The sequence below is a fragment of the Microbacterium sp. SA156 genome, assembly GCF_049065455.1.
Lineage (GTDB): Bacteria > Actinomycetota > Actinomycetes > Actinomycetales > Microbacteriaceae > Microbacterium > Microbacterium barkeri.
This window is the reverse complement of sequence record NZ_JBAKGU010000010.1, coordinates 1-55931: the sequence shown is the minus strand read 5'-3', so window position 1 is coordinate 55931 and position 55931 is coordinate 1. Positions and strand designations below refer to the sequence as shown.

The 55931-nt window shown below is 73.1% G+C and carries 52 protein-coding genes (1 of these 52 running past the window's edge); 24 read left to right on the top strand and 28 right to left on the bottom strand.

Going from position 1 to position 55931, the window contains the following annotated elements:
* On the top strand, nucleotides 1-489 hold the 3' portion of the coding sequence (locus tag ACOWU6_RS10805) for a SatD family protein (protein WP_271171689.1). 174 nt of this gene lie to the left of the window's left edge; only the last 489 of its 663 coding nucleotides appear in the window; its start codon lies beyond the left edge, outside the window; its stop codon occupies nucleotides 487-489.
* A gap of 1 nt (nucleotide 490) precedes the next feature.
* On the opposite strand, the gene cofD is transcribed toward ACOWU6_RS10805, so the two are convergent.
* The 4 genes from cofD to ACOWU6_RS10785 are packed head-to-tail and all read right to left on the bottom strand — an operon-like array spanning nucleotide 491 to nucleotide 4025.
* On the bottom strand, nucleotides 491-1462 hold the full coding sequence (gene cofD / locus ACOWU6_RS10800; protein WP_271171690.1) for a 2-phospho-L-lactate transferase: 972 nt from the start codon (nucleotides 1460-1462) through the stop codon (nucleotides 491-493).
* Between the two features lie 54 nt (nucleotides 1463-1516).
* Nucleotides 1517-2584: a GNAT family N-acetyltransferase gene (locus tag ACOWU6_RS10795; RefSeq protein WP_282977583.1), complete on the bottom strand. Its 1068-nt coding sequence runs from the start codon at nucleotides 2582-2584 to the stop codon at nucleotides 1517-1519.
* A complete protein-coding gene (locus ACOWU6_RS10790) occupies nucleotides 2581-3744 on the bottom strand; it encodes a GNAT family N-acetyltransferase (protein ID WP_421075678.1) in 1164 nt (387 codons plus the stop codon). The genes ACOWU6_RS10795 and ACOWU6_RS10790 overlap by 4 nt, the downstream gene beginning before the upstream one ends.
* A complete protein-coding gene (locus ACOWU6_RS10785; protein WP_282977586.1) occupies nucleotides 3741-4025 on the bottom strand; it encodes a hypothetical protein in 285 nt (94 codons plus the stop codon). Before ACOWU6_RS10785 ends, ACOWU6_RS10790 begins: the two co-directional genes overlap by 4 nt.
* A 543-nt stretch (nucleotides 4026-4568) precedes the next feature.
* On the opposite strand from ACOWU6_RS10785, the gene smc reads away from it, so the two are divergent.
* Genes smc through ACOWU6_RS10765 form a run of 4 tightly spaced genes read left to right on the top strand, consistent with a single transcriptional unit; the run spans nucleotide 4569 to nucleotide 10654 of the window.
* Entirely contained in the window at nucleotides 4569-8102 is a 3534-nt protein-coding gene (smc, locus tag ACOWU6_RS10780) for a chromosome segregation protein SMC (protein WP_421075677.1), read from the top strand.
* The gene (locus tag ACOWU6_RS10775) at nucleotides 8099-9220 is read left to right on the top strand and encodes a class I SAM-dependent methyltransferase (RefSeq protein WP_421075676.1); all 1122 of its coding nucleotides are present in this window, start codon (nucleotides 8099-8101) and stop codon (nucleotides 9218-9220) included. Before smc ends, ACOWU6_RS10775 begins: the two co-directional genes overlap by 4 nt.
* A gap of 38 nt (nucleotides 9221-9258) precedes the next feature.
* Entirely contained in the window at nucleotides 9259-10128 is an 870-nt protein-coding gene (gene ftsY, locus ACOWU6_RS10770; protein WP_271171696.1) for a signal recognition particle-docking protein FtsY, read from the top strand.
* A 25-nt stretch (nucleotides 10129-10153) separates the two neighbouring features.
* Entirely contained in the window at nucleotides 10154-10654 is a 501-nt protein-coding gene (locus tag ACOWU6_RS10765; protein WP_271171697.1) for a DUF2004 domain-containing protein, read from the top strand.
* Between the two features lie 6 nt (nucleotides 10655-10660).
* Here the strand turns inward: ACOWU6_RS10765 and ACOWU6_RS10760 are convergent, their stop codons facing one another.
* Genes ACOWU6_RS10760 through ACOWU6_RS10745 form a run of 4 tightly spaced genes read right to left on the bottom strand, consistent with a single transcriptional unit; the run spans nucleotide 10661 to nucleotide 15571 of the window.
* Nucleotides 10661-12157 (bottom strand): ATP-binding cassette domain-containing protein, encoded by a 1497-nt coding sequence (locus ACOWU6_RS10760; protein ID WP_421075675.1) that lies wholly within the window; start codon nucleotides 12155-12157, stop codon nucleotides 10661-10663.
* Nucleotides 12154-12954, bottom strand: coding sequence for an ABC transporter permease (locus ACOWU6_RS10755; RefSeq protein WP_421075674.1), 801 nt, complete (start codon nucleotides 12952-12954; stop codon nucleotides 12154-12156). The genes ACOWU6_RS10760 and ACOWU6_RS10755 overlap by 4 nt, the downstream gene beginning before the upstream one ends.
* Entirely contained in the window at nucleotides 12951-13937 is a 987-nt protein-coding gene (locus tag ACOWU6_RS10750; RefSeq protein ID WP_421075673.1) for an ABC transporter permease, read from the bottom strand. Before ACOWU6_RS10750 ends, ACOWU6_RS10755 begins: the two co-directional genes overlap by 4 nt.
* A gap of 5 nt (nucleotides 13938-13942) precedes the next feature.
* On the bottom strand, nucleotides 13943-15571 hold the full coding sequence (locus ACOWU6_RS10745) for an ABC transporter substrate-binding protein (protein ID WP_421075672.1): 1629 nt from the start codon (nucleotides 15569-15571) through the stop codon (nucleotides 13943-13945).
* A gap of 114 nt (nucleotides 15572-15685) precedes the next feature.
* Between ACOWU6_RS10745 and lipB the strand changes: the two genes are divergently transcribed.
* From lipB to ffh, 4 genes are read left to right on the top strand one after another with little or no spacing between them, the layout of a single operon-like run.
* On the top strand, nucleotides 15686-16324 hold the full coding sequence (gene lipB / locus ACOWU6_RS10740; protein WP_271171702.1) for a lipoyl(octanoyl) transferase LipB: 639 nt from the start codon (nucleotides 15686-15688) through the stop codon (nucleotides 16322-16324).
* Nucleotides 16321-17310 carry a lipoyl synthase gene (gene lipA / locus ACOWU6_RS10735; protein WP_271171703.1) on the top strand — a complete coding sequence of 330 codons (990 nt, stop codon included), beginning with the start codon at nucleotides 16321-16323 and terminating at the stop codon, nucleotides 17308-17310. Before lipB ends, lipA begins: the two co-directional genes overlap by 4 nt.
* 20 nt (nucleotides 17311-17330) lie before the next feature.
* Nucleotides 17331-17930, top strand: coding sequence for a TetR/AcrR family transcriptional regulator (locus tag ACOWU6_RS10730; protein WP_324011447.1), 600 nt, complete (start codon nucleotides 17331-17333; stop codon nucleotides 17928-17930).
* Between the two features lie 12 nt (nucleotides 17931-17942).
* Entirely contained in the window at nucleotides 17943-19499 is a 1557-nt protein-coding gene (ffh, locus tag ACOWU6_RS10725) for a signal recognition particle protein (protein ID WP_421075671.1), read from the top strand.
* 1 nt (nucleotide 19500) lies between these two features.
* Here ffh and ACOWU6_RS10720 read toward each other — a convergent pair whose 3' ends face one another.
* Nucleotides 19501-20376, bottom strand: a complete 876-nt coding sequence (locus ACOWU6_RS10720) for an EamA family transporter (RefSeq protein ID WP_324011445.1) — start codon at nucleotides 20374-20376, stop codon at nucleotides 19501-19503.
* 79 nt (nucleotides 20377-20455) lie between these two features.
* On the opposite strand from ACOWU6_RS10720, the gene ACOWU6_RS10715 reads away from it, so the two are divergent.
* Both ACOWU6_RS10715 and ACOWU6_RS10710 read left to right on the top strand, forming a co-directional pair.
* The gene (locus ACOWU6_RS10715; protein ID WP_421075670.1) at nucleotides 20456-21322 is read left to right on the top strand and encodes a LysR family transcriptional regulator; all 867 of its coding nucleotides are present in this window, start codon (nucleotides 20456-20458) and stop codon (nucleotides 21320-21322) included.
* A gap of 10 nt (nucleotides 21323-21332) precedes the next feature.
* Nucleotides 21333-21746, top strand: coding sequence for a VOC family protein (locus tag ACOWU6_RS10710; RefSeq protein ID WP_421075669.1), 414 nt, complete (start codon nucleotides 21333-21335; stop codon nucleotides 21744-21746).
* Nucleotides 21747-21797: 51 nt separating this feature from the next.
* Here the strand turns inward: ACOWU6_RS10710 and glpK are convergent, their stop codons facing one another.
* The 3 genes from glpK to ACOWU6_RS10695 all read right to left on the bottom strand — a co-directional run bounded on the left by glpK (nucleotide 21798) and on the right by ACOWU6_RS10695 (nucleotide 25922).
* Nucleotides 21798-23312 carry a glycerol kinase GlpK gene (gene glpK / locus ACOWU6_RS10705; protein WP_271171709.1) on the bottom strand — a complete coding sequence of 505 codons (1515 nt, stop codon included), beginning with the start codon at nucleotides 23310-23312 and terminating at the stop codon, nucleotides 21798-21800.
* Between the two features lie 39 nt (nucleotides 23313-23351).
* The gene (locus tag ACOWU6_RS10700) at nucleotides 23352-24107 is read right to left on the bottom strand and encodes an MIP/aquaporin family protein (protein WP_324011437.1); all 756 of its coding nucleotides are present in this window, start codon (nucleotides 24105-24107) and stop codon (nucleotides 23352-23354) included.
* A 108-nt stretch (nucleotides 24108-24215) separates the two neighbouring features.
* Complete coding sequence (locus ACOWU6_RS10695) at nucleotides 24216-25922, bottom strand: glycerol-3-phosphate dehydrogenase/oxidase (protein WP_271171711.1); 1707 nt, start codon at nucleotides 25920-25922, stop codon at nucleotides 24216-24218.
* Between the two features lie 109 nt (nucleotides 25923-26031).
* Between ACOWU6_RS10695 and ACOWU6_RS10690 the strand changes: the two genes are divergently transcribed.
* Nucleotides 26032-27006: a sugar-binding transcriptional regulator gene (locus ACOWU6_RS10690; RefSeq protein WP_271171712.1), complete on the top strand. Its 975-nt coding sequence runs from the start codon at nucleotides 26032-26034 to the stop codon at nucleotides 27004-27006.
* 12 nt (nucleotides 27007-27018) lie between these two features.
* On the opposite strand, the gene ACOWU6_RS10685 is transcribed toward ACOWU6_RS10690, so the two are convergent.
* From ACOWU6_RS10685 to ACOWU6_RS10660, 6 genes are all read right to left on the bottom strand, one after another.
* Nucleotides 27019-27906 (bottom strand): siderophore-interacting protein, encoded by an 888-nt coding sequence (locus ACOWU6_RS10685; protein ID WP_324014883.1) that lies wholly within the window; start codon nucleotides 27904-27906, stop codon nucleotides 27019-27021.
* Between the two features lie 10 nt (nucleotides 27907-27916).
* Nucleotides 27917-28759, bottom strand: coding sequence for an ABC transporter ATP-binding protein (locus tag ACOWU6_RS10680; RefSeq protein WP_324011434.1), 843 nt, complete (start codon nucleotides 28757-28759; stop codon nucleotides 27917-27919).
* Entirely contained in the window at nucleotides 28756-29814 is a 1059-nt protein-coding gene (locus tag ACOWU6_RS10675) for a FecCD family ABC transporter permease (RefSeq protein ID WP_421075668.1), read from the bottom strand. The genes ACOWU6_RS10680 and ACOWU6_RS10675 overlap by 4 nt, the downstream gene beginning before the upstream one ends.
* A 13-nt stretch (nucleotides 29815-29827) precedes the next feature.
* Nucleotides 29828-30877, bottom strand: a complete 1050-nt coding sequence (locus ACOWU6_RS10670) for a FecCD family ABC transporter permease (protein WP_421075667.1) — start codon at nucleotides 30875-30877, stop codon at nucleotides 29828-29830.
* Entirely contained in the window at nucleotides 30874-31908 is a 1035-nt protein-coding gene (locus tag ACOWU6_RS10665; protein WP_421075666.1) for an iron-siderophore ABC transporter substrate-binding protein, read from the bottom strand. Before ACOWU6_RS10665 ends, ACOWU6_RS10670 begins: the two co-directional genes overlap by 4 nt.
* A gap of 82 nt (nucleotides 31909-31990) precedes the next feature.
* The gene (locus tag ACOWU6_RS10660; RefSeq protein ID WP_421075665.1) at nucleotides 31991-33145 is read right to left on the bottom strand and encodes a glutamate--cysteine ligase; all 1155 of its coding nucleotides are present in this window, start codon (nucleotides 33143-33145) and stop codon (nucleotides 31991-31993) included.
* 188 nt (nucleotides 33146-33333) lie between these two features.
* On the opposite strand from ACOWU6_RS10660, the gene rpsP reads away from it, so the two are divergent.
* The 4 genes from rpsP to ACOWU6_RS10640 all read left to right on the top strand — a co-directional run bounded on the left by rpsP (nucleotide 33334) and on the right by ACOWU6_RS10640 (nucleotide 38729).
* Nucleotides 33334-33747: a 30S ribosomal protein S16 gene (rpsP, locus tag ACOWU6_RS10655; protein WP_271171718.1), complete on the top strand. Its 414-nt coding sequence runs from the start codon at nucleotides 33334-33336 to the stop codon at nucleotides 33745-33747.
* A 5-nt stretch (nucleotides 33748-33752) separates the two neighbouring features.
* Nucleotides 33753-33983 carry an RNA-binding protein gene (locus ACOWU6_RS10650; RefSeq protein WP_421075664.1) on the top strand — a complete coding sequence of 77 codons (231 nt, stop codon included), beginning with the start codon at nucleotides 33753-33755 and terminating at the stop codon, nucleotides 33981-33983.
* The gene (rimM, locus tag ACOWU6_RS10645; RefSeq protein WP_282977621.1) at nucleotides 33983-34573 is read left to right on the top strand and encodes a ribosome maturation factor RimM; all 591 of its coding nucleotides are present in this window, start codon (nucleotides 33983-33985) and stop codon (nucleotides 34571-34573) included. Before ACOWU6_RS10650 ends, rimM begins: the two co-directional genes overlap by 1 nt.
* A 118-nt stretch (nucleotides 34574-34691) precedes the next feature.
* Nucleotides 34692-38729: a molybdopterin-dependent oxidoreductase gene (locus ACOWU6_RS10640; RefSeq protein ID WP_421075663.1), complete on the top strand. Its 4038-nt coding sequence runs from the start codon at nucleotides 34692-34694 to the stop codon at nucleotides 38727-38729.
* Nucleotides 38730-38788: 59 nt separating this feature from the next.
* Here ACOWU6_RS10640 and ACOWU6_RS10635 read toward each other — a convergent pair whose 3' ends face one another.
* Nucleotides 38789-40192 carry an MFS transporter gene (locus ACOWU6_RS10635; protein ID WP_271171722.1) on the bottom strand — a complete coding sequence of 468 codons (1404 nt, stop codon included), beginning with the start codon at nucleotides 40190-40192 and terminating at the stop codon, nucleotides 38789-38791.
* 185 nt (nucleotides 40193-40377) lie between these two features.
* On the opposite strand from ACOWU6_RS10635, the gene trmD reads away from it, so the two are divergent.
* Nucleotides 40378-41076: a tRNA (guanosine(37)-N1)-methyltransferase TrmD gene (gene trmD / locus ACOWU6_RS10630; RefSeq protein WP_324011417.1), complete on the top strand. Its 699-nt coding sequence runs from the start codon at nucleotides 40378-40380 to the stop codon at nucleotides 41074-41076.
* Nucleotides 41077-41091: 15 nt separating this feature from the next.
* Here trmD and ACOWU6_RS10625 read toward each other — a convergent pair whose 3' ends face one another.
* From ACOWU6_RS10625 to map, 8 genes are all read right to left on the bottom strand, one after another.
* Nucleotides 41092-41376, bottom strand: coding sequence for a DUF6457 domain-containing protein (locus ACOWU6_RS10625; protein ID WP_421075662.1), 285 nt, complete (start codon nucleotides 41374-41376; stop codon nucleotides 41092-41094).
* Entirely contained in the window at nucleotides 41360-41938 is a 579-nt protein-coding gene (gene mobA / locus ACOWU6_RS10620) for a molybdenum cofactor guanylyltransferase (RefSeq protein ID WP_421075661.1), read from the bottom strand. Before mobA ends, ACOWU6_RS10625 begins: the two co-directional genes overlap by 17 nt.
* Nucleotides 41935-42639, bottom strand: a complete 705-nt coding sequence (locus ACOWU6_RS10615; RefSeq protein ID WP_421075660.1) for a sirohydrochlorin chelatase — start codon at nucleotides 42637-42639, stop codon at nucleotides 41935-41937. The genes mobA and ACOWU6_RS10615 overlap by 4 nt, the downstream gene beginning before the upstream one ends.
* On the bottom strand, nucleotides 42636-43766 hold the full coding sequence (locus tag ACOWU6_RS10610) for a uroporphyrinogen-III synthase (protein WP_271171727.1): 1131 nt from the start codon (nucleotides 43764-43766) through the stop codon (nucleotides 42636-42638). The genes ACOWU6_RS10615 and ACOWU6_RS10610 overlap by 4 nt, the downstream gene beginning before the upstream one ends.
* Nucleotides 43763-44998, bottom strand: coding sequence for a uroporphyrinogen-III C-methyltransferase (cobA, locus tag ACOWU6_RS10605; protein ID WP_271171728.1), 1236 nt, complete (start codon nucleotides 44996-44998; stop codon nucleotides 43763-43765). Before cobA ends, ACOWU6_RS10610 begins: the two co-directional genes overlap by 4 nt.
* A 4-nt stretch (nucleotides 44999-45002) precedes the next feature.
* Nucleotides 45003-45413 (bottom strand): nitrite reductase small subunit NirD, encoded by a 411-nt coding sequence (nirD, locus tag ACOWU6_RS10600; RefSeq protein ID WP_271171729.1) that lies wholly within the window; start codon nucleotides 45411-45413, stop codon nucleotides 45003-45005.
* A complete protein-coding gene (gene nirB, locus ACOWU6_RS10595; protein WP_421075659.1) occupies nucleotides 45410-47989 on the bottom strand; it encodes a nitrite reductase large subunit NirB in 2580 nt (859 codons plus the stop codon). Before nirB ends, nirD begins: the two co-directional genes overlap by 4 nt.
* A 139-nt stretch (nucleotides 47990-48128) precedes the next feature.
* Nucleotides 48129-48902 (bottom strand): type I methionyl aminopeptidase, encoded by a 774-nt coding sequence (map, locus tag ACOWU6_RS10590; RefSeq protein WP_271171731.1) that lies wholly within the window; start codon nucleotides 48900-48902, stop codon nucleotides 48129-48131.
* Nucleotides 48903-49147: 245 nt separating this feature from the next.
* Here map and rplS point away from each other — a divergent pair, with 245 nt between their 5' ends.
* The 7 genes from rplS (at nucleotide 49148) to dprA (ending at nucleotide 54566) form a co-directional block, all read left to right on the top strand.
* On the top strand, nucleotides 49148-49498 hold the full coding sequence (rplS, locus tag ACOWU6_RS10585; RefSeq protein ID WP_271171732.1) for a 50S ribosomal protein L19: 351 nt from the start codon (nucleotides 49148-49150) through the stop codon (nucleotides 49496-49498).
* A gap of 113 nt (nucleotides 49499-49611) precedes the next feature.
* Nucleotides 49612-50379, top strand: a complete 768-nt coding sequence (gene lepB / locus ACOWU6_RS10580) for a signal peptidase I (RefSeq protein WP_421075658.1) — start codon at nucleotides 49612-49614, stop codon at nucleotides 50377-50379.
* Complete coding sequence (locus ACOWU6_RS10575) at nucleotides 50376-51035, top strand: ribonuclease HII (protein WP_421075657.1); 660 nt, start codon at nucleotides 50376-50378, stop codon at nucleotides 51033-51035. Before lepB ends, ACOWU6_RS10575 begins: the two co-directional genes overlap by 4 nt.
* Nucleotides 51036-51088: 53 nt before the next feature.
* Complete coding sequence (locus tag ACOWU6_RS10570; protein WP_271171735.1) at nucleotides 51089-51415, top strand: DUF2469 family protein; 327 nt, start codon at nucleotides 51089-51091, stop codon at nucleotides 51413-51415.
* Nucleotides 51416-51523: 108 nt separating this feature from the next.
* Nucleotides 51524-51886, top strand: coding sequence for a YraN family protein (locus tag ACOWU6_RS10565; protein WP_421075656.1), 363 nt, complete (start codon nucleotides 51524-51526; stop codon nucleotides 51884-51886).
* Nucleotides 51883-53409, top strand: coding sequence for a YifB family Mg chelatase-like AAA ATPase (locus tag ACOWU6_RS10560; RefSeq protein WP_421075655.1), 1527 nt, complete (start codon nucleotides 51883-51885; stop codon nucleotides 53407-53409). The genes ACOWU6_RS10565 and ACOWU6_RS10560 overlap by 4 nt, the downstream gene beginning before the upstream one ends.
* On the top strand, nucleotides 53406-54566 hold the full coding sequence (gene dprA / locus ACOWU6_RS10555) for a DNA-processing protein DprA (protein ID WP_421075654.1): 1161 nt from the start codon (nucleotides 53406-53408) through the stop codon (nucleotides 54564-54566). Before ACOWU6_RS10560 ends, dprA begins: the two co-directional genes overlap by 4 nt.
* A 19-nt stretch (nucleotides 54567-54585) precedes the next feature.
* Here dprA and ACOWU6_RS10550 read toward each other — a convergent pair whose 3' ends face one another.
* Nucleotides 54586-55620 (bottom strand): MerR family transcriptional regulator, encoded by a 1035-nt coding sequence (locus ACOWU6_RS10550; RefSeq protein WP_324011399.1) that lies wholly within the window; start codon nucleotides 55618-55620, stop codon nucleotides 54586-54588.
* Nucleotides 55621-55931: the final 311 nt, after the last annotated feature.

Sequence of the window (55931 nt, the reverse complement as noted above, 5' to 3'; positions counted from 1 at the left end):
GATGACGCCCTGCTGTCGACGCTCTACCTGCAGCTCGCGCTGCCCGACAACGTCGGCTGCCGGTTCGGCATCGGGCTCGGGGGCATCGTCACCGTCGAGTCGAAGCTCGCCGACCGCATCCAGGACGGCCCCGGATGGTGGGCGGCACGCGACGCCGTCAACCGGGCGCACGAGATCGAGCGGTCGCAGCTGTCCGCCGTGCGCTCGTGGTTCCTCGTCGACCCCGACTCGTCTGCGCACGATCGCGCGATGGAGGGGCCGATCAACGCCTACCTCGTCGCGCGCGACAGCCTCATCGCCGACATCTCGCCGCGCGGACGCCGTGCCGTCTTCCTGCAGTGGTGCGGGTACCCGCAGAAGGAGATCGCCCGCATCGAGGGGGTGTCGCCGTCGGCGATCTCGCAGCTGCTCAACAAGCCGTCGGCGCAGGCTCTCCGCCTCGGCACGGAGGCCCTCGAGCTCGGCGTGCGGCCGCGGCGCGTCCACTGACTCAGCGGTCGACCGCCGCCGCAAGCGCGAGCGCGTCCGCGGCGACCTGCGCCGACGAGTCGGCGTCGCGCAGCCACAGGGGCACGGCTCGCGCGGCGATCCCCGCACGCTCGAGCGGCGCGACCTCAGCGGCGTCGGATGTGTCGACGAGCCAGCCGTCGAGCAGGCCTCCGTCGGTGCGCGGGCCGTAGTGACGCGCGACTGCCCCGGCCGACGTGTCGACCCCGATCGCCGCGAGGCAGGCATCGGCCATGCCGCGCACGACGGCGCCCGCGATGATCCCGGACACCCCGACGACGGGAGCTCGCGCCGCGCGCACCGCGTCGCGCATCCCGGGGACCGCGAGCACGGGGCCGATCGACACGACGGGGTTCGACGGCGCGAGGAGGATGGCATCCGCCTCCGCGATCGCCTCGAGCGCTCCCGCGGTCGGCACCGCCGCGGCGATCCCGGCCTGCTCGAACCCGACCGCCGGGAGGCCGGCGCGGTGCCGGACCCACCACTCCTGGAAGTGCATCCGGCGGCCATCCTCCGTGCGCACGTGCGTGTCGATCTCGCTGTCGGTCGCGGGATGAAGCCGCACGCCGAGATCCCAGCGCTGCGCGAGCCGCTGGAAGACCTCGGACACGCTCGCGCCCTCGCGCAGCCAGGCCGTCCGCGCGATGTGGGTCCCGAGGTCGAGATCGCCCAGCGTGAACCACTCGGGAGCGGCGCCCCACGCGGCGAGCTCCGCGGCCACGCGCTCGGTCTCGCCGGCGCGGCCCCAGCCGCGCTCGGCGTCGTTCACGCCGGCGAGCGCGTAGAGCAGGCTGTCGTGATCGGGGGAGATCCGCAGCCCCGACACCCACCAGTCGTCGGCCGTGTTGACGACGACGTCGATCCGGTCGTCGCCGCCCGTCCGCCGGACGTGCTCGCGGAGACCCTTCACGAAGCGGGCGCACCCGACGCCGCCTCCGATGACCGTGTAGCGCACCTGACCACGCTACCCGCGAGCGGATGGCCCGGGCGCGCACCCGGGCCATCCGCGTCACGAGAGGGTCTTCTCCCAGGCCGCCGCGTAGGACGCCGGACGGAACCCGACCGCCTCGTTGACGTCGAGCATGAACCGGTTCTCCTCCGCGTTGAACGTCGACACGCACGGCGACTCCGGAACGGCCTCGTGCCAGCGCCGCAGCCCCACGCACTTCACGATGGCGCCGAGGCGACGCCCGCGGTGCTCGGGCATGACGAGTGTTCCCCACTGGGACGTCGGCCGGGTGCGGTCGGCGCCGATCTGCAGCTCGTTGAACGCCGCGACCTCGCCCGTGGGCGCATGCACGACGAGCGTGACGCCCAGAAGCTGCCCGGCCGCGGCGAGGCGCGCGTCACGCGCGCGGACCCGCTCGGCGTCCCATGCCGACTCCTCGGTGACCATCTCGCCCGCGGGCACGTCGGTGCTCATCCGCGCGATGGCGCGGGCGTAGCCCTCGGCGTGCTCGTCGGGGGTCGCGCCGGTCCACCACACCACCCGGTACTCCGGCCCGGCCTTCTCGAGCGCCGCCTCGAGCAGGCGATCGACCGCATCGTAGGGCCCCTGCAGATCGAAGACGCTGTTGCGCTCGACCTGGCTGAGCGCGAATCCCGCGCGCAGCATGCGCTGCGCAGACGCGTCCTCGGCGGGGATGGCGCCGGCACCCGTCGGCGGGACGAGCTGCTCCCCTTCGACGCCGGCGCGGTGGATGGTCCACCCCTGGAGGACGGAGCGCCCCTGCGCCGCCGCGATCTCCTCGAGCGCCGAGAGGAGCGCGTCCCCTGCCGCGTCGTGCCCGTCGGCGACCTCGACGTCGATCTCGGCGGTGCGCTGCTTCGAGCGCTCGGCGTCGAGCGCGCCCGCTGCGACGATGCGGTCGCCCTCGCGCGCGACGAGCGGCGTGATCACGTGGTAGGTCTGCTCCTGCCAGCGGCTCAGCACGTCGGCCGGGTCGTCGTCGTGGAGGTCGGTGCCCGAGTCGCGCCGCCACGCGGCGTTGCCGAGGCGGACGAACTCGAGGAAGTCGGTCGCGTCGGGCGCGTCGAGGCTCTCGGGGGCCGTCAGGCGGTCGATGCGCAGCGTCATGTCAGCTCCTTGGTCCACTCGCCCGTGTACGCGGCGGGGCGGAAGCCCACGGCCTCGTTCACGTCGAGCATGTAGCGGTTCTCCTCGGCGTTGAACGTCCGGACGACGGGGGAGGTCGGGACGAGCTCGCGCCAGCGGCGCAGGCCGACGCACTTGACGATCGTGCCGAGGCGGCGACCGCGGTGCTCGGGCATGACGAGCGTCCCGTAGTTCTCGGTGGGGGCGGTCCGATCGGCGCCGATCACGAGCTCGTTGTACGCCGCGACCTGCCCCGTCGGCTCGTGGATGACGACCGTCACGGCCATCGTCTGCCCGGCGCGGCGCTTGAGGTCCTCCCGATCGCGGATGCGCTGCGCGTCCCAGGGGTCGGCCTCGACGGGCAGCTCTCCGCTCGGGGCGTCCTCGTCCAGCCGCGAGATGGCGGCCGCGTAGCCCTCGATGTGCTCCTCGGGCGTCGGCGTCTGCCACCACGCGACCCGGTAGTCGGGGCCCGCCTTCGCGACCGCGGCCTCGAGAAGCCGGTCGACGGCCTCGAACGAGCCCTGCAGGTCGAAGACGCTCGCCCGCTCGACCTGGCCGAGCGCGTAGCCGTTGCGCACGAGGAAGCGCGTTTGCCAGGCATCGCGCGGGAGGGATCCGGATCCGGTGGGAGAGGGGAGTCGGTCTCCGCCCGCGTCGGCGGAGGCGAACGCGAAGGCCCGCAGCGACGTGCGCCCGCGCTCGCGCGCGCGGCGCTCGATCTCGGCGAGCAGGGCGTCGGCCTCGTCGTCGTCTCTGCGATCGGGGTGGATCACGATGTCGACGTGCGCCGTGCGCTTCGCAGCGCGCGGGCACGCGAGCCCCGCGAAGCCGACGATCTCCTCGCCGCGTCGCGCGACGATGCCGGACTTGTCGACGTAGGTCGTCTCGCGGAGGCCGACGAGCCACTCCGCCGGGTCCTCGCGGAACAGATCGGTGCCCGAGTCGCTGCGCCACATCGCGTTCGCGGCGCTCGTGAACGCCAGGAACTCGCCCGCGTCGGGCGACTCGACCGATCCGGGAAGGTGCATCGGCGCGAACGCGATCGAGGGGCGACCCGCCGAGCGGGCGGCGGGCCGGCGCCCCGCGGAGTGGGAGGCTCCGCGGGGCGTCGGGTGCGCAGCGGTCGTGCGGGCGCTCATCGCATGCCGCCCAGGCCGTACACGAGGGTGATCCGCTGGATCTGCGCCTCGTGCTCGGCGCGCGCGGCGGCCGCCAGGCGCTGACGCTCGTACCGCGCGCGCGTCTGCTCGGGCGTCTCGGACGGGCGGGTGCTCCACAGGAGCAGCCACAGGCCGATGCGCATCGCGATGCGGTCAGCTGCCGAGGTGCGCGGGGTGCGCTCGGGGATGGCCGAGAGCGCGCGCGGCATGCCGCTCGGTTGCGGGGGATGGGCGGACGGGGACAGGTGAATCGTGTTCACGGTGATTCCTTCGTGGGAGAGAGATGTTCCGGATGGGAACGGGGAGACGACCCCGGGCGATGCCGGGGACGGGTGCGGAGCGCGGGGCGGGAAGCGGCCCGGGTGGCGCTCGGAGGCGGACGCCGGAGGCGGCGCGGAGAGACGGCTGTCGCCTGGTCTCAGGGACGGATGAGCCGCGCGTGCGGGCTCAGGGCAGACCTCTCGCTAGGAGAGTCGGCCTGCGCGGCGGAGTCCGCCTGCGACGATCCCTGCGACCTGACGTCGAGCGAAGCCGACGGGGACGGAAGCCGAGAGCGCGATGCGCGCTGCACCTGGGTTCGTGGTGATATCCATGTCGGCTTCCTCCTCTCGTGCCGGTTCGCTGGGCGGAGCGCCCAGAGGTGATCGTGCGATCACACACGTTACGCAGATGGCGCGGGCCGCGTCAAGCGGATTCCCAGGATTCGTCGCGCCGAGCCGCAGCGCATCGCGTCCCGCACAGGGGCCGTCCGGTACCGTGAGACCTGATTTTCCAGGGCGACGACAGGGAAGGGAGCCGCGCGGATGCACTTGAAGAGCCTCACGCTCAAGGGCTTCAAGTCGTTCGCTCAGCCCACGACGTTCGCGCTCGAGCCGGGGGTCACGGCGATCGTCGGGCCCAACGGCTCCGGGAAGTCGAACGTCGTGGACGCGCTCGCCTGGGTGATGGGCGAGCAGGGCGCCAAGACCCTCCGCGGCGGCAAGATGGAGGACGTCATCTTCGCCGGCACCGCGACCCGCGGCCCTCTCGGCCGCGCCGAGGTGCAGCTCACGATCGACAACTCGGACGGGGCGCTCCCGATCGAGTACAGCGAGGTCACGATCAGCCGCACGCTGTTCCGCAGCGGCCAGAGCGAGTACGCGATCAACGGCGAGTCCTGTCGGCTCCTCGACGTCCAGGAGCTCCTGAGCGACTCCGGACTCGGCCGCGAGATGCACGTGATCGTGGGACAGGGACGCCTCGACACCGTGCTCCAGGCCTCGCCGGAGGAACGCCGCGGCTTCGTCGAGGAGGCGGCCGGCATCCTCAAGCATCGTCGCCGCAAGGAGAAGACGGTCCGCAAGCTCGAGGCCATGGAGCAGAACCTCACGCGTCTGAGCGATCTCGCGGGGGAGATCCGCCGACAGCTCAAGCCGCTCGGCCGCCAGGCCGAGATCGCCCGGGAGGCGCAGACGATCGCGGCGGTCGTGCGCGACGCGAAGGCGCGCCTGTACGCCGACGACGTCGTGCAGCTGCGGCACGCGCTCGCCGATCACGCCAGGGACGAGCACGAGCGCCACACCGAGCGCCTCGCGCTGCAGGAGCAGGCCGACGCCGCGAAGGCCCGGATCGCCGCGCTCGAGCGGGAGCAGAACGCCGAGGCGGTGGATGAGGCGCGTCGCATCCTCTTCGGCCTCGAGCAGGTGCAGGAGCGTCTGCGCGGCCTCTACACCCTCGCGAACCAGCGTCTCGCGCTCCTGGGCGAGCGGGACGACGACGCGGACGCGAAGGTCACGGTGAGCCGCGGCGACATCGACGACGCCCGCGCCGAGATCGTGGAGATCGCCGACGGCGTCGGCGCCGCACAGGACGCGGCGCAGGAGGCCACCCGCCAGGTCGCCGCCGCGCGGGCCGAGCTGGATGCGCTCGACGTCGAGATCGCCGAGCAGAGCGCGCTCGTGTCGGCGCACGACATGCGGATCACGACGCTGCGGGGAGCCGCCGAAGCGGCGCAGCAGACCCTCGCGGCGGTGCGCGGCGGCGTGCTGCGGCAGCAGAACGCGCTCGACGCGGCGGAGCAGCGCCGGCGCGAGGCGGCGGAAGCGTTCGAGGCGCTCGAGGACATCGCCGTCGCCGAGGGCACCGCAGCCGACCTGCAGGCGCGCTACGAGGACGCGCAGCGCGAGGCGGCCGAAGCGGAGGCCGCCGTGGAGGAGCTCCGCGAGGCGCATCGTGCGGCAGAGCGCGAGGCGGACGCGCTCACGGCGAAGGTGTCGGCGCTGGGCAGCGCGCTCGACGTGCAGGGCGGGGCCGCCGAGCTGATCGCCCGCGGCGGCGCCGGCGTGCGCGGGCTCGTCGGCGAGAGCGTGCACGTCGCGGGCGGGTACGAGGCCGCCGTCGCCGCTGTGCTCGGACCGCTCGCGGAGGGGATGCTCGTCGACGACGAGGAGGCCGCCTTCCAGGCCGCGCGCGACGCGGTCGATGTCGGCGTCGTGGACATCGTGATCGCGGGCGGCCGAGCCGGCGACCCCGTCGCCGCGCCGCGGGGCGCGACGCCCGCGCACGCGGTCGTGACGGCGCCGGACGGCGTCCTCGGGCTGCTCGCCCGCGTCGTCATCGTCGATGACCTCGACGCGGCGCGGGAGGTGCTCGCGACCGCCGGCTCGGATGACCTCGGCATCACGGTCGTGACACGCGCCGGCGAGGTGTGCACGGCGCGCACCCTGCGCGCCGGCTCCGGCGGCAGCCGCTCGCGCCTCGAGCTCCAGGCCGAGCGCGACGCCGCGTCCGAACGACTCGCCGAGGTGCAGCGCACGCTCGACGACCTCGGACCGCGACGCGAGGAGGCGGCGGAGCGCCTCCAGGCGGCGCGGCGCGCGACGCGCGAGCGGCTCCAGGAGCTCCGCGAGCACGACGCCCAGCTCGCTCAGCACGCCGAGCACGTGAACCGGGTGACCGTGCGCCACGAGGCCGCGATCGCGGAGTGCGAGCGCCTCGAGGCGGGTCTCGCGCAGGCAGCCGGGGCCGTGTCCGACGCCGAGGCGAAGGCCTCAGAGGCCGCCGCGGAGCTCGAGCGCGCCCTCGAGGAGCCCCGCCCCATCCTCGACGCCTCGGCGCGGGACGGCCTGCTCGCCTCGGTGGAGGCAGCGCGCGAGCGCGAGATGGCCGCTCGCCTCGAGGTGGAGACCCTCCGCGAGCGGGTGCGCGCGGCGGAGGCGCGCGTCGTCGAGCTCGAGCGGCAGCGCGAGCGCGAGCAGGCGGCCGCCGAGCAGGCCGCGCGGCGAGCGGTCATCCGGCGCGCCCAGCGCGAGGTCGCGGAGGGCGTGACCGCCGAGCTCCCGCGGGTGCTCGACTCCGTGGACCGCTCAGCGGCCGAGGCCCGCCTCGCCCTCGCCGAGGCCGAGAGCGCCCGCTCGGCTGTCACGGCCGAGCTGCGCGACCTGCGCCAGCAGGAGGGGCGCCTGCGCGAGCGGCTCTCGGGACTCACCGAGAGCGTGCACGGCATCGAGCTCCAGATCCACGAGAAGAAGCTCCACCTCACGAGCCTCCTCGAGCGCGTCGCGAGCGAGCTTGGCCTCTCCGAGGAGATCCTCGTCGCGGAGTACGGCCCCGACCAGCCCGTGCCGCGCGACATCGGGGATCTCGGCTCCGCGACGGGAGACGACGACGCCGACGAGCCCTCGACCATCCCCTACGACCGGCGCATGCAGGAGCGCCGCCTCCGCGAGGCCGAGCGGAAGCTGTCGCAGCTGGGGCGCGTCAATCCGCTCGCGCTCGAGGAGTTCGCCGCACTCGAGCAGCGGCACCGCTTCCTCACCGAGCAGCTCGACGATCTCGTCCAGACCCGCAAGGACCTCATGACGATCATCGCCGATCTCGACGAGCGCATGCAGACGATCTTCGCCGCGGCCTTCGAGGACACCCGAGCGGCGTTCCAGGAGGTGTTCCCGATCCTCTTCCCCGGCGGCACCGGCAGCATCTCGCTCACGAACCCCGACGACATGCTCACGACCGGCATCGAGGTCACCGTGCGGCCCGTGGGGAAGAAGATCGAGCGGCTGTCCCTGCTGTCGGGCGGCGAGCGGTCGCTCGCGGCGGTCGCGCTCCTCACCGCGATCTTCAAGGCGCGCCCCAGCCCGTTCTACATCCTCGACGAGGTCGAGGCCGCGCTCGACGACGCGAATCTGGGCCGGCTGCTCGGCGTCTTCGAGCAGCTGCGCGCCTCGAGCCAGCTGCTCGTCATCACGCACCAGAAGCGCACCATGGAGATCGCCGACGCGCTCTACGGCGTGTCGATGCGCCAGGACGGCGTCTCGGCGGTCGTCGGCCAGCGCGTCGGCGATCGCGTGGCCTCGTGAACGCGCTCGAGGCGTTCGACGCGATCGCACCGCGGCTGCGCCGCGCCCCCGACGTCGAGGCGCACGACCTCGTCGCGGCAGACGCGAGCGATCGCCTCATCCTGTCCGAGGCCGACGCGGGCGACGCACCCGTCGTCGTCATCGGCGACCGATACGGCGGGCTGTCGCTCCCGCTGCTGCGCGCGCACCCGACCAGGGCCATCCGACTGCACCAGGACGCGATCACCGGCCGCCGCGCGCTCGAGCGCAACGCCCGGGCGCTCGACATCGACCTCGCACCCCTCGCGATGCACGCGCTCGACGCCGACCTCGTGCGCGACGCGCGGGTCGTCCTCGTGCAGCTGCCGCGCGCCCTGGACGCCCTCGACGAGATCGCGGGGCTCATCGCGGCGCATGCCGCGCCCGACGTGCGCGTCGTCGCGGGAGGGCGCATCAAGCACATGACGCTCGGCATGAACGACGTGCTCGCGCGGCACTTCCGCGAGGTGAGGGCGAGCAGGGCGGCGAGCAAGAGCCGCGTCCTGCACGCGGCCGGCCCCGATCCGCGGCGATCGGGCGGCTGGCCGCGCTGCGTCCGCCACGACGACGTCGGCCTCACGGTGTGCGCGCACGGCGCGGCCTTCGCGGGGGCCTCCGTGGACATCGGCACGCGGTTCCTGCTCGGCTTCCTCCCCGACATGCCCGCCGTCCGGGACGCGATCGACCTCGGCTGCGGGACGGGCGTGCTCGCGACCGCGTACGCGCTCGCGCATCCCGATGCCGCGGTCGTCGCGAGCGACCAGTCGGCGGCCGCGGTCGCGTCCGCCCGCGCGACCGCGGCCGCGAACGGCGCCGACCGCATCGCGGTCGTGCAGGACGACGGCCTCGGCTCGCGTGCAGACGCCTCGGCCGACCTCGTCATCCTCAACCCGCCGTTCCACTCCGGAGCCGCCGTGACCGACGCGATCGCACCGCGCCTCTTCGCCGACGCCGCGCGCGTGCTGCGGCCGGGCGGCGAGCTCTGGTGCGTGTGGAACTCGCACCTCGCGTACCGGCCAGCGCTCGAGCGCATCGTCGGCCCCACGCGCCAGGTCGGCCGCAGCACCCGCTTCACGGTCACCGCGTCGACCCGCCGCTGACGGTCGGCCGCCCGCGCGCCGCGAACTAGGCTGGGAGCATGGCGGAGAAGTGGTCACTCGGGCGCGCGCTGCGCGGGATGTTCGTCAAGCCCACGATCGACGAGGGCACGTGGGAGGACCTCGAGACGGCTCTCATCACGGCGGACTTCGGCCCCGAGATCACCGAGCGCATCGTCGACGAGCTCCGCGAGAAGGTCGATCGGTACCGCACGACCGACCCCAAGGACCTCCAGCGGATGCTGAAGGAGACGCTCGAGGAGCACTTCGCGCGATTCGACACCACGCTCAAGCTCACCGAGCGCCCCGCGGTCGTGCTCGTCGTCGGCGTGAACGGCGTCGGCAAGACCACGACGATCGGCAAGTTCGCGCACTTCCTGCGCCGCTACAACCGGTCGGTGGTGGTCGGCGCGGCCGACACGTTCCGCGCCGCCGCCGTCGACCAGCTCGCGACGTGGGCGGAGCGCGGCGGGGCAGCGATCGTCCGCCCCGAGCGCGAGGGGCAGGATCCGGCGTCCGTCGCCTTCCAGACGATCGACCACGCCAAGCGCACGGGCACGGAGATCGTGCTCGTCGACACCGCCGGCCGCCTGCACACCAAGGGCGGCCTGATGGACGAGCTCACGAAAATCCGGCGCGTGATCGAGAAGCAGGCCCCCATCAGCGAGGTGCTCCTCGTGCTCGACGCGACGACCGGGCAGAACGGCGTGATGCAGGCGCAGGCGTTCCTCGAGCACGCCGGGGTCACCGGTCTCGTCCTCACCAAGCTCGACGGATCGGCGAAGGGCGGCTTCGTGCTCGCGGTGCAGGAGCGCACGGGCATCCCCGTCAAGCTGCTCGGTCAGGGCGAGGGGATCGGCGACCTCACGGGCTTCACGCCGCACGTGTTCGCCGCGTCGCTTGTCGACTGACGGCTCGGATGGTTGAGTAAGCGACATGGCGATCGAACACGACTTCTTCGGACTGCTGGAGTCCGGTCCCGACGGCTCGATCTTCTGGTCGGAGAACGTCGAGCTCGGCGACCAGACCGTGTCCGTCGACCTGACGGCGCCCGATCAGGAGGACGTGTCGCAGGAGGCGCTGGACGCCGCCGCGGCGATCGTGTCGTCGCTCGAGGAGGTCGACCGCCGCAGCCGGATCGCCATGCTCGGCGAGGTCGACAACCGCGCGAGCGAGGTGACCGAGTACATCCTCATGCAGCAGGAGACGCTCGGCGACGGCCTCGAGGACTTCCTCGTCGACATCTCCGGCGATCCGGCGGTCGACATCATCCGCTCGCTCAATCTCATGAGCATGACGATCCTCGCGGACGAGCACGGCGGATCCGACCCGTTCGCGGTGCTCGAGTACGCGCTCGACCCCGACGCGACCGACGACGTGCTGCTCGTGAACCTCACGAGCGACGGCAGCATCCACTCGGTCACGAGCGCCGAGTAGCGCGCCTCAGCGCGACGCCGCGATGAGCTCGCGCGTGAAGAGGTGCGCCGGCGAGGCGTAGACGTCCTCGGTGGCGCCCGTCTCGACGATCCGCCCGTCCTGCATCACGGCGACGCGGTCGCTGACGAGGCGCACGACCGCGAGGTCGTGCGAGATGAACACGATGCCGAGGCCCTCGTCGCGCTGGAGGCCGTCGAGCAGCCGGAGGATGCCGGCCTGCGTCGTGACGTCGAGCGCCGAGACCGGCTCGTCGCAGACGAGCACGTCGGGACGGCCCGCGAGAGCCCGGGCGATGGCGACGCGCTGGCGCTGCCCTCCGGACAGCTCCGCCGGGCGCCGCGCGAGGATCGACGCGTCGAGGCCTACCCGCGCGAGCAGCTGCGCGGGCGCGGGTGCGCCATCCCGATGAGAGTGCCGCAGGATGCGCGCGACGTCGTGGCGCGGGTCGAACGAGGCCAGCGGATCCTGCGGGACGAGGCGCACGCGCGGCGCCGGGGCGGCGAGCACCCGCCGACCCGCATCGGGCGCCACCGCTCCGATGAGGAGGCGCGCGAGCGTCGACTTGCCCGAGCCCGACTCGCCGACGACGCCGAGCGTCTCGCCGCGGCGCACGACGACGTCCACGCCGTCCACGGCCGCCGTGGGCGCGCCGGATGGCCCGCGATACCGCAGGACGAGGCCCTCGCCCCGCAGCAGCACGGGGCCGGCAGGGGAGGATGGCGCGGGCCGCGGCCCGCGAGGACGCGCCGCGAGCAGCGCGCGCGTGACCGCGTGGGTCGGCGCGGCGAGGACGGTCTCGGCCGCGCCGGCCTCCACGATGCGTCCGGCGTCGAGGACCGCGACGCGGTCCGCGACACGCGCGACCGCGCCGAGGTCGTGGCTGATGAGGAGGAGAGCCGCCCCCTCGTCCCGCAGGCGCGCGAGCAGATCCAGCACGCGGACCGCGGTGGTCGCGTCGAGCGCCGTCGTCGGCTCGTCGGCGACGATGACGCGCGCGCCGCCGACGATGGCGGACGCGATGAGCGCGCGCTGGCGCATGCCGCCCGAGAGCTCGCCGGGACGCTGCCGCAGCCGGCCGGCGGCATCGGGCAGCCCCGCGCTCTCGAGGGCGGCGATCACGCGGCGCCTGCGCTCGGGCCGCGGCACGCGGCGCACCGCGAGCGCCTCGCCGACCTCGTCCTCGATCGTGCGCAGGGGGTCGAGCGACTGCAGCGCGTCCTGCAGGACGAGTGCGATGTCCGCGCCCCGCAGCCGGCGCCATCCGCGCCCGCCGAGCCGCCGCACGTCCCGCCCCGCGAACGCGAGACGCGATGCCGTGACCGCGGCGCCGGGCGTCGTCTGGGTGAGGCCGAGGAGCGTCCGCGCGAGCACGGACTTGCCCGCGCCCGACTCCCCGACGACGGCGAGGCACTCGCCTGCGTCGAGCGTCAGGTCGATCCCCTTCAGCACCTCGCCCGCCCCGCGCAGGCGCACGCGCAGATCGGCGACGTCGAGCACGCTCATCGGCCTGCCCCTCCCAGGCGGCGGCCGACGACGGTGAGCGCCGTGGCGGTGGCGACGATCGCGAGGCCAGGGAAGATCGTCAGCCACGGGGCGTACGAGATGTAGACACGGCCCGCGTCGAGCATGGCGCCCCATTCGGGCGACGGCGGCGGCGTGCCCAGCCCGAGGAAGCTGAGGGCCGACACCCACACGATGGCCTGCCCGATGCCGAGGGTCGCCGTCGCGACGAGGGGCCAGAGCGTGTTGGGCGCGATATGGCGCGCGAAGGCGCGCAGGGGAGGGGTCCCCTCGAGCCGCGCGTAGGCGACGTAGTCGCTGCGCGCAACGCCGCGCACCCGCGAGCGGAGGATCCGCGCATAGCCCGGAGCGGTCGCGAGCCCGATCGCGAGGACCGAGCTCTGGGTGCCGGGGCCGAGCACCGCGACGAGGAGGAGCGCCATGACGAGCGTGGGCAGGGCGAAAAGCACCTCGACCACGCGCCCGAGGGCCGCCTCGAGCCAGCGCGGACCGAGGCCGGCGGCGAACCCGATCGCGACGCCGAGGCCGATGCCGAGCGCGGTCGCCCAGACGCCGATGCCCGCCGACGCCGCCGCGCCGTGGACGATGCGGACGAGCACGTCGCGCCCCGACTCGTCCGTGCCGAGCGGGTGGCCGGGGGAGGGCGGGCGGAACGCGGATGCCGGGTCGATCGCGAGCGGATCCTGCGGCGCGAGCACGGACGGCGCGATGATCGCCACGCCGAGGAGAGCGAGGCACGCGAGCGCGGCCGCGCCCGACCAGCCGAGGCGCGACCTCACGAGCCCACCGCCACGTCGGGCATGCGGACGGCACCCGGCCGCGGACCGCGCAGGCGCGGGTCGACGAGCAGCTCGGCCGCGTCGGAGAGGACGACGACCGCGACGTAGAGGAGCGCGACGATCGAGACGGCGCCGATCACGACGGGCACGTCCCGCGCGAGCGCGGCCTCCTGGAGCAGTCGGCCGAGACCCGGGCGCGCGAACAGCACCTCGACGACGACCGCTCCGCTCAGGAGGTTGCCGAAGGCCCATCCCGACAGCGCGATCGCGGGCAGCGCGGCGTGCCGCAGGGTGTGGCGCAGGAGCACGCGCGGCTCGCCGGCGCCCCGAGCGCGCGCCGTGGTCGCGAACGGGGCGCGATCGGCCTCGAGCAGCGCATCGCGGGAGACCTGGGCGAGGAAGCCGGCGATCGGGATCGCGAGCGTCACGACCGGGAGCACGAGCTCGGCGGGCGAGCTGCCGGCGCTCGTGGCGGGGAGGGCGCCGAACGTCGACGCGAAGACGAGGATGAGCACCGCGCCCAGCCAGAACTGCGGCATGACCGTCGCGGTCACCTCGACGCCGCGGAGCGCGGCGCCGACGACGCGGCCCGCACGGCCGCGGGCCGACGTGGCGACGATCGCGCCGGCGACGGCCAGCACCCACGCGAGACCGAGGGCGAGCACGGCCAGCAGCAGCGTCGAGGGCAGCTGCTGCCCGATGAGCTCGGCCACGCCCTGGCGGCGCGCATAGGAGTCGCCGAGCTGCAGCGTCGCGACCCGCGCGAGCTGCACGGCGTACTGCACGACGAGCGGCTGGTCGAGCCCGTACGCGCGCTCCGCGGCGGCGACCGCCTCGGGCCCGGCCTGGGATCCGGGGCCGCCCAGGATCGCCTCGAGCGGGTCGCCCGTCGCGCGCAGCGCGAAGAAGACGACCGTCGCGACGATCCAGACCACGAGCGCCGCGCGCGCGAGGCGCGCGGCGATCCAGCGCAGGGCGGCCATCCGGCTCAATCGGCCAGGCGCGCGTTCACGAACGTGGGCGTGGCCACCGTGCCGAGGGTCGTGACGCCCGTCGCGCCGCCCACGAGGAAGTGGTTCTGCTGGTCGTAGAGGGGCAGGATCGCGAAGCTCTCGAGCACGATGCGCTGCGCCTCGGTGTAGCGCTCGGCGCGCTCGTCGGGGTCGAGCGTCGACGCCGCGGCGTCGAGGGCCGCATCGAGCTCGGGCAGCTGGAGCATCGCGTGGTTCGCGAAGTACCCCGACGGCGCGGGGACCGTTCCGGACGAGTGGTAGAGGATGCGCAGCACGTCCGGTCCGACGATCGTGTAGGGCGCGCTCACGGCCTCGTACTCGTGCGCGCCGAGCGCGCCGTACCAGGTGGAGAGGTCGACCGGGTCGAGCACGACGTCGAATCCGACCGCCGCGGCGTTGGCCTGGATCTGCTCGAAGAGCGACTGCTCTGCCGCGGTCGACTGGTCGGTCGAGACGGGGAACCGCACGGTGAGGCGCGCCCCGTCCTTCATCCGCGTCCCGTCGTCGTCGGCCTCGGTCCAGCCCGCCTCGTCGAGGAGCGCCGCTGCCGCGTCGGGATCGGTCGCGAAGAGCTCCTCGTCGGAGTAGGCGAGCGGCTCGACGCTCGACAGCGGCGAGTACGACCGCTCGGCCGTGCCGAGGAACAGCGACTGGATGCCGGGGGTGGGGTCGGCGGCGCGGATGAAGGCCTCGCGCACGCGCACGTCGTCGAACGGGGGCTGGGCCGTGTTCAGCTCGATGCGGTTGGACGAGGCGGGGCGGGGCGCGTCGATGTGCTCGATGCCCTGCTGCTGGGCCGCGACGATGTCGGCGGGCAGCGGGTTGTCGATGACGTCGACCTCGCCCGAGGCGAGTGCGGCCTGGCGCGTGGCGGCGTCGGGGATGAAGCGCCACTCGATGCCGTCGAGGTGCGCGGGCCCGTCGTGGTCGGCGTGCGGGTTCGACGCGACGTAGTCCTCGTTGCGCGTGAGCGTGACGCTCTGCTGAGGGGTCCACTCCTGCACGACGAAGGGGCCGGTCCCGATCGGGGCGAGGCAGTTCTCCTCCTGCCCGCGTGCGAGGCCCGCCGGCGACTCCATGGCCGTCCAGGGCTGGCTCAGGGCCTCGAGGAGGGCGGACTTCGGCGTCGAGAGGCGGAAGCGCACGTGCGTGTCGTCGACGACCTCGATCTGCTCGATCTGCTCGACGGCCAGGTAGCCCGTCGAGGACGCCGTGTCCGGGTCCTGCAGGTGCTCGATGTTGGCCTTGACTGCCTCGGCGTCGAAGGGCGTTCCGTCGGTGAACGAGACGTCGTCGCGCAGCGTGATGTCCCAGGTCAGTCCGTCCTCCGACGTCTCCCAGTCCGTCGCGAGCCAGGGTCGCATCGTGCCGTCGGCGTCGCGGCCGAAGAGCGGCTCGAGGTACTGCGAGCTGAGCAGGGCCTGCGGGTAGTTGCCGCCCACGTGCGGGTCGAGGCAGGTGGGCTCCGCATCGCCGGTCGCGTAGACGAGCGTTCCGCCGGCGGATGGCGACGCCGCGCCGTCGCCGGGCGCCGCGGGAGCGCAGGCCGCGAGGAGCGCGACGGGGAGGACGAGGACGGCGGCGGACAGGGCGCGTGAGGACATGGCTGCTTTCGACGGGAAAGGTGGACAGCGTCCAACTTTACCGGCGCCGGCAGCCCCGGGGCGCGGCGGCGGGTATTGTTGGACGGGATCCAGAAACACCGAGGAGGAGACGCCGTGATGGACGTCCTGCTGGCGGGTCTCGCGCCCGACTACGTTCCCTATCTGGAGGGCTGGTCCCTGCAGCGCCGCATCCACGCCGACGTGGTCGCCGGCGAGCGCTCCGACACGCTCATCCTGCTCGAGCACGAGGCCGTGTACACGGCGGGCAAGCGCACCGAGCCGCACGAGCGCCCTCAGGACGGCACTCCCGTCGTCGACGTCGACCGCGGAGGCAAGATCACCTGGCACGGGCCCGGCCAGCTGGTCGGCTACCCGATCCTCCGCCTGCCCGAGCGGTTCGCCGTCGTCGACCACGTGCGGCGGCTCGAGCGGATCCTCATCGGCGTGCTCGCCGAGCACGGTGTGGAGGGGTTCCAGGTCGACGGCCGCAGCGGCGTGTGGGTGCAGGGCGTGCTCCGCGAGGAGAAGGTCGCCGCGATCGGCGTGCGCGTCGCGCAGGGCGTGTCGATGCACGGCTTCGCGATCAACTGCGACAACACGCTCGAGGGGTTCGGCGGCATCATCCCCTGCGGCATCACCGATGCGGGGGTGACGACGATGAGCTCGCACGCCGGCCGGATCATCTCGCCCGCCGACGTCGTCGACTCGGTCGTGTCGGCCTTCGCCGCCGAGGACGCGGAGGTGACCGCGTGAGCGCCGCTCCCGACGGACGCCGCCTGCTGCGGCTCGAGGTGCGCAACGCGCAGACGCCGATCGAGCGCAAGCCGTCCTGGATCAAGACGACAGCCAAGCTGGGCCCCGAGTACCAGGCGCTCCACTCGCTCGTGAAGAGCGAGGACCTGCACACGGTGTGCCAGGAGGCGGGATGCCCCAACATCTTCGAGTGCTGGGAGGACCGCGAGGCGACCTTCCTCATCGGCGGCTCGCAGTGCACCCGCCGCTGCGACTTCTGCCAGATCGACACGGGGAAGCCGGCCGAGTACGACACCGACGAGCCGCGCCGCGTCGCGGAGAGCGTCCAGCGGATGGGCCTGCGCTACGCGACGGTGACGAGCGTGGCCCGCGACGACCTGCCCGACACGGGCGCGTGGCTCAACGCCGAGACCGTGCGGAAGATCCACGAGCTCAACCCGAACACGGGCGTCGAGCTCCTCGCGAACGAGCACAATGCGGATCCCGCGCTCCTGGGGCAGATCTTCGACGCGCGTCCCGAGGTGTTCGCGCACAACGTCGAGACGGTGCCGCGCATCTTCAAGCGGATCCGGCCGGCGTTCCGCTACGAGCGCTCGCTCGACGTCCTCACGCAGGCGCGCGCCGCCGGGCTCATCACGAAGTCGAACCTCATCCTCGGCATGGGCGAGGAGCCGCACGAGGTGGTCCAGGCGCTGCAGGACCTCCACGACGCGGGCTGCGACATCATCACGATCACGCAGTACCTGCGGCCGTCGCCGCGTCACCTCCCCGTGCACCGCTGGGTCAAGCCCGAGGAGTTCATCGGGTTCAAGGAGGAGGCGGAGCGCATCGGGTTCCTCGGCGTGCTCGCGGGTCCGCTCGTGCGGTCGTCGTACCGTGCCGGGCGCCTCTGGGCGCAGTCGATGATCTCGAAGGGGCGGGAGATCCCCGAGCACCTCGCGCACATCGCGGCGTCGGCCGACCTCGGCTTCGCCCAGGCGGTCTGACGGCGGCTAGCCTGGAACGGATGGCCAGGACGAGGGGAGCGGGGCGACCGCGCGCGTCCTCGCTCGAGATGCTCGCCGAGGCCGCGTGCGAGCTCTTCCTCGAGCAGGGCTTCGATGCGACGTCGATCGCCGACATCGCGAACCGCGCGGGCGTGAGCCGCTCCAGCTTCTTCAACTACGCGTCGTCGAAGTCGGCGCTCCTGTGGGCCGGCTTCGACGAGCGCGCCGCGGCCCTCGAGCGCGCGCTGGACGCTCCGGGCGTCGACGGGCCCGCGATCGTCGAGGCGCTGCGCGCCTTCGCCGACGGGCTGCGGCCCGACGCGCTCGCCCTCGCGATCGCGAACGCCGACGCCATGGGCATCGCAGCGGACCTCGAGCGCGAGTCGGCGGTGCGGATGGCGCGGATCGCCGCGACCGTCGCCGCCGCGCTGCGGCACGCCGGTCGGGCGTCCATCCCGGCCGACGTGCTCGGAGCCGCGTACGCGGGCGCCGTGATGAGCGCGCTGCGTCACTGGGCGCACGTCGGGCCCGGAGCGCGCTCGCTCGGCGACGTCGTCGCCGAGGCGCTCGGCTCCGTCCCCGTCGACCCGCCGCGCGCGTCGACGTCCGGCGCCGGGTAAAATCGACCCATCATGGCTACTTTCGGCACGCTCTCCGAGCGCCTCACCGACACCTTCCGCAACCTCCGCACGAAGGGCAAGCTCTCGCCCGCGGACGTCGACGGGACCGTGCGCGAGATCCGCCGCGCACTCCTCGATGCGGATGTCGCGCTGCAGGTGGTCAAGGAGTTCACGGGGCGCGTGCGCGAGCGCGCGCTGGGCGACGACGTCAACCGGGCGCTCAACCCCGCGCAGCAGGTCGTGCAGATCGTCAACGAGGAGCTCGTGGGCATCCTCGGCGGCGAGCAGCGCCGTCTGGCGTTCGCGAAGAACCCGCCGACGGTCATCATGCTCGCGGGCCTTCAGGGCTCGGGCAAGACGACATTCGCCGGCAAGCTCGCCAAGCGTCTCGAGAAGGACGGCCACACGCCGCTCCTCATCGCCGCCGACCTGCAGCGCCCCAACGCCGTGAACCAGCTCCAGGTCGTCGCCGAGCGCGCGGGGGCCGCGATCTACGCGCCCGAGCCCGGCAACGGCGTCGGCGACCCCGTGCGGGTCGCGCGCGACGGCGTCGAGCACGCGCGCCGCCAGCAGCACGACGTCGTGATCATCGACACCGCCGGCCGTCTCGGCGTCGACGCCGAGCTCATGAAGCAGGCCTCCGACATCCGCCGCGCGACGCAGCCCGACGAGGTGCTCTTCGTCATCGACGCGATGATCGGACAGGACGCGGTCAACACCGCGAAGGCCTTCCAGGACGGCGTGGACTTCACCGGCGTCGTGCTGTCGAAGCTCGACGGCGACGCGCGAGGCGGCGCGGCGCTCTCGGTCGCGTCCGTGACCGGGCGCCCGATCATCTTCGCGTCGACCGGCGAGGGCCTCGACGACCTCGAGGACTTCCACCCCGACCGCATGGCGAGCCGCATCCTCGACCTCGGCGACATCCTCACCCTCATCGAGCAGGCCCAGCAGGCGTTCGACGAGGAGGAGGCGCGGAAGGTCGCCGAGAAGTTCGCGACCGACCAGTTCACCCTCGACGACTTCCTGCAGCAGATGCAGCAGCTGAAGAAGATGGGGTCGATGAAGAAGATGCTCGGGATGCTCCCGGGCATGGGCCAGATGAAGCAGCAGCTCGAGGACTTCGACGAGCGCGAGATCGACCGCACCGAGGCGATCATCCGCTCGATGACGCCTGCGGAGCGCGCGAACACGAAGATCCTCAACGGCTCCCGCCGCCTGCGCATCGCGAAGGGCTCCGGCGTGACGGTCACCGACGTCAACCAGCTCGTGAACCGCTTCGAGCAGGCGGCGAAGATGATGAAGACCGTCGCCCGCGGCGGCACCCCGAGCATCCCCGGCATGGGCGCGATGCCCGGCATGGGCCGGCCGGGTGCCTCCGCCAAGCGCGGCAAGAAGGGCAAGAAGGGCCAGGGGTCGCGCTCGGGCAACCCGGCCAAGCGCGCCGCCGAGAACGCCGCTCTGCCGGCGGCGCCCGCGCCCAGCGGCTCGGGCTTCGGTCTCGGCGCGGGCGCGCCGGCGCCGAGCGAGGCCGATCTCGTCGAGATCCAGAAGCTCTTCGGCAAGGGCTGAGTCAGGCCCCGCCCACGACCTGGGCGCGCCGCGCGGGCACCTGGCCGATGATGAGCGCGCCGAGAGCGAGCGCGATCCCCGCCGCCTGCACGGGCGTGAAGGTCTCGCCGAGCACGGCGACGCCGATGAGCGTCGCGACCACGGGCGAGAGCAGGCCGAGCAGCCCCGCGGCGAATGCCGGCAGCCGCTGGATCCCCCGGAACCACAGAGTGTACGCGACGATGCCGCCCGCCGTCGCGAGCCAGACGTACCCGGCGACCGCAGCGCCGTCGATGCGCGCGGGGACGCCCTCGACGGCGAGCACGGCCGGCAGCAGGACGAGACCGCCCGCCGTCAGCTGCCAGCCGGCGTAGGAGATCGCGCCCACGCCCTCGGGGCGCCCCCAGCGCTTCGTGAGGACGAGCCCGAGCGCCATCGAGGCGGTCCCGCCGATCGCCGCGGCGACGCCGATCGGATCGAGAGCGGCGCTCGGCCCGAGGACGACGAGCGCCACGCCGACCGCGCCGGCCGCGCCGATCGCGAGCGGCCGCGGGCGCACCGGGGTGCGCAGCACCACGGCCGACAGGAGCACGACGATGACCGGCTGCGCGCCGCCGACGGCCGCGGCGACGCCGCCGGGAAGGCGCTCGGCCGCGAGGAAGAGCAGCGGGAAGAACGCGCCGATGTTCAGCGCGCCCAGGAGCGCGGCGCGAGCCCACCAGACGCCGCGGGGCAGCGCGCGGCCGATCGCGAGCGCGAGGAGCCCCGCGGGCAGGGCGCGCAGGAGCGCCGCGAAGAGGGGATGCCCTGGCGGCAGGAGCTCGCTCGTCACGATGTAGGTCGTGCCCCACGCGATCGGCGCGAGGGCGGTGAGGAGGACGGTGACGGGAGCGCTCATGGCTCCAGCCTCCGCCCCGCTATCGGGATGAGTCCAACGCATCCTTCTCATCTGAATGATGAAGCGGGATCATGGATGCATGGAGCTCCAGCAGATGCGCTACGTCGTCGCCGTGATCGAGGAGGGCGGGTTCACGCGCGCCGCGGCGCGCTGCCACGTGACGCAGTCGGCCCTCAGTCACCAGATCGCTGCGCTCGAGCGCGAGATCGGGACGCGCCTGTTCGCGCGGACGAGCAGGGCGGTGCGCGTGACGGAGGCGGGCGAGGCGTTCGCGGCGCACGCGCGCGAGGCGCTCCTGGCAGCCGACCGCGCCAGGGAGGAGGCCGCGTCGGCCGCCGGAGAGGTGCGCGGGACGCTGCGCATGGGCGTCATCCCGACGGTCACGGCCGTCGACGTCCCGGCGGTGCTCGGGCGCTTCCGCGCGGAGCATCCGCACGTGCGCGTCGAGCTGCGGATGGGCAACAGCGACGAGATGGTGCCCGCCGTGCGCGCGGGCGCGCTCGACGTCGCCCTCCTCGGCCTGCGGGACGGCCTCGTGCCCGAGGGTGTCGCCTCGCGGGTGCTCGCACGGGAGGCCCTGGTCGCGGTGCTGCCGGGCGGCCATCCGCTCGCGTCCCGCGAGATCCTCTCGCTCGCCGACCTCGCGGACGCGGTCTTCGCCGACTTCCCCTCCGGCACCTCAGGGCGGGAGCAGTCCGATCATGCGTTCGCGTCGGCCGGCATCGCGCGCGACGTCGCGTTCGAGGCGGGCACGGCCGATCATCTGCGCGGCCTCGCGGCCGCGGGCCTCGCGGTCACGCTCCTGCCGCCGGGGGTCGTCCCGAGGGACGACCGCGCGATCGCGGCGGTGCCCGTGAGCGACGGTCCGGTGCGCGCCGAGCACGTCGCGTGGGACGCCCGCGCCCCGCGCGCGGCGGCGCGTGCGCTCCTGCCGCTCATCGTGTGAGACTGGCGCCATGGACCAGCGGATCAGCCTCATCACGCTCGTGGTCGACGACGTCGCGGCCTCGCGGCGGTTCTACATCGAAGGACTCGCATGGCGCGCCGAGTTCGAGGCGCCCGGCGAGGTGCTCATGATCCGCGTGGGGGAGCGGCTCCTCCTCTCCCTCTGGGATCGCGCTCACGCCGAGGAGGAGATCGGCGCGGTCACCCGCGGAGGCACACCGCCGGTCACGCTCGCGCACAACGTCGCCGAGCCCGCGCAGGTCGACGCCGTGCTCGCGCAGGCGCGGACCGCCGGCGCGACGGCCGTCGTCGCGGCGCAGCAGCGCGAGTGGGGCGGCTACTCCGGCTACTTCGCCGACCCCGACGGCTTCCGATGGGAGGTCGCCGTCAACCCGTCGCCCCTGGGCGAGAGCCTGCTGCCCTGACGCGACGGCGGGCCCGGAGGATCGCTCCTCCGGGCCCGCCGTGCGCACAGGTCACGCGACGTCGTCGTCGACCCAGTCCATCGACTTCGTGACGGCCTTGCGCCACTGCCGCAGCAGGCGGTCGCGCTCGCCCTCCTCCATCGTCGGCTCCCAGCGCTTGTCCTCCTGCCAGTTCGCGGACAGGTCGTCGAGGCCGTTCCAGAAGCCCACGGCGAGGCCCGCGGCGTAGGCAGCGCCGAGCGCCGTCGTCTCGGCGACGACGGGGCGGACGACCGGCACGCCGAGCACGTCGGCCTGGAACTGCATGAGCGCGTCGTTGGCGACCATGCCGCCGTCGACCTTGAGCTCGGTGAGGTCCACGCCCGCGTCGGCGTTCACGGCGTCGAGCACGTCGCGCGTCTGGTACGCCACGGCCTCGAGGGCGGCGCGCGCGATGTGGTTCCGGTTCGCGTAGCGGGTCAGGCCCACGATCGCACCGCGCGCATCCGGCCGCCAGTACGGAGCGAACAGGCCCGAGAACGCGGGGACGATGTACACGCCGCCGTTGTCCTCGACCTGGCGCGCGAGCTCCTCGACCTCGGGCGCCGTCTGGATGATCCCGAGCTGATCCCGCAGCCACTGGATGAGCGAGCCCGTGACCGCGATCGAGCCCTCCAGGGCGTAGTGCGTCGGCCCGTCGCCGAGCTTGTAGCCGACGGTCGTGAGGAGCCCGTTCTTCGAGTGGACGATGTCCTCGCCCGTGTTGAAGATGAGGAAGCAGCCCGTGCCGTAGGTGTTCTTGCTCTCGCCCTTCTGGAAGGCGGCCTGGCCGAAGGTCGCGGCCTGCTGGTCGCCCAGGATGCCGGCGATGGGGGTCTCGCGCAGGAGCGACGAGCTCTCGGCCGCGCCGTAGACCTCGGAGGACGAGCGGATCTCGGGCATCATCGAGCGCGGCACGCCGAACGCCTCGAGGATGTCGTCGCGCCACTCGAGCGTCTCGAGGTCCATGAACATCGTGCGCGAGGCGTTCGTCACGTCGGTGACGTGGACGCCGCCGTCCGTCCCCCCGGTGAGGTTCCAGAGCACCCACGAGTCGGTCGTGCCGAACGCGAGGTCGCCCGCCTCGGCCTTCTCGCGCGCGCCCTCGACGTTCTCGAGGATCCAGGTGATCTTCGTGCCGGAGAAGTAGGTGGCGAGCGGGAGGCCGACGACCTGCTTGAACCGGTCGCCGCCCCCGTCGGCCGCGAGGCGGTCGACGATGTCCTGCGTGCGCGTGTCCTGCCAGACGATCGCGTTGTAGACCGGCTTGCCCGTCGTGCGGTCCCACACGACGGCCGTCTCGCGCTGGTTCGTGATGCCCACCGCCGCGATGTCGTGGCGGGTGAGGTCTGCGCGGCTCAGCGCGAGGCCGATGACCTCCTGCACGTTGCGCCAGATCTCGATCGGGTCGTGCTCGACCCAGCCGGCCTTCGGCAGGATCTGCTCGTGCTCCTTCTGACCGGTCGCGACGATGCTGCCCTTCTTGTCGAAGATGATCGCGCGGCTCGACGTCGTGCCCTGGTCGATCGCGATGATGTAGTCGGCCATGGTGATTCTCCTTTGAACGCGGATGCGGATGGCGGGTGCTCAGGCGGCGAGGCCGAGGAGCGCGGGTGCGGCGAGGGCGGCGATCGCGCCGCCGATGAGCGGGCCCACGACGGGGACCCACGAGTAGCCCCAGTCGCTCGAGCCCTTGCCCTTGATGGGCAGGATGGCGTGCGCGATGCGCGGACCGAGGTCGCGGGCCGGGTTGATCGCGTAGCCCGTGGGGCCGCCGAGCGAGGCGCCGATGCTGACGACGAGCAGCGCGACCGGCAGGGCCGTGAGCGGGCCGAGGCCGCCGGGCACGCCCACCTCGATGTCGCCGTAGTCGGCGAACGCGAAGATGATGAACACGAGCACGAACGTGCCGATGATCTCGGTGATGAGGTTGTGGCCGTAGGAGCGGATGGCCGGGCCCGTCGAGAACACGCCCAGCTTGTTCGCGGGGTCCTCCTCGACGTCGAAGTGCTGGCGGTAGGCCGCCCAGCACAGGACAGCGCCGATGATCGCGCCGACGAGCTCGGCGGCCGTGGCCACGAGGAACATCGTGAAGGTGATCTTGCCCGCGAGGAGCAGGCCGATGCCGACGGCGGGGTTGAGGATCGCGCCGGAGTACGCGGAGGCGAGCACGCCCGCGAAGACCGCGAGGCCCCATCCCCAGTTCACCATCAGGAAGCCGCCGCCGAAGCCCTTGTTCTTCGCGAGCACGACGTTCGCGACGACGCCGCATCCGAGCAGGATCAGCATCCCCGTTCCGACCATCTCGGACAGGAAGTAGAGCCCGAGGTTCACTTCGTTCATGTCTTCTTCGACCTTTCGTGAGTGCGGCGGCCCCTCTGCCGTCGCACGGGAGTGAGCGGAGATGTCTCCGGTCGGGGCCCCGAGGAGGGAGGCCCCTGCGCCCGTGCGTCAGTGACGCGTGCGGTCGGGGATCGTGAGTCCGTGGAAGTCGTTGAGGATCGTGCGGGCCTGCTCGACCTCATCATCGCGCCGAGCGGCGTCCCAGCCGAGCAGCGGCGCGAGCGCGTCGGCCAGCTCGTCGAGGATGTCCGCGTCCGCGCCTCCGGTGAAGGCGATGCTCGTGCGGCGCAGCACGACGTCGGCGAGGTGGACGACGTGCTCGTCCTGCACCATCCACGCCAGTTCGCGCGTGGAGAGGTCGCCGCGCGCGAGCGGCGCGTCGTCGCCCTGGGCGATGAAGTCCCAGACGGCCGCGGCGCGCGTGCCGTACCGCGTGAGAAGGGCGTCGGCGCGCTCGCCCGCTCCGGCGAGGTGCGCGGAGGTCCACGCCCGGCGGTCGGCCGGCGTGCGCGGGAAGTCGCGGCCGCCGCCGATCGGGCGACCGGCCGTCTTGACGGTGCGGGTGCGGCCGAGGAGGTCGAGGACCGTGTTCGACAGCGACTCGCCGAGCGCGCGGAAGGTCGTCCACTTGCCGCCCACGAGGCTGAGGAGCGGGACGCGCCCCGAGCGGTCGATCTCGACCCGGTAGTCGCGCGAGACGAAGCCGGGTGCGGTGTCCTCGTGGCGGGGGAGCGGGCGGATGCCCGCGAAACGGTAGACGATCTGGCCGCGGTCGACGGCGATCTGGGGGAAGACGTGGTGGATGAGGTCGAAGAAGTAGTCGACCTCCTCCTCGGTGCACACCGCCGGCGTGCTCGGGTCGGCGTCGATGTCGGTCGTCCCCACGAGCACGCGGCCCTTGAGCGGGTAGATGAGCACGATGCGCCCGTCCGAGTGCTCGAAGAAGATCTCGCGCCCCTTGGTCGCCGCGAGCAGCTCGGGGTGATCGAGGACGATGTGCGAGCCCTTCGTGCCGCCCATGAAGCGCGTCTCGGTGCCGAGCGCCTCGTTCGTGAGGTCGGTCCACGGGCCCGACGCGTTCACGACGACGTCCGCCGCGATGGGGAACGTCTCGCCGGTCTCCCGGTCGCGCACGATCACGCCGTCGTCGGTGCGGCCGACCGCCTCGACGTAGTTGAGCGCCTGCGCCCCCGGGTGCGCCGCGATGCCGTCGAGCAGGACGTCGAGCGCGAGGCGCTCGGGGTCGTGCATCGACGCGTCGAAGTACGTCGCCGTGTACTTGATCCTGGGGTCGAGGGCGGGAAGCTCCTCGAGCGACCTGCGGCGGCCGAGGAAGCGGTGCCGCGGCACCATGCCGCCGTCGCGCGAGAAGGTGTCGTAGATGGTCAGGCCGATCTTGATGAGCGCGGCCCCGCGCTCCTGCGGCTTGCCCGATCGGTGCGTGAGGAAGCGCATGGGCGCCGAGAGGATGCCCGAGAAGGTCGAGTAGATCGGGATCGTCGTCTCGAGCGGCTTGACGTAGTGCGGGGCGATCTTGAGGAGTCCGTTGCGCTCCTGGACCGATTCCTGGACGAGGCGGAACTCGCCGTTCTCGAGGTAGCGGATGCCGCCGTGGATCATGTGGCTCGACGCCGAGGAGGCTCCCGAGGCGAAGTCGCCCCGCTCGACGAGCACGACATCGACGCCCTGCAGGGCGAGGTCGCGGAAGGTCGAGATGCCGTTGATGCCGCCGCCGATGATGAGGACCGTCGTGCGGCCGGTCTCGCGGACGGCCGCGACGGACGGGCGCTCGGCGGAAGGACGGGAATCGATCATCGTCGACCTCTCTTCTGTGTCGGTTCGGGTATAGCCTCGGACCCGAGGACACAAGTGCACAACTCGACTGCACATATGTGCAGCGGGGGCGCGGCGGAGAGGTGGCGGAATGGACGCGGAGAGGCCGGGAGCCCGGGACGCGAAGCTCGTGCAGGCGCTCAAGGCCGCGCAGCTCTACTACATGCAGGACCGCACGATGGAGGCGATCGCGCGCGAGCTCGGCACGTCCCGCTCGTCGGTCTCGCGCCTGCTGAGCCACGCGCGGGACATCGGGCTCGTGGACATCCGGATCAACTCGCCGCTCGAGCGCGGGGGCATGCTCGAGCAGCGGGTGAGCGAGCGGTTCCGGGTGGCCGCGCACGTCGTGCCCGTGCCCGCGAACGTGAGCGAGGTCGATCGCCTCGAGCGCGTCGCGATGACGGCCGCGCGTCTGACGGCGCAGTTCGTCGACTCGAACATGATCGTGGGCGTCGCATGGGGATCGACGCTGAGCGCCGTGAGCCGCAACCTCCCCCAGAAGGAGACCCACAACACGACCGTCGTCCAGCTCAACGGCGCGGGCAACACGCAGACGACCGGCGTCGAGTACTCGAGCGAGATCCTGCAGCGGTTCGGGCATGCGTTCGGCGCGAAGGTGCAGCAGTTCCCGGTGCCCGCGTTCTTCGACGACCCGGCCACGCGTGAGGCGATGTGGCGCGAGCGGAGCACCCGGCGGGTGCTCGACCTGCAGGCGCGCATGGATCTCGCGCTCTTCAGCCTGGGCTCGCCGTCCGCCGAGGTCCCCAGCCGGGTCTACGTCGGGGGCTACCTCGACAGGGACGACTACCGGAGCCTCTCGGAGGACCGCGTCATCGGCGACGTCGCGACGGTGTTCTTCCGGGCGGACGGCAGCTGGCGCGACGTGCGGCTCAACGCGCGCGCGACGGGCCCGACCCTCGACCGCCTGCGCCGCGTGCCGCGTCGCGTGTGCGTGGTCGCCGGCGCGCACAAGCTCGCGAGCCTGCGCGCCGCGCTCGGCGCGGGGCTGGCCACCGACGTCGTGCTCGACGAGGCCCTCGCGAACCGCCTCCTCGATGCGAGCTGAGAGCGCCCCCGGTCAGATCTCGGATCGGCCGAGACGCCAGTAGCCCATGAACGCCACGGCGCGGCGGTCGACGCCGTGCTCGCTCACGAGGTGACGCCGCAGCGTCTTGATGCCGGCCGACTCGCCCGCGAGCCACGCGTAGAGCGGAGCGCTCCGGAGCGCCGTCGCGCCCTTCCTCCTCGTCGGCACGTCCCACAGGATCTCGCTGTCGACGTCGATCTCCTCCACCTCGGAGCCGCGGCCCGGCGCGCACAGCGCGGGCGCGACATCCCGCACCGTCTGCACGAGGTGCTCGTTGCGCTGTCGGGAGCCGCGCCCTGTCACGTGCACCGCGAACCCGGGGTGGTCGGGCAGGTAGGCGGCGTCGCGATCGTCCGGCACCTCGAGGACGACCGTGCCCCGCGCGGTGCGGGGGAGCTGCTCGAGGATCACCGCGATCGCGGGCGCGGCCGTCTCGTCTCCCGCGAGCAGGACGTGCTCGACCTCGGCCGGCGGCACGAAGTCGACGCCGAGGCTCACGCCCTCGCGCTCGACCGTCGGCGCGAGGATGAGCAGCTCGTCGCCCACCTGCGCGCTCTGGATCCACGCCGAGGCAGGGCCCGAGACGTCGTGCGCGACCATGTCGACGTCGACCTCGCGGAGGTCGCCGCGCACGGCGCGCGTCGTGTAGGTCCGGAACGGAGGACGGCGATCGACCGGGAGCTCTCGCCAGGTCGTGTACCAGTCCTCGCCCGTCGGCATGTCGTCGATCGACGCCGTCGCGCTCGGGAAGACGACCTTGATGCGCTGGTCGAAGCCGGGGTCGCCGTAGCGGTGCAGCTGCTCGCCTGTGAACGTGAAGCGCCGGAAGCTGGGGGTGAGGTCGGCGATGCGCGCGACGGACACGCGGAAGAACTCCATGTCGGACACGTCAGACTCCTGTCGGGGTGGAGTGCTCGGCCGTGAGCGCGGCGGGGAGCACGTGGTGGCGGCCGCGGGGGAGCACGAGGGGCGTGCCCGAGACCGGGTCGGTGATGACGAGCGCGTCGAGGTCGAACACGTCGGAGATGAGCTCGCTCGTGACGACGTCGCCGGGTGCGCCCGAGGCGATGAGCCGTCCGGCGCGGAGCGCGAAGAGGTGGTCGGCGTACCGGGCCGCGAGGTTGATGTCGTGGAGCACCATGACGATGGTCGTCCCGCGGCGCCGGTTGAGGTCGGTGAGCAGATCGAGCACCTCGATCTGGTGCGTGACGTCGAGGAAGGTCGTGGGCTCGTCGAGGAGGAGGATGCCCGTCTCCTGTGCGAGGGCCATGGCGATCCACACGCGCTGGCGCTGGCCGCCCGACAGCTCGTCGACCGACCGGTCGGCGAGATCGGCGATGCCGGTCGCCTCGAGCGCCTCGGCGACCGCGCGCTCGTCCTCGGCGGTCCACGAGCGGAAGAGCTTCTGGTGCGGATGGCGGCCGCGTCCGACGAGGTCGGCGACGGCGATGCCCTCGGGCGCGATCGGCTGCTGGGGCAGGAGCCCCAGCGTGCGCGCGAGCTGCTTGGTGGGGACCTCGTCGATGCGGCGCCCGTCGAGGACGACGCCGCCGCTGCGCGCGGGGATCAGCCGGGAGATGGTCTTGAGCAGCGTCGACTTGCCGCACGCGTTGGCGCCCACGATGACGCTGATGCGCCCGGCGGGGACGACGAGGTCGACGCCGTCGACGATCGTGCGGCCGCCGTAGCCGGCGACGAGGGACTGTGCTTCGAGGGTGTGCTGCACCGTCATGAGGAACCTCCGAGGCGGCTCGTGCGGACGAGGAGGAAGAGCAGATAGGGGGCGCCGAGGATGCCCGTGATCACGCCGACGGGGAACTTCGTGTCGAACGCGAACTGGCCGAGGAGGTCGGCGCCGAGGACGAGGCAGCCGCCCACGAGGGCCGCCGGCACGGCGAGTGAGGCGCCGGGGCCGACGATGCGCGCGGCGATCGGCCCGGCCAGGAACGCGACGAACGCGATGGGCCCCGTGGTGGCGGTGGCGAAGCACGCGAGCGCGACGGCGGCGAGCACGAGCAGGATGCGCGCGCGGTCGACGCGCACGCCGAGCGCGGTGGCCGAGGCGTCGCCGAGCTCGAGCGCGCGCAGGTCCCGCGAGAGGAGCAGCACGAGGGGCAGGAGGGTCGCGACCGCGACGGCGAGCGGCACGACGTCGTCCATCTTGACGCCGTTGAGACTGCCGGTGAGCCAGCGCATCGCGACCGGGACATCCCATTCCGCCGCGCGCGAGATGACGAACGCCACGACCGAGTCGAGCATCGCGCCGATGCCGATCCCGATGAGGATCAGCCGGCCGCCGGTCGACTCCCCGCCCCTGGCCGTCGCGTAGATGACGGCGGCTGTGCCGACTCCCACGACGAGCGAGAGGAGCATCGTCGCGCCGGCCGACCAGTGCAGGACGACGAGGGCGACCACCGCGGCGGCGCTCGCTCCCGACGTGATGCCGATCACGTCGGGGCTCGCGAGCGGATTGCGCAGCATGGTCTGGAAGGTCGAGCCGGCCAGGCCGAACGCGAGCCCCGCGAGCGCCCCGGCGATGGCCCGCGGGACGCGCAGCGTGCCGACCGTGAACGACGCGCCGGGGACATCCGCGCCGAGGATCACGGCGAGGACGTCGCCCACGGGGTAGATCGTGCGGCCGAGCATGAGCATCGCGCCGAACAGGGCGACGAGCAGCACCGCGAGCACGGCGACGGCGATCGCGCGGCGCCGTGAGCGGCGCCGGCGGCCGGCGCGCAGCGGCTCGACGACGTCGGGCGTCGCGGGCGCGGGAGCGAGGACGGTCATGGCGGGCTTTCGGTCAGAGGGCCTTCATGCGCGTGCGCCGCGCGATGAGGACGAGGACGGGGGCGCCGAGGAAGGCGGTGACGATGCCGGCCTCGACCTCGCCCGGCGAGCCGATCACCCGGCCGATCGTGTCGGCGAGGGTGAGGAGGACGGCGCCGCCGACGGCGGAGAGGGGGAGAAGCCACCGCTGGTCGGGGCCCGACAGGAGACGCACGACGTGCGGCACCATGAGGCCCACGAAGGCGATGGGCCCTGCGATGGCCGTGACGCCCGCGCACAGGACGACGCCGGCCGCGGCGGCGATGGCCCGGGTGCGCCCGACGCGGACGCCGAGCCCGACCGCCACGTCGTCGCCGAGGGCGAGCGCGTTGAGTGCGGGCGAGGCGAGGAGGGCGACGAGCGCGGCCGCGGCCAGCAGCGGCACGATCACGGCCATCGTGTCCCAGCTCGCGCCGCCCACGCCGCCGACCTGCCAGAAGCGGAACTCGTTCATCGCCTGCGCGCGCGGCAGCAGCACGGCGCTCACGAGCGAGGACAGCGCGGCGGTCGTCGCCGCGCCGGCGAGCGCGAGCTTGATGGGCGTCGCTCCGCCGGGCCCGATCGAGCCGATCACGTAGACGAACGCCGCGGCCAGGCTCGCACCCGCGAGGGCGAGGCCGAGGTACGCCCACGTCGACGAGATGCCGAGGAAGGCGATGCCGCACACCACGAACAGCGAGGCGCCGGTGTTGACGCCGAGGATGCCCGGATCCGCGATGGGATTGCGCGTGACCGCCTGCATGAGCGCGCCGGAGAGCGCGAGAGCGGCCCCCGCGACGAGCGCGAGCACGGTCCGGGGGATGCGCTCCTGCACGGCGATCGCGCCGAGCTGCTGCGCGACCTCCCCCCGCGTCCAGGCCGCGAGGCCCTCGAGGATCTCCGGAAGGGCGACCGTCCGCGAGCCGAACGCGAGCGAGAGGACGGCGGCGACGGCGATCGCGAGGACGCCGCCGATGACGAGGGCGACGCGCCGCACCGCCTCCGGCTTCGAGACGGAGGCGGTGCGGTGCTCCGCGAGCGTCACTCGGCCTTCGCCGCCGCGTCGCTCAGCAGCCCGACGTACTCGTCGAGCATCCACGGGATGGACAGGGCGGTCGGCGAGACCGCGCTGGAGAGGGCGTCGCCCATGCCGACGGCGACGACCGCGCCGTTCTGGACCGCGGGGATCGTGCTCCACAGCGGGTCGGCCTGGAGGGCCGGGAGGAGGTCGTCGCCGCCGTACGCGACGATCACGTCGACGTCGGAGAGCCGGTCGACGTTCTCGGCGCTGAAGTCGGCGTAGAACGACCCGTCGGCTCCGGCCTCCTCGACGATGGTCGGCGTGTCGAAGCCGAGGTCGCCGAGGAACGCGGCGCGCGTGTCGCCCGCGGCGTACACGGAGCCGGTGGAGAGGTCGGCCGCGCTGAGCGACAGGAATGCGGCCGTCTTGCCCGCGAAGCCCGCGTCCGCGGTCGCCTCGGCGATCTGCTCGTCGATGTCGGCGATGAGGGCCTCGGCCTCGTCGGCGAGCCCGAGGGCCGCGCCGTCGAGGCGGATCGTCTCGCGCCACGGCGTGTACCAGGGCACGTCCGGGTACGCGACGACCGGCGCGATCTCGCTGAGCGTCGCGTAGTCGTCCTCGGTGATCCCGGAGTGAGCGGCCAGGATCACGTCGGGCGCGGTGTCGGCGATCGCCTCGAAGTCGATGCCGGCGGACGTGTCGAAGATCACCGGCTCGTCGGCGCCGAGCTCCTCGTACGCGTCGAGCGACCACTCGTAGAGGCCGAGCCCGTCGCTCTGGTCGAACGACCAGGTCTGGTCGTCGGCGCCCACAGGGGCCACACCGAGGGCGAGGGCCGCGTCGTGGTTGCCCCATCCGATCGCGGCGACGCGCTCGGGCGCGCTCTCGATCGTCGTCGTGCCGAGCGCGTGCTCGATCTCGACCGGGAAGGAGTCCTCGGCCGGCGAACCCGCGTCCGCGTCGGGGTCGGTGGTCGCGGAGGAGGAGGCGCAGGCCGTCAGGGCGGCGGCGGCGGTGAGGGTCGCGGCGAGCGCGACAGCACGTGTGGAACGCACAGGGGTGCCTTTCATCGTGAGGCCGGAGCCTCGGCGTCGGGTACTGAGCTTAGGCTACCCTAATGCACCCGCCGCCCGTGCATCACCCCCGCGGGGTGGGAGGGAGCGCGCGCCCCTGTGCGAACTCCGCCATGAGGTGCGCGACGACGGCGCGCAGGTCTCCGCCCGTCGCATCGGCGACCGCGGCCTGCCGTGCGTAGCTCGCTCCGCCCTCGAGCATGTCGCCGATGCCCGCGAGCTCGGCCGCGCATCCGAGCTGCTCCGCGATGGGGAGCAGATCATCGAGCGCCTCCGCGAGATGGTCCCGCACCGGCCGCTGCGCGCCCGACCGATCCACGACGACATCGGCGTCGAGTCCGTACCGCGCGGCCCGCCACTTGTTCTCGCGCACGTACCAGGGCTGCAGGACGAGAGGGGTCCGCCCGGAGTCGAGTGCGCGCGAGAAGGCCTCCACGAGCGTCTGGGTGAAGGCGGCGACCGCGGCGAGCTCGGCGGCCGTCGACATCCCATCGCACACCCTCACCTCGACCGTGCCCCAGCGCGGCGCCGGGCGGATGTCCCAGCGGACCTCGGTCTCGTCGGCCATGACCCCCGCTCGCGTCATGTCGTCGACGTACCCCTCGAAGTCCGACCACGCGTCCAGCTGCCAGGGGAGCCCCGCGGTCGGCAGCTGCTGGAAGACGAGGGCGCGGTTCGAGGCGTACCCCGTGCGCTCGCCCGCCCAGAACGGGCTCGACGCGGAGAGGGCCTGGAAATGCGGGAGGAACGTCGTGAGCGCGCCGACGATCGGCATGACCTTGGCGACGTCCTCCACGCCGACGTGCACGTGCACGCCCCAGATCATCATGTTGCGCCCCCACCACTGCGTGCGCTCGATGAGGGAGTGATATCGCGTCTTGTCGGTGACGGTCTGGTCGTACCACTGCGCGAACGGATGGCTCCCCGCCGACAGCAGCGCCACGCCGAGCGGGTCGGCGTGGGCGCGGACGACGTCGACGGCGGCGGAGATGTCGTCGAGGGCCTCGGCGACCGTCGTGCCCACGCCGCTGGTCACCTCGACCGTGTTGGTCAGGAGCTCGCCGGTGACCGTGAAGCGCTCGCGCTCGGTCGCCGCGGCGAGCGCGTCGACGATCTCGGGCCCGCGCCCGACGAGCTCGCCGCTGTCGCGATCGGCGAGCATGAGCTCCCACTCGACGCCCACGGACGAGCGGGCGGAGCGGGCGAAGCGCAGCGTCATGCGCTCAGCCTCGCACAGACGACTCGCGTGGCGGATGGTTCGCGCCTCGGTGCGTCATCTGGCAGAATGGAGGGTCGGACCAGCTGCTCGACCCTCTATCCAGCAGCCGGACCACCCTCAGAGCTTCCGCCGGCGTGCACCCCACGCGCAGGGCGACGTTCGATCCCTCTTCACCACACAGGAGAATCGTGGCTGTCAAGATCCGTCTCAAGCGCCTGGGCAAGATCCGTGCGCCCTACTACCGCATCGTCGTCGCCGACTCGCGCACCAAGCGCGATGGTCGCGTGATCGAGGAGATCGGCAAGTACCACCCGACCGAGGAGCCCTCGTTCATCGAGGTCGACTCGGAGCGTGCGCAGTACTGGCTCTCCGTGGGCGCTCAGCCCACCGAGCAGGTCCGCGCCATCCTCAAGATCACGGGCGACTGGGGCACGTTCAAGGGCGACAAGGACGCCAAGAGCACGCTGAAGACCGCCGAGGAGAAGGCCGCGTACGCGCCCGACTCGTCGAAGAAGTCGGTCGTCAAGCCGCAGGCGCCGAAGAAGGCGGAGGAGCCCGCCGAGGCTCCCGCCGCCGAGGCCGACGCCGAGTCGGCAGAGTAGTCGTCGTGCTGGCTGCCGCGCTCGAGCACGTCGTCAAGGGGATCGTGGATCACCCGGACGACGTGAGGATCGTCGCCTCGTCGTCGTCGCGGGGGGATGTGCTCGAAGTGCACGTCCACGCGGATGACCGGGGGCGCGTCATCGGGCGCGGCGGCCGCACGGCCAAGGCTCTTCGCACCGTGATCTCGGCGCTCGCCGACGGACGGCGCGTGCGCGTCGACGTGGCGGACGACTGATGGCCGACCGGTCCGGCTCCGCGAAGAACCAGCTGCGCGTCGGGCGCATCCTCAAGGCCCACGGCCTCAAGGGCGCCCTCAAGCTCGAGCTGTACACCGACGACCCCGACGGACGATTCGTCCCGGGAGCCTCGTTCGCCCTCCAGGTGCCCGAGCAGTCGAAGTGGCACGGCCGCTCCGTCACGGTCCGCGAGTTCCGCTGGATGAACTCCGCCCCCGTCGTGTTCTTCGAGGGCGTCGACGACCGCGACGAGGCGGAGAGCCTCGTCCGCGCCATCCTCTGGATCGACCAGGACGACGACGCCGAGCAGCCCGAGCCGGACGCGTGGTACGACCACCAGCTCGTGGGCCTCGACGTCGTCCGCGACGGCGTCTCGGTCGGCCGCGTGGCGCGCGTCGACCACCTCCCCGCACAGGATCTCCTCATCGTGAAGTCCGGCGAGCGCGAGGTGATGGTCCCGTTCGTCTCGGCCATCGTCCCCGAGGTCGACATCGCCGCGGGGCGCATCGCGATCACGCCGCCCGCGGGGCTCTTCGAGGACCTCGCCGACGACGACGCCTCGACGGAGAGCGCGCCCGCGTCGGAGTGACCTGAGGCGCGCCGCGCGCGGCGCCTCACAATCGGCCTGCGCCGCCCGTGCGGCGAACGTCACGACGGGGAAACGGCGCGGGAAAGGGAGCGGAACCTCCCTCGCGCATCATCGGTGCATGCCCTCACGCACCGTCTGCTCCTACTGCGGCGTGGGCTGCGGCATCGTCGTCGAGACGCGGCCCGACGCGTCGGGCCGCGCGGCGGTCGCGACCGCGTCGGGCGACCGCGCGCACCCGACGAACCGCGGCCGCCTCTGCACGAAGGGCGCCACGCACGCCGAGCTGATGGCGGCGCCCGGGCGCATGACGACGGCCCTGCTGCGGCCCTCGCGCGGCGCCGACGCGGTGCCCGTGCCACGGGACACCGCGATCGAGGAGGCGGGACGACGCCTGCGCGCGATCATCGACGAGCACGGCCCCGACGCCGTCGCGGTCTACGTCTCGGGCCAGATGTCGATGGAGGCGCAGTACCTCTCCAACAAGCTCGTCAAGGGGTGGATCCGCGGGATCCACATCGAGTCGAACTCGCGGCTGTGCATGGCCTCTGCCGGGACCGGCTACAAGCAGTCCCTCGGCGCGGACGGGCCTCCCGGCTCGTACGAGGACATCGACCGCGCCGACCTCTTCCTCGTGATCGGATCGAACACGGCCGACTGCCATCCGATCCTCTTCCTCCGGATGGCCGACCGCCTGAAGGCGGGCGCGCGCCTCATCGTCGTCGACCCGCGCCGCACGGCCACCGCCGACCGGGCCGACCTGTTCCTCCAGATCGCGCCGGGGACCGACCTGGCCCTGCTCAACGGCCTGCTGCACCTGCTCGTCGCGGAGGGCGCGATCGACGAGCGGTTCATCGCCGAGCACACCGAGGGGTGGGACGCGATGGCGCCCCTCCTGGCCGACTACCCGCCCGACGCGGTGGCGCGCATCACGGGCCTCGCCGAGGAGGACATCCGCACGGCCGCCCGCTGGATCGCGGAGGCGGGCGAGTGGATGACGCTCTGGACGATGGGGCTCAACCAGTCGACGCACGGCACGTGGAGCACGAACGCCATCTGCAACCTCCACCTCGCCACGGGCGCGATCTGCCGTCCCGGCAGCGGCCCGTTCTCCCTCACGGGCCAGCCGAACGCCATGGGCGGGCGCGAGATGGGCTACATGGGGCCGGGTCTCCCCGGACAGCGTGCGGTCTTCAGCGCAGAGGACCGCGCGTTCGCGGAGGGGATCTGGGGGCTCGAGGCGGGCGCGATCCGCGCGGAGTCGGGCACGGGCACGATCGACATGTACCGCGACATGGCGGATGGCCGGATCAAGGCCGCGTGGATCATCTGCACGAATCCGGTCGCCTCCGTCGCGAACCGCGACACGGTCATCCGCGCACTCGGGGCCGCCGAGCTCGTGATCGTGCAGGACGTGTTCGCGCAGACCGCGACCGCCGCGTACGCCGACATCCTCCTGCCTGCGACGCTGTGGGTCGAGTCGGAGGGCGTGACGGTGAACTCCGACCGGACGCTGACGCTCGTCCAGGCGGTCGCGGACGCGCCGGGCGATGCCCGGCCCGACTGGCAGACGATCTGCGACGTCGCACGCGCGATGGGGTACGAGCGGGGGTTCGCGTTCGCGTCGGCGGAAGAGGTCTTCGACGAGATCCGGCGGTTCTGGAACCCGCAGACGGGGTGGGATGTGCGCGGCATCGACTACGCGCGACTCCGCGGCGGGCCCGTGCAGTGGCCGTGCCCTCCCGAGGACGCCGCCGACCGACACCCGATCCGCTACCTGAACGACGGCGTGAGCCAGCGCCCGCACACGGCGTCCGACGGCACCACGCCGCGTCTGGCTTTCCCGACGCCGTCGCGGCGCGCGCAGTTCCTGCCGCGGCCGCATGTCGCGCCCGCCGAGATGCCCGACGACGCGTTCCCCTTCGTGCTCAACACCGGACGCCTCCAGCACCAGTGGCACACGATGACGAAGACCGGGCGGATCGCGAAGCTGAACCGGCTGAATCCGGGCCCGTTCGTGGAGATCCACCCCGCGGATGCCGAGGAGCTCGGAATCGGCGACGGCGACGAGCTCGAGGTCGCGTCACGGCGCGGGCGCTTCGTCGCGCCCGCGGTCGTCACCGACCGCGTGCGCCCCGGCGGCCTGTTCGCGCCGTTCCACTGGAACGACGAGCACGGTGAAGACCGCACCGTGAACGCCGTGACGAGCGACGCGGTCGACGCCGACTCCCGCCAGCCCGAGTTCAAGATCGCCGCGGTGTCGGTGCGCCGGATCGCGCCGGCCGCGTCCGCCGCTCCCGCTGCGCCGGAGGCGACCGCGGCGCCGGGCCTGCCGGCCTTCGCGGTCGCGGCGCCCGAGCCAGCGCCCGCCGAGCAGGTCTACCTCGCCGGCTTCCTCTCGGGGCTGGCCTCGACCCCGCCGCCGGCCGGGCTCGTGCCGGTGCTGCCCGCGACGGCTCCGCTCTCCGACGACGTGCGCGCATGGTTCGACGGGGTGCTCGCGGGCGTCTACTCGCGCGTCCCGGCGGCGCGCGCCGAGCCGACGGGACCCGAGGTGACCGTGCTGTGGGCGTCGCAGACGGGCAACGCCGAGGAGTTCGCGCACGCGTGCGTCGCGGCCGTCGCCGAGCGCGGCATGCGCGGGCGGCTCGTCGGGATGGACGCGTTCCGCGCCGCGGACCTGGCCGATGTCGAGCGCCTCCTCGTCGTGACCTCGACCTTCGGCACCGGGGGGCCGCCGGACAACGGCTCCGCCTTCTGGGATGAGCTGCGCGGAGAGGACGCGCCCCGGCTGGACGGCCTGCCGTACGCCGTGCTCGCGATGGGCGACTCGACCTACGACGACTTCTGCGGGCACGGGCGCAGCATCGACCAGCGCCTGCGCGAGCTGGGCGCGGTCGCGCTCGTCGAGCGCGTGGACTGCGAGCCGTTCGACGATCTCCCCGCGGCGCAGTGGCTCGAGCGGGCGCTCTCCGCGATCGCGGGAGCCGAGGCGCCGCCGGCGGCGGCACCCGCTGCGCCCGCACCCGCTCCCGCGGCGCCGTTCACGCGACGCAACCCGCTCGGCGCGCCCCTCGCGCTCAACGTCCTGCTGAGCGGAGACGGCTCGCAGAAGGAGGTCCGGCGCATCGGGTTCGACCTCGCCGAGGCGGGCGTCTCGTACGAGGCCGGCGACGCGCTCGGCGTGGTGTGCGACAACGCCCCCGAGGTCGTCGCCGACTGGCTCGACGCCGCCGGGCTCGACCCGGCGGCGGTGGTGCACGTCGACGGGCAGGACCAGCTCTTCGAGCACGTGCTCCGCACGCGGTTCGACATCACCCGGATCGGGCCGGACCTCCTCGCCTTCGTGTCCGAGCGCAATCGCGACACGACGCTCGCCGCGCTCCTGCGCCGCGACAGCCGGCACCGCCTCGAGCAGCACCTGTGGGGCATGCACGCGGCCGACCTGCTGCGGGAGTTCCCCGTGATGGCCGCTCCCGAGGAGTGGGTCGAGGTGCTCGGGCGGCTCGCGCCGCGGCAGTACTCGATCTCGTCGAGCCCGAAGGAGGGGCACGGCCGCGTCGAGCTGACGGTGTCGGTGGTCCGCTTCCGCACGGACGACGACCGCGCGCGCGGCGGCGTGTGCTCGACCTTCCTCGCCGACCGGGCGCAGGAGGGCGCCGTGCCGATCTACCTGCAGCGCTCGGCCCACTTCCGACCCCCGGCCGACCCCGCCGCTCCCATGATCATGATCGGCCCTGGCACGGGCATCGCGCCCTTCCGGGGCTTCCTCCACGATCGACGCGCCGACGGGCACACGGGGCGCAACTGGCTGTTCTTCGGCGAGCAGCACGAGGCGACGGACTTCTACTACCGCGACGAGCTCGTCGGCATGCACGAGGACGGCTTCCTCACCCGGCTCGACACCGCGTTCTCGCGCGATCAGCGTCAGAAGATCTACGTGCAGGACCGCATGCGCGAGCACGGCGCCGAGCTGTGGCGCTGGCTCCAGGAGGGCGCGAGCGTCTTCGTCTGCGGCGACGCCGAGCGGATGGCCAAGGACGTCGACCACGCGCTGCTGGAGATCGCGCGGGTGCACGGCGGCCTGGGCGAGGACGACGCCCTGCAGTTCAAGAAGGAGCTGACGGCGGACCGCCGGTACGTGCGCGACGTCTACTGAGCGCGGATACGACGATGGCCCGGTCTCGAGACCGGGCCATCGTCGTATCCGCGCGGAACTCAGATGCGGTGACGCGCGAGCGACGCGCGCGGCACGGCGTACACGAGCGCCGTGATCGCGAGCAGCGCGGCATAGAGGGCGATGAAGCCCCAGAAGGCGAGCGTGTAGCCGCCCGTCGCGGCCTGCGAGGCGTTGAGCACCTGGGGGATGACGAAGCCGCCGTAGGCGCCGATCGCCGAGATGAGCCCGAGCGCCGCCGAGGCCTTGCGCTGGGTGCCGACCGAGTGCGCCTCTCCGGCCGTGGCCGCGCCGCGCGCGGCGAAGATGCTCGGGATCATCCGGTACGTCGCGCCGTTGCCGATGCCCGTCGCGAGGAACAGCACGAGGAAGCACGCGAGGAAGATCCAGAAGCTCCCGAGGGGGAGGGTGAGGATGAGCGCGAGCGTGGCGGCGATCATGAGCGCGAACGCGGCGATGGTCATCCGCGCGCCGCCGATGCGGTCGGCGAGCCGGCCGCCGTACGGGCGGGCGACCGATCCGACGAGCGCTCCGAGGAAGGCGAGCGTGAGCGACGCCGAGCCGACCTGGAAGGTCGAGAACGCGGGGAACTGATCGGCGATGAGCTTGGGGAACACGCTCGCGAAGCCGATGAACGAGCCGAACGTGCCGATGTAGAGGAGTGCCATGAGCCACAGGTGCGGCTCGCGGAGCGCGGCGGCCGCGCCCGCGACGTCGGCCTTCGCCGTCGAGAGGTTGTCCATGAAGCGCCATGCGCCCCACATCGCGACAAGGATGAGCGGAACCCACATCCATCCGGCGAGCTGGATGTTCAGCGTGCCGGCCGCGCCGAGCGTCACGACGATCGGGACGAGCAGCTGCGCGACCGACGTGCCGATGTTTCCGCCCGCGGCGTTCAGGCCGAGCGCCCAGCCCTTCTCCCGCTGGGGGAAGAAGTAGGTGATGTTCGCCATCGAGCTCGCGAAGTTGCCGCCGCCGACGCCCGCGAGCGCGGCGACGAGGAGCAGCACGCCGAACGGGGTGTCCGGGTTCTGGACGACGATCCCGAGCAGGATCGTCGGGACGAGCAGGAGCCCCGCCGACACGATCGTCCAGTTGCGGCCGCCGAAGCGCGCGACCGCGAAGGTGTACGGGAAGCGCAGCGTCGCGCCGACGAGGCTCGGCAGGGAGATGAGCCAGAACTGCTCGCCGCTCGCGAGCGCGAACCCGGCGCTCGGCAGCATCACGACGACGATGCTCCAGAGCTGCCAGACGATGAAGCCGAGGAACTCGGCGAAGATCGACCATCCGAGGTTGCGCCGCGCGATGCGCCGGCCGGTGCTCTGCCAGAACGCCGGATCCTCGGCGTCCCAGCCGTCGACCCAGCGGCCGGGGCGGACGACGAGAGACGAGGCGGATGAGGGGAGGGTGGTGCTCTCGGGGGTGGTGCTCGTTGGCGTGGCCATGGCGTCTCCTGATGAGAGGTCCGACAGCGGAAAGGGATGCGCCTCCGACGCTAGGGGGCGCATGTTTCCGCGTGCGGGGGAGGCGGTGACGGACGCATCACCGTCCCGTCACGCGCCGCGCCCGGCCGCGATGATCGTCGTGTGACATGCCGGAAACACGGCTCCGGCGCTCCTAGACTGGGGGGATGCGCATCGACATCGTCACGATCTTCCCGGCGTTCTTCGATGTGCTCGACGTCTCCCTCATCGGCAAGGCGCGCGATCGCGGGCTGCTCGACCTGCGCGTCCACGATCTGCGCGATGCGACGCACGACCGGCACCGCACGGTCGACGACACGCCGTACGGCGGCGGGGCCGGCATGGTCATGAAGCCCGAGCCGTGGGGCGAGATGCTCGACGACGTGCTCGGCGACGACGCGGTGCTCATCGTCCCGTCGCCCGCGGGGGAGCGGTTCACGCAGGCCGTCGCGCGCGAGCTCGCCGACGAGCGCCAGCTCGTCTTCGCGTGCGGGCGCTACGAGGGGATCGACCAGCGGGTCATCGACCACTACGCCGAGCGCGGTCGCGTGCGGCTCGTGAGCCTCGGCGACTACGTCCTCAACGGGGGCGAGGTCGCCGCGATGGCGATGATCGAGGCCGTCGCGCGGCTCGTGCCGGGGGTCGTCGGCAACCCGGAGAGCCTCGTGGAGGAGTCGCACGAGATCGGGCTGCTCGAGTACCCGATCTACACGAAGCCCGCCGTCTGGCGCGGCCTCGAGGTGCCGCCCGTGCTGCTGAGCGGGAACCACGGTGCGGTCGACGCCTGGCGCAGGGAGCAGAGCATCGAGCGGACGCGCCGCATCCGCCCCGACCTCCTGCCGGACGAGCTCCGCGCGGGCGAGTAGCGCCGCGAGGCGGCCCTACCGAGCCGCGCCGTCGCGCCACTCCGCGGCGAGAGCCGCGACGAGGCGCACGGCAGCCTCCGCCTCGTCGGCGGATCCGCCGCGCCGTCCTGCCGCGAGGCCCGCGAGGAAGGCGCTCACGGGCGCGGCCGGCCGCGCGACGTCGTGGGCCACATCACGCGCGAGGTCGAGGACGAGCGCGATCGAGACCTCCTCGCGCGGCAGGTCGAGCCGCTCGCACACGGCGTCGACCCAGGTGTCGAGTGCCTCCGGAGGGAGGGTCCGGTCAGTGGTCTCGGTCATGGTGCCGCCCTTCGCCGCGTGCCCGCTCCAGATCCTGCCAGGTGTCGACGTCGGCGACCACTCCCTCATGCGCGCGGACGACCGAGATCGAGAGCTCGGCGATGAGCTCGCGGAACGACGCACCGGCGACGGGGATGCGCTTGGCGCGCTCGCGCAGCGCGCGCGTGCGGTAGCGGCCCACGAGCCACTGCGGACGCCCGCTCTCGTCGGCGAGGCACACGCCGTCGCCCGGGGGCAGGAGCGCCGCCGCGTCGTCGAGCACTCGGACCGCCTCCTCGACGCGAGGGAGGTCGGTGGCGAGCACGAGCACGCTCTCGGCGTCGACATGCGGCAGCGCGGCGGCCACCGCGGCGACGGGGCCGCCGTGCTCCGGCTCCTCGCGCACCCAGAGGACGCCCTCGACTCCCGGACGCGGAGGGCCCACGACGACGACCGGGGCGCAGCCCGCGGCGGCGTCGAGCGCGCGGGCGAGGAGGGAGCGCCCATCGACGTCGAGCAGGGGCTTGTCGACGCCGCCGAGCCGGGACGCCCGCCCGCCCGCGAGGAGGATGGCCGCGGTCATGCCGCGGGCAGGAGCGCGAGCGCGTCGCGGTACCGCTCCGCCACGATGGCCGCGACGCGGCGGTCCGCGCCGAGCGGCGCGGTCACGACGTCGGCGCCGGCCTGGCGCACGAGGTTCGCGAAGAAGCCAGGCGCGAGGACGTAGCTCGCCGCGATGACGCGCGTTGCACCGGCCGCGCGGGCGGCCTCGACGGCGTCGGGGATGCGCGGATCGGCGCCCGCCGCGTACCCGATCGTCACGGGGACGGGCAGCACGCGACGCAGGCGCGCGGCGACCCCCTCGACATCGGCGACCGAAGCCGGGTTGGTCGATCCCGCCGCCGCGAGCACGACGTGATCGCCCTCGCGTCGGCCGGCCTCTGGCGCGTCGGCCTCGTCGAGTCGGGCCTCGAGGACGAGCGCGAGCAGGTCGTGGGGCCCGAGCGCCGGGGCCTTGACCACGTGCGGGAACGGCGCCACGGCGCGCGCGATGTCGACCTCGGTGTGGAACCCGGTCGAGAGGAGGAGCGGGACGACGACGGCGGGCGCGTCGGCTGCCACCCGGGCGACGACGTCGCCGACCTCGGGCTCCTCGACGTCGACGAACGCCTGCTCGACGCGCACATCCGGCAGGAGCGTGCGCACCTCGTCGACGAGCGCCCGCACGGCCTCGCGGCCCTCCTCGAAGCGGGTGCCGTGCGAGCACGCGATGAGCGTCGTCATTCCTGGTCCTCCACGTTGAGACGATAGCCGCGCTTGACCACCGTCTTGATGACATCCGGCACCCCGAGCGCCTCGCGCAGGCGCGCCACGGCCATCTCGACCGCATGCGAGTTCTGGCTCGAGCGCGGGAGGGCGTGCTGCAGCTCGGCGCGCGTGACGACCGCGCCGCGCGCGCGGAACAGCATGTCGAGCACGTCGATGCCCGTGCGCGAGAGCGGCACGAAGCGCCCCTCGATCACGGCGCCGCCGCTGCGCAGCTCGAAGCGGCCGGCGCTCGTCTGCGCGTGCGGGGCACCGCCCGCGCCGAAGTAGGCGACGACCGTGCGCACGAGGGAGCCGAGCCGACCCCGCTCGGCGACGACGGGGTGGAGCCGCGCGTCCTGCAGGGGGCCGGCCGTGATCGGTCCCACGGCGGCGAGGAGGAGCCGGCCCTGGGCTGCGCGGTCGCGGATGTCCTCGAGCGCGTGCGCCGCGGAGGCCGCGGCGACCCACTCGGCCGCGCCCGGCGCGGACGTGAAGAGCACGGCGTCGACCTCGCCGTCGCCGGCCTGGATGACCGACCGCAGCACGACCTGGGGGTCGGGCGGCGGGCCCCATCGGTACACGGTGAGGCTCACGACGTCGGCGCCGTGGCTCTCGAACAGCTCGTCGAGGCCGTCGGCGCCCGATCCATGGTGCTGCACGGCGATCCTGCGCCCCTCGACGCCCTGCGTCACGAGGTACTCGCCGAGCTCCGCGGACGTCTCGGACTCCGCGACCCAGTCCGCGGTGAAGCCCGCCTGCTGGACCGCGCCGCGCGCCTTCGGGCCGCGCGCGACGATCTGCGCGCGTGAGAGGGCGGCCGCGAGCTCGTCGGCGAGATCCGCCTCGAAGGCGGCCTCCATCCAGCCGCGGAAGCCGACTCCGGTCGTGGCGACGACGATGTCGGGCGGGTTGGCGATGAGCGCGCGCGTCGCGTCGACGAGCGCCTCGTCGTCGATGTGGGAGACGATCGTCACCGCGGGCGCCTGGCGCACCTGCGCTCCGTGGCGCTCGAGCGCGGCGGCGAGCTCGCCCGCGCGACGGTCGACGGCGATGACGACGGTGCAGCCGTCGAGGGCTGCGGAGAGGGGAGGACGTGCGGTCACGTGGTGGTGTCACCTGCCAGCTCGGGTTCGGGGAGGAGGAGGGATGCGCGCGCGACGTCTCCGATGACGATCACGGCCGGGTTGCGGACCCCCGCGGCGCGTGCATCGGCGACCGCGGCGGCAAGGGTCGTGCGTGTCGTGCGCTGCTGCGGGGTGTGCCCGCTCTCGACGATCGCCACCGGGCGGTCCTCCGGCACGCCGTGCGCGAGCGCCGCCGCGACGATGCGCGGGAGCGCCGCGACGCCCATGAGGAAGACCGTCGTGACAGCGGCATCGGAGAGCGCGGCGAGCGTCGTGTCGGCGATCTCGCCCTGGCCGTTCACGATGTGCACGGACGCGGCGGTTCCGCGGTGCGTGACCGGGATGCCCGCCGCCTGCGGCACGGAGACGGCGCTCGTCGGCCCGGGGACCACCTCGACCGGCACGCCGGCCGCGAGGCAGGCGGCGAGCTCCTCGCCGCCGCGGCCGAAGACGAACGGGTCGCCGCCCTTCAGCCGGACCACGCGGCGCCCTGCCTGCGCATGCGCCACGAGGAGCCGGTTGATCTCGTCCTGCGGCACGGGATGGTGGCCGGGGCGCTTCCCCACATCGATGACGAGCACGTCGGGGTCGAGCTCGGGCAGCAGCGCATCCGCCGGGCCGAGCCGGTCGGCGACGACGACGTCGGCCTCGGCGAGGAGCCGCCGCGCCCGCACGGTCATGAGGTCGACGGGGCCCGGGCCCCCTCCGACGAGGTCGACGCGGCCGGCCGCGCCGCCGCGGCGTCGGCGCAGCGGGAGGCGTCCCGAGACGAGGAGCCGCTCGATCGCGTCGCGGAGGCGCGCCGCGCGACCCGGGTCGACCCCGGCGTCGGACATCACGCCGACGACCACGTCGCCCGAGCGCGTGTCGGCGGCGATCCGCGCGGTGCCGTGCGCGCCATCCGATGCGTTGACGCACAGGACGCGCTGCGCCTCGCAGAGCGCGGCCACGCGCAGGTCGACCTGCAGGTCGCCCGTCGCCGTGTGCACGAGCCACGCTCCGTCGAGGTCCTCGCGGCGGAACCGCCGCGGCGCCCAGGGCACGCCGTGAGCCTCCACGAGGTCGCGGACCGCGGGCGAGAGGTCGGGGGCGACGACACGCGGCAGGGCGCCATCGTCGAGGAAGCGCTGGAGCCGCCGCGCCGTGACCGCGCCGCCGCCGACGAGGAGCACGTCGCGACCGGACAGCGAGACGCCGAGCATCGTGGTCATCGGCTCACTCCCATCGGATGTAGACGTCGTCGCCCTGCTGCGACACGGGCCAGACCCGCAGCGAGCGGGGATCCTTGCCCTGCGTGTCGAGGCACGCCCCCGTCCGGAGGTCGAACACCTGCTTGTACATCGGGGACGCGACGGTGGGGGTGTCCTGCCCCGACTCGACGTCCTGTCCGGTCTCGACGAAACGCCTTGTGCCGACGATACCGCGAGACATGACGTGCGCGTCGCTGTACGGGTCCAGGTTCGACACGGCGTGGATGGCGCCGCCGGGCAGGAGGAACAGGGCGATCTGCGTGTCGCCGATGAGCGCGGCGCGGCCGCGCTCGACCTCGAGGTCGGAGACGGCGCACACGCGCACCCAGGAGCGGGCGACGGGGGCCGTCGCGGGATCGGTCTGCGTGAGCGTCATCGACGCACCTCCAGGGTCGTGCCGGCGATGAGGACGCCGCCGGCGGCGCGCTCCTCGGGGCTGGCGGGGCGGATCTGACCGCGTTCCGGCACGAACGCGATCGAGGGATCGGGGGTGTCGGGGGCGTTCACGAAGGACTGGAAACGCTTGAGCTTCTCGGGGTCGCGGAGCGTGGCCGCCCACTCGTCCTCGTAGTTGTCGATGTGCGCCGCCATCGCCGCGTCGAGGTCGGCGCAGATGCCGAGGCTGTCCTCGAAGATGACCTCCCGGAGGCCCTCGATGCCGCCCTCGAGCTCCTCGAACCACGGCGCCGTGCGCTGCAGCCGGTCGGCCGTGCGGATGTAGTACATGAAGAAGCGGTCGATGGCCGTGAGCAGCTCGGCGTCGCTGAGGCCCTCGGCGAGGAGCTGCGCGTGGCGCGGGGTGAAGCCGCCGTTGCCGCCCACGTACATGTTCCATCCCGTCTCGGTCGCGATCACGCCGACGTCCTTGCCACGGGCCTCTGCGCACTCGCGCGCGCATCCCGAGACGCCGAGCTTGAGCTTGTGCGGGGCGCGCAGGCCGCGGTAGCGCAGCTCGAGCTGCACCGCCATGCCGACCGAGTCGAGGACGCCGTACCGGCACCAGGTCGATCCGACGCACGACTTCACGGTGCGCAGCGACTTGCCGTAGGCGTGGCCCGACTCGAACCCGGCGTCGATCAGCCGTGCCCAGATGGCGGGCAGCTGCTCGAGCCGCGCGCCGAACATGTCCACGCGCTGCCCGCCCGTGATCTTCGTGTACAGGCCGAAGTCGCGCGCGATCTCTCCGACCGCGATGAGGCCCTCCGGCGTGACCTCGCCGCCGGGCATCCGCGGGACGACCGAGTAGGTGCCGTCCTTCTGCATGTTGGCCATGACGTGGTCGTTCGTGTCCTGCAGCGTCGCGTTCTCGCCGTCGAGCACGTGGCGGCCGACGAGGACGGACAGGATGCTCGCGAGAGCGGGCTTGCAGATATCGCAGCCGCGCCCCCGCCCGAAGCGCTCGATGACGGCGGAGAACGTGTCGAGACCCGAGACGCGGACGGCGTCGAAGAGCTGCCGCCGGGACATGTCGAAGTGCTCGCAGAGCGCGTTCGAGACGGTCTGCCCCATCTTCGCGAGCTCCTGGCCGACGATCTTCTTGACCGTGGTGAGACACGAGCCGCACGTGGCCCCCGCCTTCGTGCACGCCTTCACCTCGCCAGCGTCGGTGCAGCCGTCGTCGTGCACGGCCGAGCGGATGCGCCCCGCCGTGACGCTCGAGCACGAGCAGATGATCGCCTCGTCCGGGAGGTCGCCACCGGGCGCCTCGACGCCGCCCTCGGGCATGAGGTAGGCGACGGGGTCGGCGCCCAGCGCGCTGCCCAGAAGCGGGCGCAGCGAGCCGTATGCCGACGCGTCGCCGACGAGGATGCCGCCGAGCAGGGTCTTGGCGTCGTCCGACAGCACGAGCTTCTTGTACACGCCGGCCACCGGGTCGGCGTAGCTGACGTCGAGAGCGCCCGGCGTGCGCGCGAACGCGTCGCCGAAGCTCGCGACGTCGACGCCCGAGAGCTTGAGCTTGGTGGAGTCGTCGAAGCCAGGGAAGGTCGCGTCGCCGCCCAGCAGCCGCGTCGCCGCGACCTCGGCCATGGCGTACCCGGGTGCGACGAGGCCGATGCACTGGCCGTCGAAGCTCGCGACCTCGCCGATCGCGAGGATCGACGGGTCGGCCGTGCGGCAGCGGTCGTCGATGACGACCCCGCCGCGCGGGTCCGCGGGGAGCCCGGCGGCACGGGCGAGCTCGTCGCGCGGGCGGACGCCCACCGTGAACACGACGATGTCGGCGCCGACGTAGGAGCCGTCCTGGAACTCGAGCCCCGCGACGTTGCCCGAGCGGTCGGGGTCGAGGCGGGTTGTGCGGGCCTGGGTCAGCACCTCGATCCCGCGCGCCTCGATGAGGCGCCGCAGCGCGTTGCCGCCGGCGAGATCGAGCTGGGCCGACATGAGGCGGTCGGACGACTGCACGACCGTGCAGGCGACCTCGAGGCCCTGGAGCGCTCCTGCCGCCTCGAGCCCGAGGAGCCCGCCGCCGATCACCTTGCCGACGAGCGGCCTGCCCAGCTGCGCCGACCGCGCGGCGACGAAGTCGCGCATGCGCTGCACGTCGTCGATCGTCCGGTAGACGAAGCAGCCGGGGAGATCGGAGCCGTCGACGGCGACCTTCGCGGCGTAGGAGCCCGTCGCGAGGACGAGCGTGTCATAGGGGATGTCGCGGCGCGCGGCGGTCGTGACGGTGCGCTCCGCGCGGTTGATGCGGATGACCGGCTCTCCGGGGAGGAGCTCGACCCGATCGTCGTCGAAGACGCCGGGGTCGAGGGTCAGGTCGTCGGGGGTGGCTCCCGAGAAGAACGACGTGAGGCCGACCCGGTCGTAGGGCAGCCGGCGCTCCTCTCCGAGCACGGTCACGTGCCAGGGGTCCGTCGTGCGGCTGAGGAGGCTCTCGACGAAGCGATGCGCCACCATCCCGGCGCCGACGACGACGATGCGAGAGGGGAGGGGGTCCACGGCGGTCATGGCGGCTCCTGCGTTCGAGGGTCACTTCGAGGTCGTGACACGAACGTAGGAGTGCGGTGTTTCCCGTCTGCGCGGCCCGGGGTTTCCCCGAGCGAACGTTTCGCTCACAACCGCCTGAGCGGCGGATGTGAGGACGGCGTCAGAGGTGCGAGCGGTCCGTCAGGACGATCGGGCCGTCCTCCGTGATCGCGATGGTGTGCTCGCTGTGCGCGCCGCGCGAGCCGTCCGCGCTGCGCAGCGTCCAGCCATCCGGGTCGGTGACGAGCTCGTCGGTGCTCTGCAGGAACCACGGCTCGATCGCGATGACGAGACCCGGCTTGAGCGGGAAGCCGCGCCCGGGGCGGCCGTCGTTCGGGATGTGCGGGTCGCCGTGCATGATGCGGCCCACGCCGTGGCCGCCGAAGTCGGTGTTGATCGAGAGGCCGTCGGCACGCGCGATCTGCGAGATGGCCGCGGAGATGTCGCCCACGCGATTGCCCACCGTCGCGGCGGCGATCGCCGCGTCGAGCGCGCGCTCGGTCGTGTCGATGAGGGCGAGGTCCTCGTCGCGCGGGGTGCCGACGACGAACGAGACAGCGGAGTCGGCGACCCAGCCGTCGATCGAGACCGCGAAGTCGAGCGTGACGAGGTCGCCGTCGCGCAGCGCGTAGTCGTGCGGGAGCCCGTGGAGGACCGCGTCGTTGATCGACGTGCAGATGACCTTGCCGAACGGGCTCGCGCCGAACGACGGGTGGTAGTCGATGTAGCACGACTCGGCCCCTGCCCGGCGGATGAGCTCGTGCGCGCGACGGTCGATCGCGAGGAGGTTCGTGCCGACCTTCGTCTCCTCGCGGAGGGTCGCGAGGGTCTCCGCGACGAACCGGCCAGCCGGCCGCATCTGCTCGATCTCGGCCGGGGTGCGCAGTTCGATCATGGGTGTGTCCTCTCGCTCGAACCTCCATTCTCCCCGATGCGCGGCGAGGGGCGGCACCCGCGGATCGTGGCGCGGGTCCTGGTGTGAGACAATGGGATGTCGTGCTGTGACGACCGCGCCCGTCGGCGCGGGCCGTTTCGCGCTCTGCCGCAGGGGAGCCGAGGGTCCACGGGATCCCACATGCACGTGCGATACCCCATTTTCGAAGGCGGTCGACCTGAGGCGGCCGCAGGAAGAGAACCGTCATGCACATTCTCGACGCCGTCGATGCGGCTTCGCTCCGCTCCGACGTCCCCGCGTTCGGCCCCGGTGACACCGTCAAGGTGCACGTGAACATCGTCGAGGGCAGCCGCTCGCGCATCCAGGTGTTCCAGGGCGTCGTCATCCGCCGTCAGGGCTCGGGCGTGCGCGAGACCTTCACGGTCCGCAAGATCAGCTTCCAGGTCGGCGTGGAGCGCACGTTCCCCGTGCACTCGCCGGTCATCGACCACATCGAGGTCGTCACGCGCGGTGACGTGCGTCGCGCGAAGCTGTACTACCTGCGCGAGCTGCGCGGCAAGAAGGCGAAGATCAAGGAGAAGCGCGAGAACGCCTGATCTCACGCGATCCGAGCAGACACCCCGTGCCCCGCGGCACGGGGTGTCTGCGTTCATGTGAGATTCTGGAGGAACGCCCCCGTCACCTCGGCGGCGCGGACGCGAAGGACCCCATGACGAGCGACACCACGACCGCCGAGCAGCCGGAGCAGCGCGGACGGGGCATCCTCATGTTCCTGCGCGACATCGCCGTCATCGTGGTGGTCGCGCTGGTGGTGTCGTTCCTCATCAAGACGTTCATCGTCCGGTCGTTCTTCATCCCGTCGGCGTCGATGGAGGACACCCTCCAGATCGACGACCGCATCCTCGTGGACGAGCTCACGCCGCTGTGGACGGGCTACGAGCGCGGGGACATCGTCGTGTTCGAGGATCCGGGCGGCTGGCTCGATCCGCAGCCGAAGGCGCCCGAGCAGTCGCCGTTCATGGAGGCCGTCGACGCGCTCCTGACCCTCGTGGGGCTGTCGGCCGGCGATTCGGACGACCACCTCGTGAAGCGCATCATCGGGCTGCCGGGCGATCACGTCGAGTGCTGCAACGCGCTGGGGCAGATCACCGTCAACGGGGTGCCGGTCGACGAGCTCGGCTACCTCAAGCTGCCCGAGGGCGACACCCAGGCCTCGAACGACCCGTTCGACGTCGTCGTGCCGGAGGGTGCCCTGTGGGTGCTCGGCGACAACCGCGACAACTCGCGCGATGCGCGCTTCCACACGGACCAGCCCGGCGGCGGGTTCGTGCCGATCGACAACGTCGTGGGCCGGGTGTTCCTCCTCACCTGGCCGCTCGACCGCTTCGGGACGGTCGACGGGCACCACGAGGTGTTCCGGGGCATCCCCGACCGCGAGGACGAGGCCGAGGAGGAGAAGGCGAGCGCCGCGGGATGACCGTCGTCGCGCCGACCATCGCGCACGAGCGGGCGCTCCTCGCGGAGGCGCCGCTCGTCTTCGCGCTCGACGAGGTCGGGCGCGGCGCCCTCGCCGGGCCCGTGACCATCGGGGCATCCGTCGTGGACGCGGAGGCCGTCGCCTGCACCGTTCCTGAGGGGCTGCGCGACTCGAAGCTCGTCCCCGCCGGACGCCGCGCGGACGTCGCCGACCGCGCGGCCGCGTGGGTCAGGGCCAGCGCGCTCGGCTGGGCGACGGCCGCGGAGGTCGACGAGATCGGGATCATCCGCGCCCTGGGCTTCGCGGCCGTCCGCGCGCTCGCGTCGCTCGAGGAGCAGGGCTACGCGCCCGCGGCCGGGGTCGTGCTCCTCGACGGCAACCACGACTACATCTCGCCCGTGCGCGGCGCGGGGCTCGACATCCGCACGGTGGTCAAGGGCGACCGCGACTGCGCGTCGCTCGCTGCGGCATCGGTCATCGCGAAGGTCGCGCGCGACGGCCTCATGACCGGACTCCACGACGAGCTCCCGGTCTACGAATGGGCCAGCAACAAGGGCTACGCGAGCGCGACGCACCGTGCCGCGATCCGCGAGCACGGTCTGAGCGCGCACCACCGCCGGTCGTGGGCGATCGCCGACGCGCCCGCCCTGTTCTGAGCCGTCCTCGAGCGGCGCGACGCGGCATCCCGGACGCCTAGGATGGGAGGACCATGGATGACGATGTCTTCGAGGATTACGACCGCGAGCTCGAGCTGGCTCTGTTCCGCGAGTACCGCGACGTGGTCTCGCAGTTCCAGTTCGTGATCGAGACCGAGCGCCGCTTCTACCTCGCGAACGAGGTCGACGTCGTCCGTCACGACACCGAGACCGACTTCTACTTCGAGATCACGATGAAGGACGTCTGGGTCTGGGACATCTACCGCTCGGATCGCTTCGTGAAGTCGGTGCGCGTGCTCACGTTCAAGGACGTGAACATCGAGGAGCTGTCGCGCCGCGACTTCGAGCTGCCCGACGAGCTCTCGCTCGACGGCAAGTAGCATCCCCGCGCGGCGACGCCGTCTGCACAGGCGCGCCCCGCGGCGCGCCGTCTCCCCACCCGGCCGTCCGCCGCCGCATCCGGTCGTCCGTCCAGGCAGTCTGCCGTCATGGCACGGAAGGACGACCTCGGTCGAGCGGGCGAGGAGCGCGCGGCGCAGTACCTCTCATCGATCGGGTACGAGATCCTCGACCGCAACTGGCGGTGCGCTGACGGGGAGATCGACATCGTCGCGTGCCGCGGCACACGGCTCGCGGTCGTCGAGGTCAAGACGCGCACGGGCACGGCCTTCGGCCATCCGCTCGAGGCCGTCGACCGGCGCAAGCTGCGTCGGCTGTGGCGGCTCGCGGCGGCGTGGACACGCGCGCACCCCGGAGCGCTGCTCGGCCGATCCCTCCGGATCGACGCGGTCGCGATCGTGGGAGCCGATCCCGGGACGGCCGTCCTCGAGCATCTCGAGGACCTCCGATGACGGTCGCGCGGACGTGGGCGGTCGCGCTCACCGGGCTCACGGGCGAGCTCGTCGAGGTGGAGGCGGACGTCACGTCGCATCAGCCGGAGATCCGGATCATCGGCCTCGCCGACCGCGCGCTCGGCGAGGCCGCGCGCCGGGTCACGAGCGCGTGCGAGAACAGCGGGCTCATGCTCCCGTACCGGCGCCTCACCGTGAACCTGTCGCCGGCGGGGCTCCCGAAGCACGGGACCGCGTTCGATCTCGCGATCGCGGTGACCGCGCTGGCGACCGACGACCGCCTGCGCCGGTCATCGGCGGCCGAGGTCGTGCATCTCGGCGAGCTGGGGCTGGACGGGCGACTGCGGCCCGTGCCGGGCATCCTGCCGGCCGTGCGCACCGCGGTCGCCGCGGGCCGCACCCGGGTCGTGGTCCCCTGGGCGAACCGGGAGGAGGCCGAGCTCGTCGCGGGCGCCGAGGTGCGCGGGGCGATCTCGCTCGCTCAGGTCGCGGCGTGGCACGGCTCCGAGGTGGAGGTGCCGGACGTCCCGCCGATCCCCGGCCCGCCGGCGCCCGAGGCCGACGAGGACGACGTCGACCTCGCTGACGTCGTGGGGCAGCGCGACGCCGTCGAGGCGCTCGTCGTGGCCGCGGCGGGCGGTCACCACGTGCTCATGTCGGGCCCGCCGGGAGCGGGCAAGACCATGCTCGCCCGCCGTCTGCCCGGCATCCTCCCGCCGCTCGATGACGAGGCAGCCCTCGAGGCCGCATCGCTGCGGTCGCTCGCGGGGGAGCGGGTCGTGCGCCTCGACCGGCGGCCGCCGTTCGAGGCGCCTCACCACTCGGCGTCGACCGCCGCGCTCGTCGGCGGCGGGTCGCGCACCGTGCGGCCGGGTGCGATCGCGCGCGCGAGCCGCGGGGTGCTGTTCATCGACGAGGCGACCGAGGCGTCGTCGTCGACGCTCGACGCGCTGCGCCAGCCGCTCGAGCAGGGGCGGATCGACATCCACCGCGCGGGGTTCTCCGCGCGCTTCCCGGCGCGCTTCCAGCTCGTCCTCGCGATGAATCCCTGTCCGTGCGGGGAGTACGGCGTGCGCGGCGGGTCGTGCACGTGCGCTCCGCACATCATCCGCCGGTACGCGCAGCGCCTCTCGGGTCCGCTGCTCGACCGCATCGACATCGATCTGCGCGTCGAGCGGATCGCGAGCATCGCGCAGACGCGCGCGGGAGACGCCATGTCATCGGAGGAGGGGCGGCAGCGCGTGCTCGCGGCGCGGGATCGGGCGCGGGAGCGGCTGTCGGGAACGCCCTGGCGCATCAACGCCGAGGTCCCCGGGACGTGGCTGCGGCGCGGGCCGCGAGCGCCTGACGCCGCGGCGCTGCGGGGGCTCGACGCCGCGCTCCAGCGCGGGCTCATCACCCTGAGGGGCTACGACCGCGTGCTGCGGGTCGCCTGGACGGTCGCCGATCTGGCCGGCAGGGACCGGCCGGACGCGGCGGATGTGGGCAGGGCGCTGTTCCTGAAGAAGGGGGTCGTGGCATGACGCTGCTCGACGACGATCGCGTGCGCCGAGCGGGTGCGCCGCACAGCCGGGAGGAGCCGGCCCGTCTGGCGCGCGCGGTGTGGACCGCCATCGTCGAGCCGGGCGATGGGGCCGCGGGCGCGCTCGTCGCGGCGCACGGTCCGGATGAGGCTCTGCGGATGGTCGAGGCGGGGCTGCACGACGGATCGCTCGCGGAGCTCGGGCTGGGCGCGCAGGCGCTCGCGGCCGCTCGGTCGCGGTGGCAGCCGCGGCTCGACCCCGCGCACGTCGCGCAGGCCCTCGCGCAGGGCGCTCGCGCGGGGCTGGTGCTCGTGACCCCGGAGGACGCGGGGTGGCCCGAGCAGCTGACCGACCTCGGCACGCACGCGCCGCTCGCCCTGTGGACGAGAGGCGACGTGACGGGCCTCTCGCGCATCGCACGCTCGGTCGCGATCGTGGGCGCACGCGCGGCGACGCCATACGGGGAGCACGTCGCGGCCGAGCTCGCGGGCGAGCTCGCGTCCCGCGGCATCGGAGTGATCTCGGGCGCCGCGTACGGCATCGACGGCGCTGCCCATCGCGCGACGCTCGGCGTCGGCGGGCTGACGGTCGCGGTCGTCGCCGGCGGCGCCGACCGCGTGTATCCCGCCGGGCACGCTCGCCTGTTCGCCGACATCGCGCGCGTCGGCGCGATCGTGAGTGAGACGGCGCCGGGCGCGACGCCGACCAAGTGGCGGTTCCTTCAGCGGAATCGGTGCATCGCCGCGCTGAGCGCCGCGACGGTCGTCGTCGAGGCCGGCGCGCGCAGCGGCACGCTGAACACGGCAGGGCACGCCGCGGCGCTCGGGCGGCCGCTCGGAGCCGTGCCCGGACCCGTGACGAGTGCGACCTCGGCCGGCTGTCATCGCCTGCTGCGCGAGTTCGACGCGCAGTGCATCACGTCGGCCGCCGACGTCCTCGAGCTGATCGGCGAGGGAGCCGACGACGCGACCGCTCTGGGCGGTCCATCCGCGGAGGAGGTCCGCGTCCGCGATGCGCTCGCCTCCCGCGCCCCACGCGATGTCGATGAGATCGCACGGCGCAGCGGGATGGCCGTGGAGGCCGTGCAGGCCGCGCTCGGCCTGCTCGAGCTGGCCGGCGCGGTGCGACGGACGGACGGCGGCTGGGTGCTCGCCTGAGAGCCGAGGGTTCCTGCGCTCACGACCCTCCGGCGATCGCCGCAGCCAGCCAGCGGCCGAGCTCTCCGAGACTCGGGCCGTCTCCGTCGCCCCGCGTGCGGTGGGCGCCGTCGAGAAGGGCGGCATCCGGGTGCGGGCCGCCGTTGACGATCGCGACCAGCTCGAGATAGCGGCCCTCGGTCGTGCGGTACTCCTCGTCCTCAAGGGCCTCGAGGGTGAGGCTGTCGACCGTGCGATAGCGCTCGGCGAGCCGTGCGCGGAGGTCGTCGTCGGCCGCGACGCCGAACGTCCCGGCGAGCTCGTCGACCAGCTGTGCGGCGAGGGAGGCCACGTGGGGATCGTCCGCCGCGAGACCCGCCTGGTGAGCGGCCGTGAGCCGGCGCATCAGGTCGGCGCCTGCCGAGTGGATGAAGTCCTGCACGGGAGGCGAGGACATCTCCGGACCGGGGAACTGCGCGTACGTCGCGTGCAGGTAGGAGCGGATCGCCGCGCGGAACCGATCATCCTGCAGGAGCTCCGCGAGGCTCAGCCAGGCGTCGAGCTGCTCGGGGGCCGGGTCGGGCGGCAGCACCGGCCGCACGTCGCGGATGCGCTCGGACGCCTCCTGCGGAAGGCCGGCGGTGACCTCGTCGAGGAAGTCGTCGATGAGCCGCTGACGCTCGGCATCGGGCATCGTCACGAGCCTGCGCAGGAGGTTCGCGCGCTCCGCCGTGCCCTCCTGTCGCACGAGCGCGCGGAGGACGGCGCGCTTCGCGTCCAGATCCGCGGCCCGCGTCTCGATCACGTGGAGATGCTCGGCGAGCACATCCCGCAGCGAGCTCGTCCCGGCGAGCACGCGGCGCACCTGCGGCAGACCGGTCTCGAGGTCGCGCAGCGTGCGGACGAGCTCGAGCCGGGCGATCGCGTCCACGTCGTAGAGGCGATGGCCTCCGTCGGTGGCGTCGGTCGCGTCGACGAGTCCCTCGTCGTCGTAGTAGCGGATGGCGCTGACGCTGAGTCCGGTGCGATGCGCCACCTCGCCGATGGAGGAGAGAGCGTTCTCGGAAGTGTTCATGTCCTCACCCTGAGGCCTCAAGCGGCTTGAGATGCAACCCCGATCTCCCGACAGCGGCTCCTCGCTCTCAGTGCGCGTGCCCGCCGTGCATCTCGCCGTGCGGCACCGCCTGCGTCCCGGGCTCGGTGAGCGACAGGGCAGGCGTCGTGACGGCGGCCACGAGCGTCGCGCCCAGGAGCATGCCGAGGACGGCGCGCGCGGTGTCGCCGCGCCCTGCGAGCCCTGGCTAGCCCGCTCCCGCGAGCGGATGCTCGAGGATGTCCGCCGCCTCGAGGAGATCGGGGTCGATCGTGATCGAGCCGACGTAGTTG

Bases quoted from the DNA above. Each gene is read 5' to 3' on its own strand.
- ACOWU6_RS10795 (WP_282977583.1), bottom strand. From the start codon at position 2,584: ATGACGCTGCGCATCGACCGCCTGACGGCCCCCGAGAGCCTCGACGCG.
- ACOWU6_RS10710 (WP_421075669.1), top strand. From the start codon at position 21,333: ATGGACCAGCGGATCAGCCTCATCACGCTCGTGGTCGACGACGTCGCG.
- smc (WP_421075677.1), top strand. From the start codon at position 4,569: ATGCACTTGAAGAGCCTCACGCTCAAGGGCTTCAAGTCGTTCGCTCAG.
- ACOWU6_RS10640 (WP_421075663.1), top strand. From the start codon at position 34,692: ATGCCCTCACGCACCGTCTGCTCCTACTGCGGCGTGGGCTGCGGCATC.
- ACOWU6_RS10575 (WP_421075657.1), top strand. From the start codon at position 50,376: ATGACCGTCGTCGCGCCGACCATCGCGCACGAGCGGGCGCTCCTCGCG.
- ACOWU6_RS10745 (WP_421075672.1), bottom strand. From the start codon at position 15,571: ATGTCCTCACGCGCCCTGTCCGCCGCCGTCCTCGTCCTCCCCGTCGCG.
- ACOWU6_RS10570 (WP_271171735.1), top strand. From the start codon at position 51,089: ATGGATGACGATGTCTTCGAGGATTACGACCGCGAGCTCGAGCTGGCT.
- ACOWU6_RS10700 (WP_324011437.1), bottom strand. From the start codon at position 24,107: ATGAACGAAGTGAACCTCGGGCTCTACTTCCTGTCCGAGATGGTCGGA.
- rplS (WP_271171732.1), top strand. From the start codon at position 49,148: ATGCACATTCTCGACGCCGTCGATGCGGCTTCGCTCCGCTCCGACGTC.
- ftsY (WP_271171696.1), top strand. From the start codon at position 9,259: ATGGCGGAGAAGTGGTCACTCGGGCGCGCGCTGCGCGGGATGTTCGTC.
- ACOWU6_RS10550 (WP_324011399.1), bottom strand. From the start codon at position 55,620: ATGAACACTTCCGAGAACGCTCTCTCCTCCATCGGCGAGGTGGCGCAT.
- mobA (WP_421075661.1), bottom strand. From the start codon at position 41,938: ATGACCGCGGCCATCCTCCTCGCGGGCGGGCGGGCGTCCCGGCTCGGC.
- ACOWU6_RS10765 (WP_271171697.1), top strand. From the start codon at position 10,154: ATGGCGATCGAACACGACTTCTTCGGACTGCTGGAGTCCGGTCCCGAC.
- nirD (WP_271171729.1), bottom strand. From the start codon at position 45,413: ATGACGCTCACGCAGACCGATCCCGCGACGGCCCCCGTCGCCCGCTCC.
- ACOWU6_RS10625 (WP_421075662.1), bottom strand. From the start codon at position 41,376: ATGACCGAGACCACTGACCGGACCCTCCCTCCGGAGGCACTCGACACC.
- ACOWU6_RS10680 (WP_324011434.1), bottom strand. From the start codon at position 28,759: ATGACGGTGCAGCACACCCTCGAAGCACAGTCCCTCGTCGCCGGCTAC.
- ACOWU6_RS10675 (WP_421075668.1), bottom strand. From the start codon at position 29,814: ATGACCGTCCTCGCTCCCGCGCCCGCGACGCCCGACGTCGTCGAGCCG.
- cobA (WP_271171728.1), bottom strand. From the start codon at position 44,998: ATGACCACGATGCTCGGCGTCTCGCTGTCCGGTCGCGACGTGCTCCTC.
- ACOWU6_RS10720 (WP_324011445.1), bottom strand. From the start codon at position 20,376: ATGAGCGCTCCCGTCACCGTCCTCCTCACCGCCCTCGCGCCGATCGCG.
- ACOWU6_RS10690 (WP_271171712.1), top strand. From the start codon at position 26,032: ATGGACGCGGAGAGGCCGGGAGCCCGGGACGCGAAGCTCGTGCAGGCG.
- dprA (WP_421075654.1), top strand. From the start codon at position 53,406: ATGACGCTGCTCGACGACGATCGCGTGCGCCGAGCGGGTGCGCCGCAC.
- ACOWU6_RS10615 (WP_421075660.1), bottom strand. From the start codon at position 42,639: ATGACGACGCTCATCGCGTGCTCGCACGGCACCCGCTTCGAGGAGGGC.
- trmD (WP_324011417.1), top strand. From the start codon at position 40,378: ATGCGCATCGACATCGTCACGATCTTCCCGGCGTTCTTCGATGTGCTC.
- map (WP_271171731.1), bottom strand. From the start codon at position 48,902: ATGATCGAACTGCGCACCCCGGCCGAGATCGAGCAGATGCGGCCGGCT.
- ACOWU6_RS10715 (WP_421075670.1), top strand. From the start codon at position 20,456: ATGGAGCTCCAGCAGATGCGCTACGTCGTCGCCGTGATCGAGGAGGGC.
- rimM (WP_282977621.1), top strand. From the start codon at position 33,983: ATGGCCGACCGGTCCGGCTCCGCGAAGAACCAGCTGCGCGTCGGGCGC.
- ACOWU6_RS10565 (WP_421075656.1), top strand. From the start codon at position 51,524: ATGGCACGGAAGGACGACCTCGGTCGAGCGGGCGAGGAGCGCGCGGCG.
- ACOWU6_RS10760 (WP_421075675.1), bottom strand. From the start codon at position 12,157: ATGAGCGTGCTCGACGTCGCCGATCTGCGCGTGCGCCTGCGCGGGGCG.
- glpK (WP_271171709.1), bottom strand. From the start codon at position 23,312: ATGGCCGACTACATCATCGCGATCGACCAGGGCACGACGTCGAGCCGC.
- ACOWU6_RS10635 (WP_271171722.1), bottom strand. From the start codon at position 40,192: ATGGCCACGCCAACGAGCACCACCCCCGAGAGCACCACCCTCCCCTCA.
- ACOWU6_RS10685 (WP_324014883.1), bottom strand. From the start codon at position 27,906: ATGGAGTTCTTCCGCGTGTCCGTCGCGCGCATCGCCGACCTCACCCCC.
- ACOWU6_RS10695 (WP_271171711.1), bottom strand. From the start codon at position 25,922: ATGATCGATTCCCGTCCTTCCGCCGAGCGCCCGTCCGTCGCGGCCGTC.
- lepB (WP_421075658.1), top strand. From the start codon at position 49,612: ATGACGAGCGACACCACGACCGCCGAGCAGCCGGAGCAGCGCGGACGG.
- ACOWU6_RS10730 (WP_324011447.1), top strand. From the start codon at position 17,331: ATGGCCAGGACGAGGGGAGCGGGGCGACCGCGCGCGTCCTCGCTCGAG.
- ACOWU6_RS10790 (WP_421075678.1), bottom strand. From the start codon at position 3,744: ATGAGCGCCCGCACGACCGCTGCGCACCCGACGCCCCGCGGAGCCTCC.
- ACOWU6_RS10750 (WP_421075673.1), bottom strand. From the start codon at position 13,937: ATGGCCGCCCTGCGCTGGATCGCCGCGCGCCTCGCGCGCGCGGCGCTC.
- ACOWU6_RS10560 (WP_421075655.1), top strand. From the start codon at position 51,883: ATGACGGTCGCGCGGACGTGGGCGGTCGCGCTCACCGGGCTCACGGGC.
- nirB (WP_421075659.1), bottom strand. From the start codon at position 47,989: ATGACCGCCGTGGACCCCCTCCCCTCTCGCATCGTCGTCGTCGGCGCC.
- ffh (WP_421075671.1), top strand. From the start codon at position 17,943: ATGGCTACTTTCGGCACGCTCTCCGAGCGCCTCACCGACACCTTCCGC.
- ACOWU6_RS10660 (WP_421075665.1), bottom strand. From the start codon at position 33,145: ATGACGCTGCGCTTCGCCCGCTCCGCCCGCTCGTCCGTGGGCGTCGAG.